This window comes from Lactobacillus sp. UCMA15818 (genome assembly GCF_030400225.1).
In the GTDB taxonomy this organism is placed as follows: Bacteria; Bacillota; Bacilli; order Lactobacillales; family Lactobacillaceae; genus Liquorilactobacillus.
The window spans coordinates 1-49109 of record NZ_VJYB01000013.1 but is presented as its reverse complement, the minus strand read 5'-3'; the positions used below and the strand labels follow the sequence as shown (position 1 = coordinate 49109).

The 49109-nt window shown below is 36.4% G+C and carries 41 protein-coding genes; 11 read left to right on the top strand and 30 right to left on the bottom strand.

Features of this window, described 5'->3' with window-relative positions; all coding sequences use genetic code 11:
* Positions 1–260 precede the first annotated feature (260 nt).
* The 8 genes from FFX44_RS10895 to FFX44_RS10860 form a co-directional block, all read right to left on the bottom strand.
* Complete coding sequence (locus tag FFX44_RS10895; protein ID WP_289980904.1) at positions 261–914, bottom strand: amino acid ABC transporter permease; 654 nt, start codon at positions 912–914, stop codon at positions 261–263.
* Between the two features lie 13 nt (positions 915–927).
* Positions 928–1566 carry an amino acid ABC transporter permease gene (locus tag FFX44_RS10890; RefSeq protein WP_289980903.1) on the bottom strand — a complete coding sequence of 213 codons (639 nt, stop codon included), beginning with the start codon at positions 1564–1566 and terminating at the stop codon, positions 928–930.
* On the bottom strand, positions 1563–2390 hold the full coding sequence (locus tag FFX44_RS10885) for a transporter substrate-binding domain-containing protein (protein WP_289980900.1): 828 nt from the start codon (positions 2388–2390) through the stop codon (positions 1563–1565). Before FFX44_RS10885 ends, FFX44_RS10890 begins: the two co-directional genes overlap by 4 nt.
* 13 nt (positions 2391–2403) lie before the next feature.
* A complete protein-coding gene (locus tag FFX44_RS10880; protein WP_289980898.1) occupies positions 2404–3138 on the bottom strand; it encodes an amino acid ABC transporter ATP-binding protein in 735 nt (244 codons plus the stop codon).
* A 252-nt stretch (positions 3139–3390) separates the two neighbouring features.
* Complete coding sequence (locus FFX44_RS10875) at positions 3391–4197, bottom strand: DUF6681 family protein (protein WP_289980895.1); 807 nt, start codon at positions 4195–4197, stop codon at positions 3391–3393.
* 11 nt (positions 4198–4208) lie between these two features.
* Positions 4209–4655 (bottom strand): hypothetical protein, encoded by a 447-nt coding sequence (locus FFX44_RS10870; protein ID WP_289980894.1) that lies wholly within the window; start codon positions 4653–4655, stop codon positions 4209–4211.
* Between the two features lie 76 nt (positions 4656–4731).
* Entirely contained in the window at positions 4732–5160 is a 429-nt protein-coding gene (locus tag FFX44_RS10865) for a transcriptional repressor (protein WP_289980892.1), read from the bottom strand.
* A gap of 82 nt (positions 5161–5242) precedes the next feature.
* Positions 5243–5806, bottom strand: a complete 564-nt coding sequence (locus FFX44_RS10860; protein ID WP_289980890.1) for a guanylate kinase — start codon at positions 5804–5806, stop codon at positions 5243–5245.
* 293 nt (positions 5807–6099) lie between these two features.
* Between FFX44_RS10860 and FFX44_RS10855 the strand changes: the two genes are divergently transcribed.
* From FFX44_RS10855 to FFX44_RS10835, 5 genes are all read left to right on the top strand, one after another.
* On the top strand, positions 6100–7494 hold the full coding sequence (locus tag FFX44_RS10855; RefSeq protein WP_289980888.1) for an amino acid permease: 1395 nt from the start codon (positions 6100–6102) through the stop codon (positions 7492–7494).
* A 146-nt stretch (positions 7495–7640) separates the two neighbouring features.
* The gene (locus FFX44_RS10850; protein WP_289980886.1) at positions 7641–10061 is read left to right on the top strand and encodes a Xaa-Pro dipeptidyl-peptidase; all 2421 of its coding nucleotides are present in this window, start codon (positions 7641–7643) and stop codon (positions 10059–10061) included.
* Positions 10062–10215: 154 nt separating this feature from the next.
* Complete coding sequence (locus tag FFX44_RS10845; RefSeq protein ID WP_289980885.1) at positions 10216–11130, top strand: proline iminopeptidase-family hydrolase; 915 nt, start codon at positions 10216–10218, stop codon at positions 11128–11130.
* A 214-nt stretch (positions 11131–11344) separates the two neighbouring features.
* The gene (locus tag FFX44_RS10840) at positions 11345–12661 is read left to right on the top strand and encodes an MATE family efflux transporter (RefSeq protein WP_289980883.1); all 1317 of its coding nucleotides are present in this window, start codon (positions 11345–11347) and stop codon (positions 12659–12661) included.
* Between the two features lie 116 nt (positions 12662–12777).
* Positions 12778–13143, top strand: a complete 366-nt coding sequence (locus FFX44_RS10835) for a VOC family protein (RefSeq protein ID WP_289980906.1) — start codon at positions 12778–12780, stop codon at positions 13141–13143.
* Positions 13144–13312: 169 nt separating this feature from the next.
* Here the strand turns inward: FFX44_RS10835 and FFX44_RS10830 are convergent, their stop codons facing one another.
* The 5 genes from FFX44_RS10830 to FFX44_RS10810 form a co-directional block, all read right to left on the bottom strand.
* Positions 13313–13804, bottom strand: coding sequence for a QueT transporter family protein (locus tag FFX44_RS10830; protein ID WP_289980881.1), 492 nt, complete (start codon positions 13802–13804; stop codon positions 13313–13315).
* A 197-nt stretch (positions 13805–14001) separates the two neighbouring features.
* Entirely contained in the window at positions 14002–14316 is a 315-nt protein-coding gene (locus FFX44_RS10825; RefSeq protein WP_289980880.1) for a thioredoxin domain-containing protein, read from the bottom strand.
* Positions 14317–14334: 18 nt separating this feature from the next.
* Positions 14335–15150: a Cof-type HAD-IIB family hydrolase gene (locus FFX44_RS10820; RefSeq protein WP_289980879.1), complete on the bottom strand. Its 816-nt coding sequence runs from the start codon at positions 15148–15150 to the stop codon at positions 14335–14337.
* Between the two features lie 42 nt (positions 15151–15192).
* A complete protein-coding gene (locus FFX44_RS10815) occupies positions 15193–15915 on the bottom strand; it encodes a TerC family protein (protein ID WP_289980877.1) in 723 nt (240 codons plus the stop codon).
* An 84-nt stretch (positions 15916–15999) separates the two neighbouring features.
* On the bottom strand, positions 16000–16446 hold the full coding sequence (locus tag FFX44_RS10810; RefSeq protein WP_289980875.1) for a helix-turn-helix transcriptional regulator: 447 nt from the start codon (positions 16444–16446) through the stop codon (positions 16000–16002).
* A gap of 107 nt (positions 16447–16553) precedes the next feature.
* On the opposite strand from FFX44_RS10810, the gene FFX44_RS10805 reads away from it, so the two are divergent.
* Entirely contained in the window at positions 16554–17378 is an 825-nt protein-coding gene (locus FFX44_RS10805; protein WP_289980874.1) for an alpha/beta hydrolase, read from the top strand.
* Here FFX44_RS10805 and addA read toward each other — a convergent pair.
* From addA to FFX44_RS10725, 16 genes are all read right to left on the bottom strand, one after another.
* The gene (gene addA / locus FFX44_RS10800; protein ID WP_289980872.1) at positions 17373–21110 is read right to left on the bottom strand and encodes a helicase-exonuclease AddAB subunit AddA; all 3738 of its coding nucleotides are present in this window, start codon (positions 21108–21110) and stop codon (positions 17373–17375) included. The two genes, FFX44_RS10805 and addA, sit on opposite strands and share 6 nt — an antisense overlap.
* On the bottom strand, positions 21097–24663 hold the full coding sequence (locus tag FFX44_RS10795) for a PD-(D/E)XK nuclease family protein (RefSeq protein ID WP_289980871.1): 3567 nt from the start codon (positions 24661–24663) through the stop codon (positions 21097–21099). Before FFX44_RS10795 ends, addA begins: the two co-directional genes overlap by 14 nt.
* Before the next feature lie 404 nt (positions 24664–25067).
* Positions 25068–26393 (bottom strand): C1 family peptidase, encoded by a 1326-nt coding sequence (locus FFX44_RS10790; protein ID WP_289980870.1) that lies wholly within the window; start codon positions 26391–26393, stop codon positions 25068–25070.
* A gap of 32 nt (positions 26394–26425) precedes the next feature.
* Complete coding sequence (locus FFX44_RS10785; RefSeq protein WP_289980867.1) at positions 26426–27079, bottom strand: carbonic anhydrase family protein; 654 nt, start codon at positions 27077–27079, stop codon at positions 26426–26428.
* Positions 27080–27301: 222 nt separating this feature from the next.
* A complete protein-coding gene (locus FFX44_RS10780; protein ID WP_289980864.1) occupies positions 27302–28267 on the bottom strand; it encodes a ribose-phosphate pyrophosphokinase in 966 nt (321 codons plus the stop codon).
* A 74-nt stretch (positions 28268–28341) separates the two neighbouring features.
* Entirely contained in the window at positions 28342–29589 is a 1248-nt protein-coding gene (locus FFX44_RS10775) for a glutamate-5-semialdehyde dehydrogenase (protein WP_289980863.1), read from the bottom strand.
* A 17-nt stretch (positions 29590–29606) separates the two neighbouring features.
* A complete protein-coding gene (gene proB / locus FFX44_RS10770; RefSeq protein ID WP_289980857.1) occupies positions 29607–30404 on the bottom strand; it encodes a glutamate 5-kinase in 798 nt (265 codons plus the stop codon).
* 39 nt (positions 30405–30443) lie between these two features.
* Complete coding sequence (locus tag FFX44_RS10765; protein WP_289980855.1) at positions 30444–31790, bottom strand: hemolysin family protein; 1347 nt, start codon at positions 31788–31790, stop codon at positions 30444–30446.
* A gap of 172 nt (positions 31791–31962) precedes the next feature.
* Positions 31963–32805, bottom strand: coding sequence for a homoserine O-succinyltransferase (locus tag FFX44_RS10760; RefSeq protein ID WP_289980854.1), 843 nt, complete (start codon positions 32803–32805; stop codon positions 31963–31965).
* Positions 32806–33067: 262 nt separating this feature from the next.
* Positions 33068–33547, bottom strand: a complete 480-nt coding sequence (locus tag FFX44_RS10755) for a hypothetical protein (RefSeq protein ID WP_289980851.1) — start codon at positions 33545–33547, stop codon at positions 33068–33070.
* Between the two features lie 157 nt (positions 33548–33704).
* Positions 33705–34340, bottom strand: a complete 636-nt coding sequence (locus FFX44_RS10750; protein WP_289980850.1) for an NAD-dependent epimerase/dehydratase family protein — start codon at positions 34338–34340, stop codon at positions 33705–33707.
* Between the two features lie 99 nt (positions 34341–34439).
* Positions 34440–36176: a pyruvate oxidase gene (locus FFX44_RS10745; protein WP_289980849.1), complete on the bottom strand. Its 1737-nt coding sequence runs from the start codon at positions 36174–36176 to the stop codon at positions 34440–34442.
* A gap of 396 nt (positions 36177–36572) precedes the next feature.
* Positions 36573–37211 (bottom strand): L,D-transpeptidase, encoded by a 639-nt coding sequence (locus FFX44_RS10740; RefSeq protein ID WP_289980847.1) that lies wholly within the window; start codon positions 37209–37211, stop codon positions 36573–36575.
* 16 nt (positions 37212–37227) lie between these two features.
* On the bottom strand, positions 37228–38775 hold the full coding sequence (locus FFX44_RS10735) for an ABC-F family ATP-binding cassette domain-containing protein (RefSeq protein ID WP_289980844.1): 1548 nt from the start codon (positions 38773–38775) through the stop codon (positions 37228–37230).
* Between the two features lie 141 nt (positions 38776–38916).
* The gene (locus tag FFX44_RS10730) at positions 38917–39057 is read right to left on the bottom strand and encodes a hypothetical protein (protein ID WP_289980843.1); all 141 of its coding nucleotides are present in this window, start codon (positions 39055–39057) and stop codon (positions 38917–38919) included.
* A gap of 75 nt (positions 39058–39132) precedes the next feature.
* Positions 39133–40035: an Rgg/GadR/MutR family transcriptional regulator gene (locus FFX44_RS10725; protein WP_289980841.1), complete on the bottom strand. Its 903-nt coding sequence runs from the start codon at positions 40033–40035 to the stop codon at positions 39133–39135.
* 661 nt (positions 40036–40696) lie between these two features.
* Between FFX44_RS10725 and FFX44_RS10720 the strand changes: the two genes are divergently transcribed.
* From FFX44_RS10720 to FFX44_RS10705, 4 genes are read left to right on the top strand one after another with little or no spacing between them, the layout of a single operon-like run.
* Positions 40697–41491: an ABC transporter ATP-binding protein gene (locus FFX44_RS10720; RefSeq protein WP_289980839.1), complete on the top strand. Its 795-nt coding sequence runs from the start codon at positions 40697–40699 to the stop codon at positions 41489–41491.
* Positions 41488–42357, top strand: a complete 870-nt coding sequence (locus FFX44_RS10715) for an ABC transporter permease (RefSeq protein WP_289980837.1) — start codon at positions 41488–41490, stop codon at positions 42355–42357. The genes FFX44_RS10720 and FFX44_RS10715 overlap by 4 nt, the downstream gene beginning before the upstream one ends.
* A gap of 40 nt (positions 42358–42397) precedes the next feature.
* Positions 42398–43420, top strand: coding sequence for an ABC transporter substrate-binding protein (locus tag FFX44_RS10710; protein WP_289980835.1), 1023 nt, complete (start codon positions 42398–42400; stop codon positions 43418–43420).
* Between the two features lie 50 nt (positions 43421–43470).
* Positions 43471–45306 carry an aryl-sulfate sulfotransferase gene (locus tag FFX44_RS10705; RefSeq protein WP_289980832.1) on the top strand — a complete coding sequence of 612 codons (1836 nt, stop codon included), beginning with the start codon at positions 43471–43473 and terminating at the stop codon, positions 45304–45306.
* Positions 45307–45638: 332 nt separating this feature from the next.
* Here FFX44_RS10705 and mscL read toward each other — a convergent pair whose 3' ends face one another.
* Positions 45639–46013 carry a large-conductance mechanosensitive channel protein MscL gene (gene mscL, locus FFX44_RS10700; RefSeq protein ID WP_289980830.1) on the bottom strand — a complete coding sequence of 125 codons (375 nt, stop codon included), beginning with the start codon at positions 46011–46013 and terminating at the stop codon, positions 45639–45641.
* A gap of 166 nt (positions 46014–46179) precedes the next feature.
* Here mscL and FFX44_RS10695 point away from each other — a divergent pair, with 166 nt between their 5' ends.
* Positions 46180–48819 carry a cation-translocating P-type ATPase gene (locus FFX44_RS10695; protein WP_289980829.1) on the top strand — a complete coding sequence of 880 codons (2640 nt, stop codon included), beginning with the start codon at positions 46180–46182 and terminating at the stop codon, positions 48817–48819.
* Positions 48820–49109: the final 290 nt, after the last annotated feature.

The following is a 49109-nucleotide window of genomic DNA, read 5'->3' as shown; positions in this document are numbered from 1 at the left end:
TTGTTTTTGAAGGTGCTGGCTGCAACCAGTGCTTTTTTTATTTTCAATTATACCAAAAGAGCTACACTAGAAAAATTATTATTTTTTCTAATGTGGCTCTTTTACTTAGGACTTATGGCACAGCCCCCCTTTGCTAATTACAGCTAAATATGATTCACAAGAAACAATAATCGTCTAATTTCGAATTTCATCATCTTATGTCACATTCTTTTCTATTGGAAGCCACCCTACTTTTAATCCCACCATTACCACACTAGCAGTTACCCAACTCTTTTTTCTAGTCTTGAAGCAACCAACGAGAGTGCATAACAAACAACAAAATACAAAACAGCTAATGCCACAAACATTGGAATCAAATATCTCGTGTTCTGCCCATAAATTATCTGTGCGCGATACATTAATTCTGGCAAAACAATGATTGTAGCCAAAGATGTATCCTTTATTAATGAGATAAATTGGCTTACTAAAGGTGGAATCATTTTCTTCAATGCCTGTGGTAAAATGATATAGCGCAGGCCTTCCCAATAAGTCAATCCATTTGCACGTGCACCTTCCATTTGCCCAGTATCGACAGCTTGAATCCCACTTCTTACAATTTCAGCAATCATCGCCGATTCGAAGACTGTCATCGCTGTAATTGCCGCAGTCAGCGGATCCATCCTAATTCCAATTTTTGGTAATCCAAAATATGTGAAAAAGATCAGCAACAACAAAGGTAGGTTTCTAATTAAATCAACGATAATTCCAACAACTCCCGAAACAACTGGGTAACGAATATATCTAACAATTCCTAGAAACAAACCAACTATTGAACTCAAAATTATTGAAATAACAGATACTTCAAGAGTGACCCATAATCCTTCTAGCAAGAAGCGAAAGTTTATCCAAGTGTATGCTTCAGCAAAACTATTCATCTATCATCCCTCCTTAGGCCAATTTTTTCTCAAGATATCGCATATAATAACTCAACGGTAATGTAATTATTAAATATAGGATACCTACAGCAATATAGGTATTAAAAGTATCAAAGGTTGCCGAAGCAATCATGTCTCCTTGATACATTAAATCAAAACCTGCTACAAAGGCTAGTACCGAAGAATTTTTCACTAAATTAATAAATTGATTTCCCAGTGGCGGAATTACATACTTAAATGCTTGTGGTAAAACAATATGCCACATTGCTTGCATGAAACTCAGTCCATTTGCACGTGCACCTTCCATTTGTCCACCATCAACCGCCTGAATTCCTGCTCGAACTGTCTCAGCAATAAATGATGAAGTGTAAAGAGTTAAGCCAATTGTTCCCGCAGTAAAACCATCCATTGGAAAAACATATTGCGGTACAACCACATAAAAGAACATACCAATTACGAGCAGTGGAATATTACGAAAAACTTCGATATAAATCTTGCCAATTATACGCAAAAACTTAGATGGTAAAACTTCAAAGATTGCAACTGTGGAACCGATTATCAGGCTAAAGAACAAGGCAATCACACTACATAGAATTGTATTTTCTAGACCTGTCAGCAACTCTTGCCCATGCTGTTGAAAAACACTAATCATTGTTGGCTCGCCTCCTTCAAGTTAAATCCAGCTACATTTCCAAACCATTTTTGTAATAGTTTCTGATATGTTCCATCTTTTCTCATTTCGCTCAAAGCCTTATTGATTTTATTTTTCAATTCCGTTTGTCCTTGATCCACTGCTATTCCATAAGGCTCATTAGTAAAGGTTCCCCCCACAACATGATACCCTGGATTTTCTGAAGCAATTCCAAACAAAATCCCGTTATCAGTTGTAAGTGCCTGCCCTTGACCTGATTTCAAAGCAGTAAATGCCTGTGCATAATCTTCAAGCTCTAATACCTTAGCATTTGGTGCTGATTTCTTAATATTAACAGCAGATGTCGACCCTTTGACTGCTAATACCGTAGTTCCTGCTTTATTCAAATCTTTAACGTTCTTAATACTACTGCCCTTTTTTACTAACAATGATTGTCCCGCCGCAAAATATACTTTTGAGAAATCAACAATTTTTTCACGATCCGGTGTAATTGTCATCGTTGCAATGATTGCATTAATATTGCCATTTTTCAGTAATGGTATTCTTGTTTTGCTTGTAACCTGAACAAATTTTGCTTTGCCTTTTGCACCTAATATTTTCTTGGTAACTGCCTTAGCGACATCAATATCAAAACCCTTAATCTGACCAGTCCCAACATCCATCAGTCCAAAAAGTCGAGTATCAGCCTTAACGCCCCATGTAATGGTATTATTTGCTTTATCTTCATTCCATGTACTTTGTGTTTTTGAAGATGAGCAAGCACCAAGGAGTCCTCCAAGAATAAAAATACCTGCTACAAGGAGCATTTTTCTTAGTCTTTTCATCAACTTTCCTCCTCTAATGCTTGATGATCTTACTTAAAAATTGTTTTGCACGTTCTTCTTTAGGTGCTTCAAAAAACTCGTCTGCTTGAGCATTTTCTAAGATTTCACCATTGTCCATAAATACAACCCGGTCAGCAACTTCACGAGCAAAACCCATCTCATGCGTTACGACAACCATTGTCATTCCCTCTTTTGCAATTGCCTTCATCACATTCAATACATCATCAATCATTTCTGGATCAAGTGCAGATGTTGGTTCATCAAATAGTAATGCCTTAGGTTTCATAGCTAAACTTCTAGCAATTGCGACACGTTGCTTTTGTCCACCAGACAGTTGCTTGGGGTATGATGCGGTCTTATCTGAAACACCAACTGATTCTAATAGTTTCAATGCTGTTTCTTTGTTCTCAGCTTCATTCCTTTTCAAAACAAGCTTTGGTGCCAGCATAATATTTTCAAGCACCGTCTTGTTATCATATAAGTTAAAATGTTGAAAAACCATTCCAACATCCTTCCGAATTTGGTTTAAATCCGTCTTTTTATCAGCCAAGTCATATCCATTAACCAACAACTGGCCTTCCTCAATTTCTTCTAAGCCGTTAATTGTACGAATTAACGTACTCTTACCCGAACCTGATGGGCCAATCACAACAACGACTTCACCTTTTTCAACCTGTAAATTGATGTTTTTCAGCGCATGAAATTTCCCATAATATTTTTCAACTTTTTTAAATTCAATAACTGGCATATTTTGTTCCCCTCCATGTAAATTAACTTATGATAATAAATATTCTAATTAAGTTTTCCTTTTTATGCAAGAAATATCTTTCTGTTTTCTAATCAACTAATGCTAGCAGAGTATATTTCATAAGAGTATTCAATAAATTATTTATTTTTAATACTGAATGATATTTCAAAACAAAATAAAAAACGCATCAAAATATTCAACGATACGTTTCTCAACTATTATTCTGAAATTCTGCCTAATATTCAAAGTTTCTTATTTACTCTGATATGCTACCTGTACACCAAGACTAAAAGGTCGTTCCTCCGATACAAGAGAAGACCTACCTGCAAATTTATGCAGCCCCCCCTGAATTACGACTGCGGCAAGAAATATCTCATATTTATCACCGATATCGGCAATTGGTGTTAATCCAATTCGTACTATCTGGCCTAGTTCTTTCCTCTCCAATGGATTTACGCCACCAAGAATAACAAATCGATCTCCGCGTTTCTCTAATTCAAAGTATGGAAGTGCAACTGGTTCCAGCAATGCATCAATTCCGTTATTGTTTGTACGAGCCAGCTTGAGTTGCTGTTCTTCTGACAAGCCACCGAAATCTAGGTTGAGATATTCTTGTTGTTCCAATACCGCCACTATTTTTTTCAGGTTAATATGATTCTCTTGACTCATATCAAGTGAAGCTGGCAGCATTTTTTCATTATTGAATATTCCATTAGTCTGCACATATCCTGCTCTGGATACTTTGCCCGTTTTCCCTATTTCTTCTTCCTTTGGCTTCAGATGCAATTTTTTCTCGATCCAAGGGGAGAAATCAATCCGCGATTTCTTTTTCGTAAAATAATGAATAACATTTAGATATGAAAAATAAAGCAATGCAATGAAAGCCAGAATAAAAAGCGCTCCTCTTGCCATATATCCATTCTTAAAAAATTGATCTGCCACATATAATAGATAAAAGTTCCCTACAGTTCCTAGAATGGTATAAACTCTATTTTTTAGCTTTACATTTATATTGATATATCCTAGATAACTATTGATAATCCCAATTATACTAAACAAAGAAGCACCTCCTATTCTGTCTTAGTTGTTTGAGCACTTGAACTTGCACTATCAGTCTGATTATCCTGCGTTGAACTACTTGTTGCTGTTGTAGCAGAGCTTTGACTTGTACTGCTGCTTCCATCTTGCGTTTGATTATCAGTTGCTGATGAACTGCTGTTTGAATGGGTATTACTACTTGATGTTGAATTTTCTTCTGAACTGCTATCTTTTTCTGAAGAAGACAAGGATTCTGAACTGCTTGAAGAAGGATTACTTGAAGAAGATTCACTAGATGAAACTGAATTTTCTGAACTTGTCTCCTTGCTCTCACTTGAACTGACTGAGGACGTCTGTGTCACAGTTCGTCCTTCATTTGTATTTGTCACAGTATTTACCGCAACATTCGTAGCTCCAAGTGCTAAAACTACTGACATTACCGCGAACGGCGTAATGAACGGTGGCGTTCGATATGCCATTTTAATCGCTCCATTTCTAAATAATATTTATATCTCTATTTTAAAATATTCACAAGACGTATAGTAGTTGCTGAGCCTAGTCTTTGCCTAATCTTATACAATCAGCACAAATTCCGTACAGTTCAAAATGATGGTCCTCAATTTCACACCCGGGAAGTTGTTCTTCAAAAAAGTCTAGTGGACACATCTGCACCTCTTGAACTTTTCCACATTTTTTACAGATAAAATGATGATGGTGCTGATGTACAAAATCGCACTGATACTTGACGCATGCGATTCCATCACGTGTCCGCTGCTCAATTATCCCAATTTCTTGAAATTCTTTGATGTTGCGGTAGATAGTATTGTGACTCATTCCTGGATAAATTTCATGCATATACTTATCAACGACTGCAACACTAACATATTGTTCTTGGAAATGGCTAAGATACTCTAACATACTTATTCTTTGCTTCGTGATCTTATAATTATTCTTCTGTAATATTTTCACTGCGATGTCAATCATTTTTTTCGCCTCCATACAAATGATAGTAATTGAGAGCATCTTTTGCAGTTGCTGGTTACTCATTAAACACACATGATGCCTTTTATCGCTTGCTTGCTGCTTCTTTTAGTACCTTATCCACAATGTTTTTTGTCTTTTGCCACATTCCATTTTCAATTATTTCACAAAAGGATACCAGTTTCGCGGGGATGTTCATATCTCGCTGGGCCTCAAAACTCGCTAAGCGTCTCACAACTTCTTGTTCAGATTCTCCGCGCCTTAAAATACGTGTTGCGAGTTGTTTGACATCGGGAACCTTAATATACCAAAACAATATTTGAATATCTTTTATTGTCTTTTTATAACTGAGAACTCCTTCAGTGTCCAATACTATGGTTACTGTCTTCGACTTCTGAAAAGCCAACTCTAATCCCTCATAAGAAGACCCATACATGTGACCTGCATATTCGACAAACTCAATAAAGTGATTTTTAAAAAAACTCTTTTTTGATTCAAAATAATAATCAACTTTATCCTTTTCCCCTATTCTGCGCGGCCTTGTAGTATGCGTAATTACTCGTGGAAATTCATACTTTTCGAGCAAATAATTCTGAATAGTTGTCTTACCTGAACCTGGTGCCCCACATATCACTATCAATCGTTTCATCTTTTCATCCATTCCAAGCTGATTAATTTTTCTAAGTTGACTTTTTGCATAATACCTTCCTGCATAGTAACCATTACATATAGCAATTATAATAACTCTAGTCTCTTATTACTATGAAAAAGCCAATAAAAAACTGATATTTCAAGATTTTTTCATACATTTCACAAATAACACTCTTGTAACAAGCATTTCCCGTTTATTTTATTTTCCCCGACATGAATTGACAGAACACTTCAAATATGTTTATCATCTAAGTCATAATAATTAAATAAAGAAAAAGTGAGGTATTTCTTTTGAATCTAAAGGAACGCGTTTTACGCAAAGAAAGTCTATCCCGTTATATCACCAAAGACAATCGTTTTGTGAAAACCTTGGGTGCCGGTGATCTTATTGCACTTGGTGTTGGAGCTGTTATTGGTGCAGGAATCTTCATACTTCCGGGAACTGTAGCTGCTATGCATACTGGTCCAAGTATCGTATTATCATTTATTTTAGCAGCGATTGTTTGTTCTACAGCTGCATTATGCTATGCTGAATTTTCTGCAGCATTGCCGATTGCTGGCAGTGCCTATTCATTTGGAACAGTTGTTTTTGGTGAGATTGTCGGGTGGTTCCTCGGTTGGGCATTAATACTTGAATACATGCTCGCCGTTGCTGCCGTATCAACAGGATGGTCAGCTTATTTTAAGTCATTTCTATTGGGCTTTGGTATTCAAATACCTAAGGCACTTAGCGGCAACTTCGATCCAGCAAATGGAACATATATTAATCTCGCTGCAGTCTTAATTATTCTCTTAATTTCCTTCATGCTTTCCAAAGGTGTCAAATCTTCAATTAGAATTAACAACATCATTGTACTGGTAAAAATAGCTATTATTGTAATTTTTCTAATTGTTGGTGCATTCTATATTAAGCCCGCTAATTGGCAGCCATTTATGCCCTTTGGGGTTAATGGAATATTTGTGGGTGCCTCTTCTGTTTTCTTTGCCTATCTTGGATTTGATGTAGTTTCGGCTTCAGCCGCTGAAGTTAAGAACCCACGGAAGAATATGCCTTTAGGTATTCTTGGCACCCTTGTAATTTGTACTATTCTTTATATCTTAGTCTCTATTGTTTTGACTGGTATGATTTCTTATACCAAGCTGAATGTAGCAGATCCAGTTGCTTTTGCACTTCAGGCGGTTAATCAAAACTGGGTAGCCGGTATTATTTCTATAGGTGCTCTGGCTGGAATGTTCACGATGATGGTCACTATGATTTATAGTAGTTCCCGCTTAATCTACTCGATTGGGCGCGATGGGCTTTTACCTGATTTTCTCGGAAGAATCAATTCTAAGAGTCACACTCCAAACAACAGTATGCTCGTTGTCACAATAATCATTGCTACTCTGGGTGGATTAGTCTCACTCAATCAGCTTGCTAATCTGGTAAATATCGGAACCTTGATTGCATTTACCTTCGTTTCTTTCGGAATACTTCCGCTGCGCAAACGAACAGATATCTCTCATGACGGCTTTAAAGTTCCATTTTATCCTATTTTACCAATTATTTCTGGAGTTTTGTGCATCATCATGATGACACGCCTATCTGCGGAAACATGGGTTGCATCAATCCTCTGGTTTATTATCGGGATGGTTCTTTATTTCACATATGGCATAAAACATAGCAAATTGGAAAGTGAAAAATAAGCTAATAAATTTGTAAATTAATAAAATTGGAACAAACTAAAATTGGAACGAGGTCAAAATTATTTTTTGATCCGATCCTTTTTTTATTTTGCTCAATTATATTGTATAATCAAGCAATCAAGGAATTAAATCCAGGAGGTACGATCTTGAAAAACAATCAATTTGCTCATATTGCTACTCCAGATTCACAAAAAATTGCTGAGCTTGAAGGTATTGGTTACTTGACACCGGAAATGCTTGCAAGCAAGAATCTTGCAGAAGTATGGCGTGAGTTAATTATCCGAGCATTTCCACAAGCGCTGACAGCTAGCTCACAATCTGAGAAACTAGCTGCACTCTTAGCGGATGAAAATACTAACTTGCTCACATATACTGATCAAGGAAAATTTTCTGTAACTGCATTTTACAATGTTGCTTTACAATTATTAGAGTTTCTCCCAACTATTGACTTTGATTTTTCAAATCCACTAGACGCAATGAAAAAAATCAATCTTCCATATATTGACAATATTTCTACCACCACCGCATTATTTTCGGCATGGTATGAACTATTGTGTACCCACACAAAAAATGGTCAGTTATTGCTTGATAATTTGGCTACGCAGGGATTCTTCGTAAATTTTTACGGGAAAATTTCTCAACCACTTTTCTTCAACGGTAAGGCCCAACCAGTATTTGACACGGATAGACTAATCCGCGAAGTCGTCTACGTTGAATCCTCATTAGATACCGATAAAGATGGCAAACTCGATTTGCTGAAAGTAGAAGTAATCAGACCAGTTGAAACCAACATTGGTCTAAGAGTCCCAGCATTATATACTGCCAGTCCCTACAATCAAGGCACCAACGATGAAGACGGAGACAAGCTCATGCATTCAATGAATGTGCCTTTGATTCACAAAGTTCCAAACAACACAACCTATGACGATATTGCCTACCATTCTCCTCAGTTATCATTGCCTGATCCAAGAGTGACAGCCGGTACTACAACTGAAGCCTCCGAAACATTTAGCAGGGAATTCTCATACACTCTTAACGATTATTTTCTTGCCCGCGGTTTTGCCGCCGTTTATGCTGCGGGAATTGGTACCATGGAATCGGATGGCTTTCGGACATGCGGTTCAGAGAACGAAACAGCTTCTACTGTTGCTATTATTGAATGGCTAAATAATCAGCGCCGAGCTTTTACGAATAAAACAGATAATGTTCAAATTACGGCTTGGTGGTGCAACAATGCCATCGCAATGACTGGTAGATCATATTTAGGAACACTTGCGACTGCTGCCGCAACAACAGGAGTTGCCGGGCTTAAAACCATTATCTCTGAAGCTGCAATTTCCAACTGGTATGATTATTATCGTGATGGTGGTTTAGTCGTGGCTCCCAGCGGATTTCCTGGAGAAGATGCCGATGTACTAGCACTAGAATGCTTTAGCCGAAAAAAACAGGCTGGTGATTATCTGACAGTTAAAAATTTATTTGACCAGCATTTACAACAGATTACTGAAGATCAAGATCGAACAACGGGAAATTATAATTCATTTTGGGATGCTCGCAATTACTTGAAAAACATTAAAAATATTAAAGCTGACATTGTAATGGTTCATGGATTAAACGATTGGAACGTCAAGCCCCGCAATGTTTATCAATTATGGAACTCACTGAAAGAACTGCCAGTCACACGAAAGCTCATCTTGCATCAGGGACAACATATTTATATCAATAACTTCCGTTCACTTGACTTCACTGATATGATGAATCTCTGGCTGTCATATAAATTATATAACGTGCCTAACAAGGCAGCTGAAGTTCTGCCTGATATACTTGTACAGGACAATTTGCAGGCTGAAACATGGCATAACTATCAGGATTGGGACTCAAACGAGCCTATACAGAATCTATTACTGCAACAACATGAGCTTGTTCCTGAAAATAGCGAATTGCAAGATGGTGCAGCTCACTTTCAAGATTATTTGAATGAAGAAGCCTTTTCCCTATACTCTTCAAATCATTCACTCTGGAAAGAGCATCTCTTACAAGTGGAGAATTCACCATTGAAAAACAACCGGCTAATCTTTAAATCAGCAATTTTTGATGAGGAGCTGCTTTTGCGAGGGACTCCCGAAGTTACTGTGAAAGTTTCTACAAATAAAGACCATGGATTGCTCAGCTTCATGCTTGTTGATTATGGAAGTAAAAAGAGACTCAAGCCAATCCCCACTACACTTGCGAGAAAATCACTTGGTTTAGGATACCATTGGCGCGAAGACGACTTGACAGAATTCACAATGGATAAAGAAACACCTTGGAAGATGATTTCTGTTGGTCACATCAATCTTCAAAATCGTACTTCATTATGGAAAAATGATGAATTACTTCCAAATACCTTTTATCCAGTCTCATTGAAGTTGCAGCCAACATTCTATAAGATTCCAAAAAATCATCAATTGGGATTGGTAATTTATGCTACAGATATGCGAATGACAGTCCGTGGGAATGAAGAGCAGTCATATTCGATCCAATTAGCGGAAAGCAAATTGGCTTTGCATCTTTCTAAAAAAAGCTGAATCAGACGTTAAATTCTAATTTGTTTGCTTTATTTATGCAAGGACCGTTATGTTCGCAATTTCAAGTTAGTATCCAAATTTTACCAATCTATGCCACACTCTCTGCTCATGGTGGTATGATTAAATTATTGATAAAGAAATCGGGTGTATATTAATGAAACAAGGAACTACTATTCTTACATTAGATAATGGTTATCATCTTTGGACCCATACAGAAGGTAAAGGAAAAATCAAATTACTTTGCCTTCATGGCGGCCCTGGTGGTAACCACGAGTATTACGAAAATTTTGCTAGTAAATTAGCAAAGCTTGGTGTTCAGGTAACCATGTATGATCAATTAGGCTCTTGGTACTCAGATCAACCAGACTTTAGTATTCAGGAAAACATCGATAAATTTCTAAATATGGACTACTTTATAGATGAAGTAGAAGAAGTCAGAATAAAGCTTGGCTTAGAAGACTTTTACCTGATTGGCCAATCATGGGGAGGAATCTTAACACAAGAATATGCTCTTAAGTACCCTGAACACCTAAAGGGAATCATCATTTCTAGTATGACCGATAATATCGAAGAGTATGTAACTAATGTTAATAAGATTCGCGAAAAAGAATTTTCAGATGTCGATCTTGCTTTCATGAAAAAGTGTGAATCTGAAAACAACTATGCTAACGAGCGTTATCAATCTCTAATTGATAAATTAAACCAGGGATACGTTGACCGTAAGCAGCCACCAGCAATCTCACATTTAACAGATACAATGGCTACACCTGTCTATAATTATTTCCAAGGTGACAATGAATTTGTTGTCACGGGTAAAATGAAGGGCTGGGATCGTAGAAACGACATTCATAAACTACAGATGCCCACACTAATCACTTATGGTGAACATGAAACAATGCCGCTTGAAACAGCTAAGCGAATGGCTGCAACTATTCCAAATGCTAGACTGGAAACAACTCCCAATGGTGGGCATCATCACATGATTGATAATGCTCCTGTCTATTTTAAACATTTGGAACAATTTCTTGTTGATGTTGAAAGCCATCATTTTCCGGAATCGAAAAAATAGAGCAGGTGTGCGTTCCATTACAGATAGTGACCCCCTCAAGTTGGACAAAAATCTAACTTAGGAGGTCCTTTTATGATTATAATATGACTTTGCTTTGAACCTTCTTGCAGACAAAGATTATTTTCACAGCAGAGGAAGCTTCAAAAACACAACCTTATCATTTAACCCCTGGATTTACTGAATTTGAAATAATCATTGTTAGGAGATTTGTCCATTGGGATCAAAAACGACAATTATTCAAGAATTTGCAAATTATACGCTTAAAAATATTTTTGCATCTCTAGGGCTTTCACTATATGTGATTGTTGATACTTTATTTATTGCGCTCGCTGCTGGTGCAATTGGACTAGCTTCTTTAAACATTGTTCTCCCCATTTTTAATCTTTTTAGTTCTGTTGGTTTGCTGCTTGGAATTGGCGGCGCAACGATTTACTCTATGAACAAAGAAAGACACTTGAATAATACTATTTCGTTGTACGGTCAATTGCTCATCCTAGGAATTTTGGTTGGAATTTTTTTTGTAATTATTGCAAATCTATTCACCAATCAGCTTTTATATTTGATGGGAGCAAATTCACAGACAATTGCTGTGGCTGCACCCTATCTCAGAATCATTTCTCTTTCAGCCCCGCTCTTCATTGCAAACTATATTTCAGTTAATTTTATTAGAAATGATGGTAATCCCAAGTTAACAATGATTGCTACCTTATCTGAAACTGGTGTAGTGGTAATTGCCGATTACCTTTTAGTCTTTACATTTGGATTGGGGATGAATGGTGCTGCATTTGCAACACTCATCGCCCCCTTGACAAGTCTTGCAATTCTCACAAATCATCGCTTTTTTCCTGCAAGAAACCTTAGATTAAAATTGAGAATGCCAAATTTTGTTCTAGTAAAATCTGTTATCAGGCTTGGATTTCCCTCCTTACTAACAGAACTAAGTACAGGCATTAGTATCTTCGTTTTTAACATCGTTCTACTAAGATTGGGCGGTAATTATGAAGTTGCAGCTTATGGAGTAATTGCTAATATTGGTATCATTGTTCTGGCTTTCTTCAACGGTGTCTCATTCGGAATGCAGCCGCTCGTTGCTCGTGAGTATGGCAAAAACAACTGGGAACATGTACACAAGATACTCTATGCTAGTCTGATCACCTGCTCTGCAATTGCTTTAGTTGGTTATTTATTTTTAATTATTTTTAAATATCCTGTCATTAATATTTTTAATAACGAACATAATAACTTATTGGTAACATATGCTAGTTATGGTATTCCTCTTTATTTTCTAAGTCTCTTTTTTTCAGGAATCAATATAAATATCATGCTTTTTTCTGTTTCTATCAATCAACCGCGCCTATCATTTTTCATATCGCTGCTTCGCGGTTATCTGATTTTACTACCCACTATTATCATCTTTGGTTACCTATTTGGCATAACAGGGGTTTGGCTAAGTGTTCCTTTTACCGAACTGATTGTTGCCCTTTTTGGTACTCTTTTTCTGCGAAACATCCTTACGCAGAATTTTGCATGATATAATCTATCTGTGAGGAATGCTATTTAATAACATAGAAAGGAAGTGAAGTTGCTCAAGACGTCGATTCATCTAGCAATGCATTGGGTACTAGGTTCCTTCGTTTAGCAACTCGTATGAATATCAAAAGAATTGATTATCTTGTTTTGAACGTTTCCAATATCTCACGTGCCGTACGCTTCTATCACGAGGTTTTTGACATGCCTATCATCTCTGAGAATGCTGAAAAAGCAGTTATGCATTGTGGCCACCAGCTACTAGAATTACAGTTAGTGCCTTCTGCAACCAGCAGCAGCCAACGTGTTAGTTTCTGTATCGTAGCAAGCACACCTATGGAAGACGTATTGAATCACTTGGCCAGCTACTATGTTCCTGTCCTCAATGAACCAAGCGAGAAGGTTGGAGCTTCTGGAAAAATGACTGCTATTAGAATCAAAGACTATGATGATAATATTATTGAAATTGCCGTCTATCAACACTAACTAGAATTTTAACTTATGAAACACGTTTATTAAGAAATAACTAGCGAGGCTTGGCTAAAATATAACTTTTGGCCAAGCCTCGCTAGTTATTCAAATATAAGCAAAAATCTTTTGTCATGTTCTACTATCTCAGCGTTTTAAATTCGCTTAATACTTCAAACACTATCGTTTATTTCTTAAAGTCTACTCTTGAACTAACTAACTTAATAATAACAGCACCTAAAACAGATACAGCTAACTCTCCAGCCGCAACCGTCAAATATGTTTCCCAAAAGGGGATATGGCTAATCAAATATAGTTCCAGTGCGACACTCCACATTGAAACCGTACATACAACTACGCTGACGGCTAACTTTCCTGCTGTCGTCTTCGCATATTTACTAAGCCAATAACTGATTGACGTCATCATAAGTGAGCCTAGTGATCCAAAAATAACATCTGTAATCCCAAGATTAGACCATAAATTGGCGATTACACACCCAATTGTGATTGCCCAGATATAGCGTTTATTAAAAATAGCAAGATTATTTAGGGTCTCTGAAAGTCTGAACTGAATAGGCCCATATGCCAATCCCGAAGCTGTCAAAGTCAAAACAACATACATTGCAGCAACTAGCCCAGCCTTAATAATTCCCACTGTCTTTTCGTGTGAACTTTGCATCTATGATACCTCTTTCTAGTTTTTTATTCCGGTGGGATTTTCGCGAACCACCGTTATGATACTTGTAATTATAACAAAAGTCAGTATGGACACAAAAAAGAAAATTTGCAAATTAAACTAAAGATAAGTAGAAATCAGTATAAAGTTTAGCTTTTAATCCAATCCGCTATCGATTGCGGATAAACATACTTCACAAGTTAAAATTCTCCGCCTAACTTCTTTTTAAGATACTTTTCGAACTGTCCATAGGGCTTGTAACCCTTAATTTTTTCTTTTGGAACACCATTCTCAAATAAGAGTGTACAAGGAATACTCAGCACATCAAACTGCTGTGCAATTTTTTGATTTTCTTGAACATCTACTCTCCCAAAGAAAAGCTTGTTACCAAAACTTTTCTCCAATTCTTCAAAAACGGGTGTAAACATCTGACATGGTCCACACCAATCTGCATGAAAAGCAATAAGTGCTAAGCCCTTAGGAATATCCGACTTACTTACTATTTCCGTCACCATATTACACTCCCTCAGTTGTCATAGAATGAATTTCTCAATGACTTCTGCAACTGCACTGTTGTTATTATCATTAGAAGTAATAAAATTAGCATTTTCCTTTATCAATTCATGTGCATTTGCAACAGCAACCCCCAGACCCGCGGTTTTTATCATGGCTAAGTCATTGCCACTATCTCCAATTGCAATGATTTCGTCTTCCTCAATATTTAACATCTTACCCAGTTTAATAAGTCCTTGACCCTTATCAGCTTTTGCAGAATTAAATTCAATATAGCGATCCGATGAAAAAGTAATATTCAATGAATCATCAATGTTCCTTAGAACCTCCCCTTCTATTTTCTCACGCTCTGCTTTGGTTGGTACATTAAAGATTATCTTTACCAATTCGGTTCCTGCCAATGCATCAATGTTGTCTTCTTTCAGTTCTTCCCAATGAGCAACTCTTCCAGAAATATAATTAATTTCTTTGGAATTGATATTCCAAATATAAAGTTTATCCAGTGAGTACACATGAATACAGTAATTATTTTTCACACCTAACTCAAAAAGTTGTCTTATGACTTTAAATGACAAAAGATTGGTTGTTAAAATTTGATTTCCTTGATTCTCAACAATTGCTCCACCATTAAACGAAATCACATAAGAATTTTCTTGTTGATACAGTCCTAGCTCACGTAAATTATCTTGGACTGTCAAAAAATTACGTCCAGTATTGGGAACAAAAAAAGCTCCCTGCGCAACCGCTTTCTTAATTGCTCGAACATTTTCTGGCGAGATTTTTTTCTGATCGTTCAAAAGTGTTTCATCTAAATCACATGCAATTAACTTATACATTTTTTAATCACCAATCCTTTGAATTTTAAAATCCGCTTTTACTTATCTTCTCACACGATTTATAATAAGTGTGATAAAAATTGCTAACAAAACAACCCCAGCAAATAACGGGGCTGGAATTTCAATGTCTATCATGGGAATCGAAACAAACAGCTTTACTGCAATTAATCCGATTAAGGCATACGCCATTACCTCAAGTTCAGGTATGATTTCCATAAGTTTGATAATTATTTCGGCAATTCCACGCATACACAAAATACCAATCATCCCACCTAGCAATATAATTACTGGGTTTGAAGAAATTGCTAGTGATGCTAATACAGAATCAATTGAAAATACAATATCCATCAATTCAATGGAGATTACAACGGACCAGAATAATGGTAATAGCCGCTTGCCTTTTGCCCTTTTCCTCTTGGCAATAGGATGGTACATGTGATAAAAATGTGCTAGTGCTAGATAAAGCAAATACCCCGCACCGACTACCTTGATTTCCCAAAAATTTATCAAGTATGTCCCTATCCCAATAATCAGAAAACGGAACACATATGCACCCCAAAGACCATAAAACAGGGATTTCTCTTGTTCTTTTTTTGTAGGCAAGACCTTCGTCTGCGCAGCAAGCACGATTGCGTTATCTACCGAAAGCAGACACTCAATCAAAGCAAGCGATAGAATCACAAGCCAGTCACTTCCAGATTCAATTACCAATTTCCAATTCTCAATATTAAAAAATGGACCATATAATTTAGAAATAATATCCAACAAAGAGCCCTCCTGCAGCTGATTTTATTAATTTAACTTCATTTTAACATATTATAATTTATAATTAAACTGCCATTCAAGGCACTAATCGGTCGATTTTCTATCACTAAAACTAAGTGTAATCTCCTTGTAACTCTTGCTCTCTTTATTATCGGAACCATGCAGAGTTGTTAAACTCTTACCGATAAAATATGCTTTTAAAATGCTATAGCTTTCGGCACGATCTCTACCTGATAATTGCTTTCCATCAAAGACTAAATCATTATTTAAAGTAAACATCTTTTCAATATCAATTTGCTGATTGACTCTCCCCACTATGAAGTCTAGTGATACTCCAAAAAAAATCGCCAATTTCATAACTTCAGAATAGGAAGGTGTATTAATACCGCGTTCCCAGCTCCCAATCTGCGGTCCAGAATTGGGATGTGTCTTTAATTCATCATCTATATTCATTTCATTTAACTGTCTTGCCAATTGCGAAAGCGTTAACCCGCTTCCCCTGCGTAACGCTTTTAATTGTTCTGGAAACATATAATTTTCCCTCCTAATATTTATAAATTCAACTGTTATACTTAAAAGAATTGCTATGCTAAAATAAATGAGAAATTCTTATTCTCCATGAAAGTCAGGTGTTCGCAATGTCAATCACTGAACTTACAATTCCTTTGCCTAATGAAAATTTTGTAACTGCAACTGCATACGTTTTACCCATAACGACTCCAAAAAAGACGATGTTTCCCGGAATTATAATTTGTGCGGGGGGCAGTTTCAAGCACCTTTCACAAAGGGAGAATACTCTAGCGGCACTTGCCTTTCATGCTCATGGTTTCAACGTCTATTCATTGAATTATTCTTTACTTTCCACTGACACTGAACCACTTTACCCGATTCCTTTATATGAACTCGCCTCAACTATTGCCTTTATCAGAACTAATGCAAAGAAGTTCAATCAAAATCCTGATGCGCTTACTACATTGGGCTTTTCCGCCGGAGGACATATTGTTTCTGCATTGTCCGGAACGTGGGCAACGGTTAAATTAACAAGTGAATTAAATTTAACAAGTGAAAGCATCAGACCCAATGCTCAAATTCTAGCATATCCCTTAACTGATTTAACGACTTTCTTTACAAATAAATCAACCAAAATTAATCACATCATCGCAATCCCTGAATTGATAAATACACAAAGATTAGTTAATGCAAAAACGCCGCCAACATTTATCTGGCATTCTTATACAGATACTGCTGTACCTCTTAGTAACACGTTGGGTTATATTACCCAACTGGCTAAAAATAAAGTTCCCTTTGAATCACATATCTTTTCATCGGGTATTCATGGAACTGTACTGGCTAACACCCTGACCGCACGTCCAGAAAAAGGGGTTTCGGATATTAACTCTCGTGTCGCAACCTGGGTTGATCTTGCAATTAGTTGGATGTCATCCCAATTCGAGAATTCATAGAACCTCGACTAACTCATTTATGCTTAGTAAATAAAGATATTTGTGAGTTACCTTTTGCCCTAATTCATTTTCTAAAGCAACCGCATACAGATTCAACTGCCCCTTATAACGACTAATCAGCTCTTTCTTTTTTTGTATAGCTCCTGGTCCAATATAATCTGTTTTATAATCCAGTAAAATAACTTCTTTATCAGTTTTGATATATGCATCAATAATACCGTGAATAAGTATATCAGCGGCAATCCTTGTCTTAACATCTGGAAACAGTTCATTAACCGGCATTAACATTGAAAACGGAACTTCTCGTTTTACCAATTGCGGCTCTTTCAGTAAAAGTTGTCCCATGTTGCTTGTAAAGAAATTAACAATTGACTGTATTTCAATTCTTTCTGCAATGTCGCTTTCCAACAAGCCGCTTTCCAACAAGTTAGCAATCGTTTGCTCAATTACTTGTGTTGTAACTGGTTTTTCCAATTCTATCTTTTGTAGCACTAAATGGGTTGCTGTCCCTATCTGGGCAGCTGAAACCTTGTTTTCATTATTAAAAAAAGTGGGTAGTTTAAATTCTTTATTTACTATTCGATTAGCTTTCCTCTTAAAAGTGTTTGCTCCCCACTCTTTTAAAAATGGTAATTCTGTTTCTGCGGGATCAGCAAACACACGCTTTACCTCTGAAACTGCCTGATAAGCAGTTGTCATTGTCAAGTCCACATCCGGATATTCAAAATTCAACAGTTTACTAATCTCAGCTTTGTTAGAATTCGCCGAGCCTTTATTTTCTTTCACTAAGAGGTTAACTGGATCATCCTGCTGATCACTTTCCAACTGAAGTTTAGAACTATTATAGAATTCCACTGCAAAATTTGCAGTAGATTCTTGGATTTCCTTTGGTGCAGTACTCGAAACTGCAAATGTCTCTCCACAGTATTTTGTTCTTATCAGACACATCCCTATCCAATCCATAAAGTTCTTACCTTGTTGTCTAATAGTTGGACTGAGTACCAGCTGATGATCTTGTACCGCTTGCTTCCAAATTGAAACTGCTGTTTTCTTATTCGAATATGTTCCAACAATGTATAGTAATTGTTCCGCACGTGTCAGTGCAACATACAGCAATCTCATCTGTTCAGCCGCAAGCTTTTTCTTTGCGAGATCTTTGATTACCATCTTCGGCAACGTATCTTTCTTCACTCGTTCATCATCAAGATATGTTATTCCAATCCCATCATGAACATCTAATACGTAATCTTCTCGTAGATTTTGTTCATTGAACTGATGATTTGCATCCATTAAGAAAACGACCGGGAATTCTAGGCCCTTACTGCCATGAATCGTCATGACTTGGATTGCATCGTCAGTCTTTTTTGCAGTGGCTTCAGCCAAATCATGATTTTGTTTCTGCATCCTATCAATAAACCTGACAAATTGAAAAAGTCCTTTAAAACTTGTCTTCTCGTATGCACTTGCTCGCTCATACAACGCATGCAAGTTGGCTTGCCTTTGCATCCCACCAGGCATTCCACCGACATAATCCAAGAAACCAGTCTCTTCGTAAATCTGCCATATCAGTGCTGCTAGTTCATTCTTTCGTGCAGTATTTCTTAACTCATTCAAAAGATTCATGAACCTATCAATTTTGACATAGATTTCTCTGCCAAAAGTACTTTCTGCAGTATCATTGAAATTTTCACAGAAATTTTGCAGCGCTTGGTAATAATCACCAGTTCGTTGATTAATCCTTAGATAGGCTAAAGCATTTTCTTTCAAGCCGACAATTGGCGATCTAAGAACACTGACTAGTGGAATATCTTGCAATGGATTATCTATTATTTTCAAAAAGGACAGCATTATCTGTATCTCAGTTGTCTGAAAGTAGTTCTGTGCATCATTTATAAAAACAGGTATTTCAGCCTTTTGAAACTCATCCATAATTAATAGATTATTATTCCGTGTTGGAACTAACAAAACAATATCTCCATAGGCTACTTCGCGAATCTCACCTTTCGTACGGTCATAAATTGTTTTCTTTTGTGCAACTAATTCTTTAATCTTGTCGATTGCTGCCAAAATTTGGCCCTGCGCTGCACTATCAGGAATGAAATCATTCGCTACATCTTCATCAGCTAAACTATTGGTACTATCTTTGCTCTTTTCTGACTCATAGATTAAAACCTCGGCGGTTGGTGACAAATCAGGATAATATGCTGCTCCAAATTTTAATTGTGCATCTTCATCATAATCTAACTCACCAACACGATTATCCATTAGTTGTTTAAAGATTAAGTTTATAAAAGATGTGACATTCTTAACAGAGCGAAAATTTTCTGCCAGAATCACTCTCTTACCACTACTATCATTATGCTCTTTACTTTGCGAATATCGTTGATATTTCTCTAAAAACATTGTTGGGTCGGCCAGTCTAAAGCCATAAATTGACTGCTTGACATCCCCAACCATAAACATATTTCCCGGGGAATTCTTAGCTAAGTATCCTATTAGTGTTTCTTGTAATTGATTTGTATCTTGGTACTCATCAATCATGATTTCACTGAACTTCTCTTGTAACTTCTTACGAACTTTTCTTTTGTCTCCAGTATTTCCTGATAATATTGCGAGTGCAAAATGTTCAAGATCGCTAAAATCTAATACATGCCGCTGTCGCTTAGCTTGCGCAAACTTGAGTGCAAAATTTTGGACAACTTCTATTAATTTCAAAACTAACTGTTCGCTAGCTTTCATCAATTCAAATTGTTGCTGTTCATTGAATAAGAAGTAATCTTCAGCTAATTTGGCTACTCTTTTTTTCACATCTATCCGTAACCCAAGAATCTCATCTTTGGCCTCTTTTTGAATATCATCTAACTTCGTCATCCGTGGAGCTGTTCCTAAGGTAAAATTCATTACTCTTGCTTGGATTTCATTCCACCTATCTACTTCAACACTGGATTTAAGTTCAGAAATAGTTTCCAGCTCTTTTTTAAGACGATCTTCCCATTTTACAAAGCCTTGATTTTCTGCTATTTCTAGAGCCCGAGTCAGATTACGCTCAGCTTGAGCCAAATTTTCTAATATTATCGGTTTAAGCTGTCTCGTAAAGATTCGGCTCGCTACCAAGTTATCCGCATCAACTGCATAGCTCTGCCCCATCATACCGAGCCATTCATCAAAGTTTGAGTTGGCATTAGCAAAATCAAAAACCTTAAAAACTAGACTTGCCAATCCATCATCACTACGATCATCAGAAAAGTTTTGTGTCAATTTCTCAAAAAGTTCGTCAGAATGCAGATAGTATTCTTCACGTAAATCATTCCAAACATCATCACGCAACAGTGTTCTTTCTGTTTCATCTGTCAGCATTCTAAAAACAGGATCTAGATCAATCAAATAATAATACTTTTCTATTAATCGCAAGCAAAATGCATGCAGGGTGCTGATATTGGCAATATTCAAACGGTTTAATTGTTGGATATACCATTGTTGCTCACTGCCTTTGGCACTATTTATCTCAAGCTGGAGTGCTTTTTGAATTCGTTCCTTCATCTCTTTTGCAGCAGCCTCTGTAAAGGTTACTATCAGCATTGTGTCAATCCCAACTTTTTGCTTTAAATGTGAAATAACACGTTCCACCAATACACGTGTCTTACCAGAACCTGCTGAAGCTGCAACTAAGATGTTCTGTCCGCTACTCTCAATTGCCTCTTTTTGAGAACGAGTAAATTCAAATTTTGCCATTAATTTCACCTGCACTTTCCGTCAACATTTTGATTATTTCTTCTGGAGTTATCTTCGGCAGTTTCCGATAATTATTTTCTGGCAGCATTGCGTCAAATTGAAAGATTGACTTATATGGTGAAAATTGCAATGCCGTGCGCTTATCAGGCCATTGAACAGGATTCAACGATAATTCACCACTCAAAATTTTGTTTGCTGCTTCCTTAATCAAATCCTCATTATGCCGTAATAACAGCTCTAATTCTGCTAATGTTACTAGTTGATGCCGCCCGCTAGCTTTAAAACTACCATCCTTGTTCTTTCTAAAAGGATAAACATTTGAATAACCATTGCTCTCCTCAGCTAGTTTCTCATCCATTGCTTGTAGCAAATTCTCATCTGAAATAATTAAGCCATCATATTTATTAGCTTTAAGCCACACCTTTTCCTTAGATTGTTTCAAAACATCCTTTGCTTTTAACTTTGGATTATACAGGTGCATATATAGCGCCCCTGCTGGTTTGGTTTGTTCATTATTTGTAATTTTACCAAAATTAAGCATCAATGCATCTAAATACGTCAGCATTTGCAATGCCAATCCATAATAGGCATCTCGAAAATCAAAAATATGCGAACTTGACTTGTAATCTACAATTCCAACATAGTTCGTATTACCTGCGAGAATCTGATCTAATCGATCAATCTTTCCACGTACATTAACCTTGCGTTCATTTTCCAACTTAAATTCCAATGGAGCAAGACCATTTTCAGTCCCCACATGACCAAACAACACTTCTGTCTGAATAATCTGTGTGTTACTTCTTTCTTGTTGTTTCTGCATTGCCCTTGCTACTTGCAGCACCGTTGCATCCAATTGTCTTGCTAGATACTGCATTCTTTGTGTACTATTCAAAATTTGGAATTGAGGTAACTGGCGGATTTGCTCCGTGATAATCCTAATTTTCTTCATGAGCTGTTCCACAGTTATCTCCGGTAAACGAATATTCTCTGCTTTCAACATCTTTACCAATGAATCCATTGCTAAATGAAAGAATTCTCCTGTATTGGCTGCAGATAATTCAAAAATACTTCTTTCTTGTAATTTCAATCCATACTTCAAGAAATAAGCATATTCATTTGCATAAAACTCTTCTAACTTAGATATTGAAGTGTTTATTGTTTTTCCATATAACAAATCAACAAGCTCAGGTTTTAATTTTTCAGGAATATTCTGATAACTCAAGCTCGCCAAAATTTGATTCATAAATTCCCGTTCTTGACCATCCTCGTTCAAGAAATTATGGATTTCAATCCAAATATCAGGGACTTGCTGTTCCTGCATTTTCGATTGCCTAAGGACCATCAATAATTTCTTAATTGTTGTTTTCCTTGTTCCCACATAATGTTTTAAAACATATTTGTTTGAATCAGTTATTTGTGGTTCATGTGTTTTTAAATCTAATTTGATTCCATAATGATTAGCAATTTGTGTCACATAAGGAGACACTCTCAGACTTTCTTTGGCATCGTCAGCCAGTGGATAAGACAAGTATAATTTATCTGAAGAACTCATAAATGCTAGATAACTTAGAAATGGTTCAGCAGCCAATTGATTTAGTGTATCATCATTCAGGTACTGTTCTTCAGTTAAAGCCGGGCTTAAGTATGTTCGATCCTCATCAGAAATAATGTTACTATTACTAATTCTGTCTGGCATCACTGCATCTGTAGCACCGATTAAAAAAGTAATCTTCCGGTCGTTCATCTGTACCATCCCGCTCTCAGAAACAATAATTTGATCTAAAGTAGAAGGTACCTGGCTATATTCAGCACCTTCGAAGCCTGTTTGTAGTATCTCAACAAATTGGTCCTCATCAAATTTATGTTCTCCCAATAATTCAACATATTCATCCAATAGCCCACAAAAGGTATTCCACGTTTCTTCAGGTTTAGCTGCTTCTGCAATATTTCCTTGTTCAATTGCTTTATCGCGCCAGTTCAATAATTCATTAGAGATGCCTGTTTCAGTTAAAAACTGACAGAGAGCTTGTGCAGCTTCGCGTCCGTTTTTTACCTTTTTCATTTTTTCAAAAAAGGGAGGAAGTGTTGTTTTTATTAAATTACGAATAATATTTACTTTTCGAGAGATTTCAACTTCTTTATCTGTCTGAGTTCCTGTATCTCCTTCAAAAAAGCGATAGTAAATCCAATCATCTTCGCGTAGCCAACTTTTTCCGTCAAAACCAAATTTTAAGACTAAGTTTTCCGTCAAATCAAGATATTCCCGATACTTCTTACTTGTTAGGCTTTTCCCGTCTACTTTCGGTAACAATAGTTCTGTTTTTAATAGTCTCATCACATCATCATAGCGATAATAATGCTTTTTCACTGCAAATAATGCAGCTATAAATTCAACAAAAGGATGATCCGTCATCTTTTTTTGGAGATCAATAAAAAACGGAAGATGGTATTGTGCAAAAACCGGAGCAATTATATTGCGGTATAAGTCTAAATGACGGGTCAATATTATAAAATCACTATATCGATATCCCTCATTTATTACACTATGCCTGATTCGAGTCGCAACTTCTTCAATCTCAAGGTAACGATTGTTAGCAGAAAAAATGTCCAGCCCTTCTTGAACCGCTGCCGTCTTCAATTCAGTGTGTTGTCCCTCTACCTTTGTCCAATATCTTTCCAAATCTAAGAGAATTGGTGTTTTAACACGTTCATCAGCAATCACAATATTATTGCTGATTATCTGATTCTGCGCAGCATACGCAATAAGGCTTACATATAATTTGTTAGAGCGGTAATAAATAGATTCCTTTCTCGGACTAGCATATTTCTGCCGCTCGTCTAGTACCAAATCGATATATACTTCCTTAGCTTTTTTCATCATTGCCTCAACTAATTTGTTCTCACTAGCTGTGAATTGAGAAAAACCAGTTACTATAAAGCAACTATCTTCTAAATTAGTTTCAGCTATTTTTTCCGTTAATGCCTGTAATAGCTGGCTATTATCTAAATACTTTCCAATTAATTTCTTTTCATACTCTTGATAGATTATTTGTAAATCTTTTAATTTAGCATATAAGTCACTTTGATTATTAGTTTGTTCAGCCAAAAAAGCCAAGTCTTGACTATTAATCCGTCCTTTACTAAATTCATCAAGTTGTGCAACAACTTCACTTACAAAACCTGATTGTGCTTGTTCACCTTTAAAAATAGTTAATTTATTCTTTTGCTCCTCTAAAATATTTAAAACTAACATGTTTAATCCTGCGTTAGAAAGTCTTGGCTTCTGATAAATCGCGCTATCTTTCAAAAAAAACCATGCTAATCTTGAAAATGAGAGAATTTGAACTGAACTTTGGGCAAAGACCTCCCCTTTTCGTCCAAAAGCCACGCGTAATTTCTGCAAAATTGCAATCTCCGAGGCAAACTTAATATGATTGGGAACTAAAATATAGATGTTCTTAACTCTTTTTTCTTTTTTTAACCTAACAATTTGTTCAACTAACTCACTTTGATGATTTTTTGCTGCACTTCCTAAGATAAAGCTCAAGCCCATGCGTTTTATCCCCCTTTAATTAAGTCACAGTTATTTTATCACAAAAGAAGAAGAGTGTTGAAAGCTGGAAAGCTTCGAGCACTAACAATCAATTACAAATATGCTTGCTTTTTAGCTATTAGTAATTGGAGTTAGGCGCAGTAGCTTGGCTTTCATAAACTCGTTAAGAAGAAGAGTGTTGAAAGTCGGGAAGCTTCGAGCACTAACAATCAATTACAAATATGCTTGCTTTTTAGCTATTAGTAATTGGAGTTAGGCGCAGTAGCTTGGCTTTCATAAACTCGTTAAGAAGAAGAGTGTTGAAAGTCGGGAAGCTTCGAGCACTAACAATCAATTACAAATATTGTGGAAACAAAAAAGAACCGCCACAAAAAATTAATTTTGTTCGGTTCCAAAATTGTTTTTTATGCTAACGAGTCCCATGGATCCATCTTAATAGCCTGCTTACTCAAAATTTTGCCGTCGTTCTCATTTAAGTATTGTTTCTTTACGATTACCTCATACACATGCTGCTCAAACCAATCATCGCTCATTATGAAATAACCCTTTTCACCATACTTATCACCCCAACTATTCTCAACTTTCCATTTGATAGGAGTTCCCTCAACAATATCAACCCCAACAATTGCCATCGCATGCGAAACAGTTCCATCACCTGTCCGCAATCTATCAGACTTACTAAGATTCAAATCGATATCAAAAAGCTCACTTTTCTTATATAGTTTAGCCGACAAAACGCCCAGCTTACGATTACTATCCTTACCAACATCACTACCAAACCACACAGCTTCACCATCTTTTAGCTGGGCAATTGTTGCCGTTTTTAAAGAATCAATCATTGTGTTAGCAAAAGTAACTTGAAGCCCCGTATGAATATAACCTTGACTCGGCAACTCATATAATTCATTTAATTTATGATCTGGTGCATTTGAAAGGCAAACATAATCTGCAAAATCCCACTCAAAGTACTTCTCAAAAAATTCTTTTGGCGTTATATTTCGATCATTAAAATATTGTTTATCATCATTTCGGTATTCAAAATCAAAGTTTACTGGTGGTTCGCCAAAGGCATAAACCAGTATTCGATAAATTTCTGCCAAAAAACCTTTTTTTGTAGTCTCAAGCATCTTATCAGTCTTACCTTCAGCAATTAGTTTCCTTAAAGAAACCCCATCTTTTCTAAGTTTTCGTGCTAGTACTTCCGAAACCTCACTAGTTTTCTCACTATTAAATGTTTCCGGCATGGCAGCTTTTGGAACCACCCCATATTTTTCAACTAAAGCTGCTGAATTGGCCCACTGACCGCCATCATCATCCGGAAAATCAAATAAATTCTTAACGGTCCTATTAGAAAAAGGCAATGAAGCAGTTGTAATCACACTCTCATAGAAATGATTTGCTTTCTCTAAACGATCATAAAAAGAATTATAATTTTCTGATAATTCAAAATCCTTAACTTTATATTTAACTGCATACTGCTGTCTCATTGTATTAAGAGTCGCAAACAGCCAGCATCTGCCGCTATTTTTCTGATTGGAAGCCTTCCCAGTCTCCAGCTCTAAAGAAAAAACACGGACTAAATTTTTTTGTGCTTCATAGTCTTCACTTGTTGCCGCTATCCCATTCTTCTGTACTGCTCGTGCAACAACCCGCTCGATTTTTGACTTACCATATTCTTTTTGAAATTCTTCTAAATCACTTTCTGATATATCTCGATTCGTCGCATGCATGACATTATCCTCACTTTCAAAAACCCAATAATCTATACTAACACGTAATGAATCACACTACGTTCATTAGTTGGTTGTATCTCTCGTGCATTTCCATGGTTAAATCGCTGTTTTAATTTGTCCAATTGTTGGGCACTTACAGTAATTGGCTTCTCAATTACCCACCACTCGACGTTTTTAACCAAAGGTGGTGTGGTTAGCGAACCTAGATAGTGGTATACACCGGATTTAAGGCTTGAAATCAAGCTGTCCAAACCCAAGGTTGCAGAAAAGGGTTCTTTTTCACTTTCGATTGCAGGAAAATCTTGAAAAAAACTATTGAGTTCTTCACTGAATTCCCCTAGTTCAACGAAAAGAGCTACTACTGCAATTTGACCGATTATATTTTGGTGTACAAAATGTAACTCCATTGGATGTGATTTTTCATCAATTGTATGTTCCGCAGGAAAATGAAAATGAAGCTGCTTAAAGTCAAAAGTTCTTCCTTCAATAATTGCCTTCCCCTTACCATCATATTGTAGATTATTCCCTTTGTTCACAATATTAATAAATTGGTATTTATCGTCAAACGTTAATATCTTTTCTTTCGCACTAATCTCAATCGTGTGTACCGTCTCAATATTTATTGGTGATTGCCAATTTGGAACAATTTTGGACCACTTTTCTTGCTGTTCGTAATTTAACATGTCGACCGCTCCTTCTCTCGGATATATGTATGTATACGAAAGTAATCTTAACTGTTTTACAGCTGAATTCAATTTATATGCTTAGAAATTAAATTCGTTTAAACCTTTTCATTTAGATAACAATCTTTGTTGCCCCCCTCAAAGACACAAAAAAAGCCGCATCAAAAGTTACCTTTTGACCCAACTCATATCATTTTTACCCTGAGATTACTGATAAAATTACTAGACAGTGTGCTTTTTGTTAAATAACGCGTCAACAGATCGGTTGTTAAAAATCAAATCAATTGCTTTGGCAAAAGTTTTGGAAACTGACAAGACTTTGAGTTTATCAAATTGTTTCTCTGCAGGTACATCGATTGTATCCGTTACGACTATTTCCTTGTAATAAGAATTCTTTAACTCTTCAACCGCTAAACCGGATAAAATCGGATGAGTGGCACATGCATACACTTCAGTCGCCCCCGCATTCTTAAGCGCAACTGCAGCATCTGAGAGCTTGCCCCCAGTATCAATTAAATCATCAAAAACGATACAACGACGCTCATTTACATCACCAATTACAGTCATATTTGAGGCCCGCGTCTCGTCACGTTTATCAACAATTGCGATTGGTGCCTTTAACAAAGTTGCCAAGTTACGGGCTGCTTTCACCCCATTATGATCAGGAGCCACGATGACAACGTCATTTGTAATTCCCTTACTTCTAAAATATTCCGCCTGCACAAAAATCGCAAGCAGATGGTCAACCGGGATATTGAAGAATCCCTGTAATTGTCCTGCATGCAAATCCATTGTAATTACGCGATCAGCCCCCGCCAATTGAATAAAGTTGGCAATTAACTTTGCAGTAATTGGTTCTCTTGGACGTGCCTTGCGGTCTGAACGAGCATATCCATAATATGGCAAAACAACATTAATTGTCCCAGCACTAGAGCGACGAAGTGCGTCCACCATAATCATCAATTCCATAAAATTCTCGTTAACCGGCTCCGAAATCGACTGAATAACAAAAACGTCATCACCACGAACGCTTTCATTGATATTTATCTGAATCTCACCATCACTAAAGTGTTTCACGGATGCTCCACATAATTGAATCTTTAGTTCAGCCGCGATCTTCTCTGCCAGCTTCTGATTAGAATTTAATGCAAATAATTTTAAAGTGGCTTTTTCTTTTTTTTCGCCCATGATTGCCTCCAATTTACTCTTTTGACTTATTATAATAAAAATTACCTAATATTACTATATTTTTATTATAATATTTATTCTCTGATTTGACCGTTACCTCTAACAACATACTTAGTTGTCGTTAAGGCTTCAAGGCCCATCGGACCACGAGCATGTAATTTTTGCGTTGAAATCCCAATTTCTGCTCCAAAACCAAATTCAAAACCATCCGTGAAACGCGTTGATGCATTTACATATACGGCGGCTGCATCAATTTGCTCCAGAAATTGTTGACTTTTTTTATAATCATTTGTCACAATTGTCTCAGAATGTTTCGTACCATGCTGATTAATATGCTTAATTGCTTCATCAACGGACGAAACAACCTTTACTCCCAGAATATAATCATTATATTCTGTGTCCCAATCTTCCGCTGTTGCACGAATTGCTGCGCCTTGCAGAATATCCAATGCCGCCTCGTCAGCTCTAATTTCAACATTATTTTTCTTCAACTCAGCAACAATTTTTGGTAGATATCTATTAGCGATAGCTTCATGAATTAGCAATTTTTCAGCAGCATTACAGACTGCCGGTCTTTGACATTTAGCATTAACTATAATTTTTTCTGCCATTTCAAGGTCAGCTGTCTGGTCGACATAAATATGACAATTTCCAACACCAGTTTCAATAACCGGAACTTTAGCATTTTCCATCACTGTCTGTATCAACTTAGCTCCTCCACGGGGAATTAAGACATCCAGATAATCTGTCAGTTGCATAAATTCATTAGCAACTTCATGTGATGTGTCGGTCAATATTTGGATAGCATTTTCGCTATACCCATTTTCTTTCAACGTCATTTGTAATATTTCAACAAGTTTGAGGTTAGTATTGAAAGCTTCCTTGCCCCCTCTTAAAATAACAGCATTACCAGACTTAAAACAGAGTGCAGCTGCGTCAACAGTTACATTTGGTCGTGCCTCATAAATAATTCCAACAACCCCAAGTGGAACCCTTTTTTGTGTAATCTGCAAACCAGCATGATTAATCCAACCATTAGTAACATTACCTAATGGATCCGGCAACGTTGTAACTTGTTCTAGACCTTGTGCGATTTTCTCTATCCGACTTTCATCCAATGTAAGTCGATCAACGAAGCTTTTAACTAATCCTGTTGCTGCTGACAAATCACGTTGATTTGCAGCAAGAATTTCGCTGGTACTTATCCTCAGTGCGGCTGCCATAGCAAGCAAAATTTTATTTTTATTTGTAGCCGAAACAAGACCCAATTCATAGGACGCAGCTTTGGCTTGACTTCCAATCTTTTCTAAATTAATTCCCATAAGTGGAACCTCCGTTCTTAATCTTTGTTGATAAATAACGTTCCCAACTGTTCGCCATTCAATATTTTGAAAATCACGGAAGGATTCTCTCCATTAGCAAGAATCATTGCTTTATTTGCATCAAGCATTCTTTTCGCAGCTTTCAGCTTTGTAGTCATGCCGCCTGTTCCAAATTTAGACCCACGTCCCCCAGCTTTTTCAAAGGTTTTGTCGTTAATCTCATTAATTGTTTGCAGTAACTGTGCATCATCAAATTTTCTTGGGTTCTTATCATAAAATCCGTCAATGTCAGACAGCATGATCAGTAAGTCCGCATCAATCGAAGTTGCAACAACGGCTGACAATTGATCATTATCTCCAAACTTAGTATGATGATCCAATTCATCAACGGCAACCGTATCATTTTCATTAACAATGGGAATAATTTTTAGCCTTAGCAGATTTTCAAATGTATTCAATACATTTTGCCTGCTAGTCGGATAATCCATCACATCATGCGTTAACAATATTTGCCCGATTTTTTGTCCATAGACCGAAAAACGCTGCTGATAAACCGTCATTAACTGTGTTTGCCCAATTGCAGCAAGTGCTTGTTGCTCTGGAATTGCGGTAGGACGTTCATTCATCCCTAATTGACCAAGTCCAACTCCAATTGCACCAGAAGAAACTAGGACAACTTCTTTATTCTCATTCACCAAGCCGCTTAAGCTATAACAGAGTTGGTCAATTGCTTGTAAATTCAATTTTCCATTTGGATGTGTCAAAGTACTTGTCCCTACCTTAACAACAATTCTTTGAGCTTCAATATGGCGCATTACAATTCCACTGCTTTCTTAATAATTTCAACCATTCTATTACTCTTCATTTTGCTTTTCACTTTTATTCTCAACATGATGTCTGACCTCTAACCAGTCAATATAATTTCGATTAAACTCAGTTACTTTCAAGTCGAGCTGATCAATTGTTATAATATCATTTCTTTTTACTTTGTAATTTTCAAGTAAGTAACCTGCTATAGTGACACTCTCTGATGCATCAAAGTTCTTATTTTTAATCTTGAAAAAGCGTTCAAAATCATAAAGCGTAGTTTTACCAGAAATCTTGAACCCGCCGTCTTCATTCTTAACAATATACTCACTGGATACATTATCAATCTCATCTTTGACAACACCAAAAAGTTCTTCATAAATATCTTTATCTGTGACAATTCCACTAGTCCCGCCATATTCATCCAAAACTACTACAATTGGTGTTTGTTTTTGAATCATCTGCTGTAAGAGCCCCTGAATTGGCGTTACTTCTGGAACAGTAATAATCGTACGCAGTAGTTTGCTGACCAAAATACCGTCATCAACTTGTGCTTGTCTGATTAAATCATATATATATACATATCCCAAAATGCGATCTTTATCATTATTAGCAACAACTGGAAAGCGACTAAACCCCTCACGCAGGTAGTTATTCACAACCGTCTTGACCGAATCCGTGATATCAACAACATCAAGGCTCGTCCGATCCACCATGATATCCTTGGCAATCTTGTCATTAAAGTCAAAAGCTCGCTGCATATACATCAAATCATTTTTGTCTAATTTACCACCAGTTACGGCATTACGCGACACCCGTAATATCTCTGCCTGTGTTAACACATCGTTACTCTCTGTAGCTGGAGTCAGACCGAACAAACGAATGATGCCCGCCGCAGAAATATTCAGCAATTGAACAAAAGGATAAAAGAGAATATGGAAATAATGCAGTGGTGTAACTACAAGCATCATCATTCTCATTGGCATTTCAATACTCAAATTTTTAGGGACAATCTCTGTGATAACAACTTCAAGATAGGTCAACAAGAGCACACCCAGAATGGCTCCGACAGCATGCATCGCCGTCGTTCCAAGTGGAGTAATCTGTAATACATCAACAATCGCTGTCTCAATTGTGGCCTCACCAACCCAACCTAAAATAATCCCTGCTAACGTCACACCTACTTGTGTTGTCGAAAGGTACTCATTTAGATTCTGAACCATTTTTAGAGCAGTTGTTAATTTGCGTTTGTTTCCTTCTCCTTCTTCGAGTGCGCCTTCAAGTGCACTTTTTCTAGTCTGTACAAGTGCAAATTCTGCTGCAACAAAAAAAGCCGCAAAATAAAAAACTATCACTATAATCAATACATTGGAAGCCAGCTGACCGCCTGTCAAAATCCATTCCCCATTTCATTCTTTGTTCTATTGCATATCATATCATTTTTTTGTCATTTAATGATGTTTATCATCTTATTTCTTTAATTCTTCGTAAAAATGGAAAAGGTATGACAATAATGTACTCGTCACACCCACTTTTATATTTTAAAAATCCAGAATTATTATTATTTTATAACATTCCACTATTTTTTCTTAGTTTACTATCACGTTCTTTTTTCACTTGCAGTATCCAATTCTTAAAAAATAATGTCTGCGTATCTGCCCATGAAAAAATAGGATTTTTCATCTGTGCAAAATCTTCATAATAATTTTGCGGTTTTGCCAATATCGCTGCCTGATCCGGATACGCCTTCAATTCTCTTTGATATTCTTTTGCGAGAGCATCGCTACCATATTCAAGATGGGCAAATAAGAAAACTTGTGGCTCGCTTTTAGCCTCAACTAAGAATAGATGATTTGTTTCTGAAAGTGCCTTAATCTCCAAATTTTTATTTTCGCTAATCTGCTTATGATTCAATTCTGCATAACGTGCATGCGGAGCTGTGAAACCTCTAGGCAATCCTTCCAACAGCTTCGACTCTGTAAACAGTTTTTGCTTGTAAATACCAAATAACTTATGCGCTAACATCTGTTTCTCAATCCCATAAAAGAAATTTGCAGCTGCCATTGCTCCCCAGCAAATATATAATTGTGGAATATCTAGTTTTTGTAAAAGTTGAAATAGTTGCTGCATTTCATTCCAATAAGTAACATCCAGAAAGTCAACTTTTTCAAGTGGTGCCCCCGTGACAATAAAAGCATCCATCTTCTTCACTTTAAGAAAATCTAGCGGCTCAGATATATGCGCAATTTCTTCTGGCACCGTACGTCCTTGATAATGCATTGTTGGATAAAAATAAGTCACTTTAACAGGGGTACTTTGTTGTTTCAATACAAAAGCAAAACGTTTTTGAGTATCAGACTTGTCATGCATTATATTTAAAATTCCGATATTTAAAGTTTCAGCTTCCAATGTTTCGCTCCTAACTAAAATAATCTATCGATTTTTTATTTTACCGCTCCAGACAAGAAACTTCTAGTATAATTTTAAAGAAATTCTGATAATAGAATTAACTAAGATAACAACTGTAATTAAAAAATAAAAGACTTGACTAGATGCAAGAAAGGAGTGTGGTATAGGTTGGTAATGCTCAAAATTACAAGCATCATGCGCATTTGGCCATAAATAATTTGAAGTCATCCGGAGAATTTTGACTCAGCTTCGGACCTATTCTCTAAGATTCTTGAGGCTTACCGTCCTCATTTTCCTCTAAATTTACTTGAATCTGCTTCATACTCAAAAGAGTGTCAGCAACTAGCTTTGCGGTATCGCTTTTTAAATCACTTGTATTCGAGTAAGATCTAATAAACAAATCTGAAGCATTCAAGTTAGACGATATAATAACAAGATTCGTCACTAGTGGAACTGTATTTTCTACATCAAAGAAATTATCAACACGATTAATATTTGTAAAGGGCAAGTTAATAACACCCGTCTCTAATACCACTTCAACAGGTTCATTATTCATTGCAATTGGTTGCACAGCCCGCACAATCTTTTCTCTTGAAATGGCGCTCTCAAACTTAGCAAGCAAGTTCTCCATAAAATTAGTTTTTAACTCGCTAACCTCTTTGACTTCTATTTTATTCAGCACTATTTTAGTAAATTCATCTGTTTCAACTTGGTTAATAAAATCCTTAACTTTAATTTCCATTACTATTTCACTTCCAAACTCATTAAATGATTATTCTGCCGAAGATTCTAATCTATATTAAAAGCAAGTTTGGATAATGTCAAATTACACCAGCATCCCTAACCACAGTATCAATCCTTTTTACTTAGTAAGAATGTCCATTTTTGGCATATATTCACTATTCTTTAACCCTATGAATTAAATAACTATCCTGTCCCAACAAAAGTTTTCTGATTTCCACCGCAAATCTTGCGCGAGCAACTGGACGCAAGGATTCCACTAATTTTTTTAATGGTTTTATCTTTGCTAAACTATTCAATACCGTTGCAACAGCATAGACAGTTGGACGTTCCTTATGATAGATTAATCCCGGATAAACGAATAATGCCCTTGTTCCTAATCGTTTGCTTAGTTCATCTTCAAGTACAAGTTTGGCTTTCATATAAGCACCCATCCCCAATGGTGCAGAATTTGCAGAAACGAACAGAAACTTGGTGTTCTCAGTCTTTTTTTCAATGAACTTAATTACGTTCATCACTGGTTTTATTGTTTTTTTATAATATTCATTGTAGTTTTTTGCCAACAGTACTCCAATCAGGTCAATAACCCAGTCTGCTGTTGCCACTTCCTTTTGCCACGTTTCTGGTTTATCTAAGTCAATCCTGTTCCATGACACTTTTGGCCACTTTTCTTTATCTTCATTTGTTCCGCCATGTCGTGACATACTAACTAACTCAATTTCTTCGTACAAACTCAATTCTTGAATAATGCCCTTACCTACATAGCCCGATCCACCAAGCAATACAACCTTCACGTAGATCATCTCCTAATAAAAAAATATGACACAAATTCATCTATGCCATATTTCCTAAATATATTTTTTATAAGTCTTTCTGCTGTCTAGTTTACTATTCTAGAAGAATTGACGCAAGATATCTTTCAATGGTGGTAATTCTGGAATCTTCCAATAATTTTCGAGGTATTCTTGACCAAACTTCATATATCCTTTCGCCTCATCCATGACAATCTTGCCCGGAAGTGGAGCGTTATCCTTGACATAGGCATTAATTAAAATAGGTTTATCTGTAATAGTATATGCCTTATCCAAAGCCGCCTTGAATTCGTCATTAGATTTAACCGTAATACCCACACCACCACATGCTTCAGCAAATTTAGCATAATCTATATCAGCCAAGTCAATCTGGTAATTCAATTGTCCAGCTTGCTGTTGCTCATACTCAATAAATGCAAGTTTTTGATTATTAACAACTACACAAATAACAGGCAGCTTATACTTTACAGCCGTAACAAAATCCTGCATGACCATCGCAAAAGCCCCATCGCCTTGCAATGCAACGACTCTCTTATCTGGATAGGCAACTTGTGCTGCGATTGCTCCGGGCAAAGCACACCCCATCGTTCCAAGCCATGCTGAAATTGCAAATTTCTGCTGATCCTTGACATGCAAATAACGTGCACTCCACGATGTAGATGTACCAACATCAATAGAGTAAATCAAATCCGCTGGTGCTGTCTCATCAATATAGGCTGTCATACTTTCTGGTGAAACTGGGCTCGTATTCAGCTTACGCTTGGCAGCCATCCATTTGTTCCAATTACTCATACTCTTTTGACATGCAGCCAAGAACTTGCCGTCGGTTCTAACTACACCTAAAGCATTGAGCGCCCCAACAAACTTCTTAACATCCCCTTGCACAGCAACATCAACACTATAACGTTTACCTAAATTTTCAGCTTTCAAATCAACCTGAACACTTTTAGCTTGTCCCTTCTCAGGCAAGTAAGGCCGGTATGGATAATTTGTCCCCAACATTATCAGCAAATCAGCATTTTTCATTGCCTCGTATGCTGCCTTGGTACCCAATTTACCTATATTCCCCAATGAATTGGGATGGTTATCCGCTATCGTGCCTTTAGCAGGCAATGTTTCCATAAATGGAATTTTATTTGCTTCAACAAACTGCTTGATATCATCTCCAGCATATTTGGCACCTACTCCCAGTAATACGACTGGCTTGCTTGCATTCTTTATCAACGAAGCTGCTTCATCAAGCTGTGTTTTGTTAACCTCTGGTGTACTCAGCGTAAATGCACGTGCAGAAGAATTGTATTCTCCCTTCAATATTTGATTAGGAATATCGTCAGGAATGGTCAATACTGCAACACCCTTGTTCTCATAAGCACTCCTAATAGCTTGGTCAATGACTTCTGGCAGATTGTCCACTGCTGAGATTGTTCTATTAAAAACCGCTACATCATCGAATAGCTTCGCAGTGTTTACTTCCTGGAAATATCCTTCGTTTAATGAAGTCGATGTAACCTGACCTAACAGAGCCAGTACTGGTACATGATCCATTTTTGCATCGTACAGTCCATTCAGAAGATGGATTGCACCAGGCCCGCCAATTGATAAGCATACACCAATCTGATCTGTATATTTTGCTTCTGCTGCTGCTGATAAAGCAGCAACTTCCTCATGACGGACTTGAATAAACTTTATCTTGTCTTGTTGGCGACGCAAAGCATCGATTGTAGTATCGATTGAATCACCAGGCAACCCATAAACATTTTGGATGCCCCAATCTACTAAGACATTAACTAACAAATCTGCTCCCTTTGTACTTGCCATAAAAAAACACTCCCTACATAAGAATAGCTCATAGATGCGGGCTCATCTCTATTCTACTGCAAAAAGCATTTTGCACAATACTTTTTGCTCACCAAAATTTTCAGCCTATCTTTTGACTCCCCACAGCCTTACTAATTTTAGATATAAAAACAGGAAGGAAGTTGTGACATAAGTCAGGAAAATATGAGTACTAACGCGAAACTACTAAGATAGCAGGTCCTTTGCTATGAGCAATTCGAAGTTAGACGAAGAATTTTGACTTATGGAACACGTTTATCCGAAATAAAACAGGAGGATTGAGTCAAAATTTAACTTTTGACCCACCCCCCATTATTGTCTCTGTCTAAACAACATATCCAATAAATTAGCTGCGTTTTATCGCATTCCTACTTTTGATTATTCAATTACTAACTTGGTTCCGCCATTAATATTTTTATAAAACCACTTTGCATCTTTAACAGATAGCCAGATACTATTATTTGTATCTACCTGACTTCCCAAGCTGCGTGCTTCTGAAACAATATACTTTCCATGCTCATTAGTGGGAACACTCTGTATCAAATATTTGCCATTACCCTTCCAAGAAACCCAATATCTACCTCCATTGCCGGTAACTTGATTAAAGTAAAATTCACCACGTTTATTACTAACATTAAATGTTCCTGTTGGAAATTCTTTTTTGCTTTCATTCGAATAGCCTGCAGAATGTGTCCCTAGAGATACATACATTTCATAGACCTTTTTCTTCCCTGACATCACGTAAAGACGTTGCTTTTTTTGTGAAACTTTGATCCATAAGCTCTTATCGCCAAACACATCGGGATATTTTTTTATTTCTGAAGACTTACGCCACTTTATTGGGTGCCTCATATTCGCATCCTGATCTTCTTTTTTTTGTTGCTGCTGCTTTTTTTCATTTTTTGCAATCTTTACACTATTTATTTTTTCCGCATGTTTAACATATACTACACTCCAGCCTGCAAGAAAAACAAGCAAGATTGCAACAATCCAAGAAACCAATTTGCGTTTATTCATTCACTTGTATACTCCCCTAATTTTTATTAAGCCGAATGCTCTCAACATCAAAGATCTTATCAATCCAGCCATCATAAAAAGACTTTTCATGAGATACTAACAAGACATTGCCAGCAAAAGACACAAGAGCCTTTTTCAAAGCATTCTTTGTCTCATCGTCTAAATGATTCGTAGGCTCGTCCATAATTAAGAAATTGCTTGGCTTTAACTCTAGGATACATAACTTAACCTTCGTTTGTTCGCCACCACTCAATAATTCCATCGGTTTCATAGCATTAGCTGGACTTAATCCGGCTCGTGCAAGTCTTTGCCTGATTGTCTTTGGTTCTAATTTTGGATAAACATCCTGGACTATCCGCAGCGGTGTTTGTGTCGGATTGTCCCAGTCCAAATCTTGCGTAAAATAATTTACCTTGGCTGCTTCAACAAAGTTAGCACTTCCACCAAAGTTCGGAATTATACCTAAAATTGATTTAATAAGTGTTGACTTACCAACTCCATTAAAGCCCTTCAATACAACTTTTTCTCCATGACTCATTGAAAAAGTAACTGGTGCAAGCAAAGGGCTTTCATATCCAACTGAAAGATCTTCAACAACTAATGTAGCAGATGACATCAGTTCTTCATAAGGAAAACCAAAACTAGATTGCAGTGCATCACTCGGCGGATCAACTTTTTCCATCTTATCAAGTCGCTTCTGCCTCGACTTCGCCATTGTAGACCTAGTTCCTGCCTTGTTTCTTCTGATGTAAGCTTCGTCCTTTTCAATTTGGCGTCGTTGCTTCTCATAAGCTTTAAGCTGAACTTCTTTTTTTACTTCCTTTTGCTTGATTGCTGAACTGAAGCTTCCTGTATATTTTGTAATTTTTCCAAAGGCAACGTCAATAATTGTGTTTGTAACTCTTTCCAAGAAATCAAAATCATGTGAAATTACCATAAAACAGCCAGCAAAAGCATTTAAATAATTTATCAACCATTCGATATGCTCAACATCAAGGTAGTTAGTTGGTTCATCCAGTAATAATACATCTGGATTCTCAAGTAATAGCTTAGCCAGGATAATCTTCGATCTTTGCCCCCCGCTGCACTGATCCACATGTCTGTCTTTTCCAATTGCATCTATCCCAAGACCAGACATCACCTGTTCAATCTTAGTCTCTATCTCATAAAATTCACCGGCTTCAAGCTGTTCCTGATAGCTGCCTGCTTTATCCAGTAAAGCTTCATCCATTGTAGTGGCATAATCCTCATAACACTTGGCTTGTAACTTACTAATATTATATAAGTCTGCAAATGCAGATTTTAAAAAGGAAAAGACTGTCAAATCATGCGCTGTTTGTGCGTATTGATCAAGATATCCAATCTTTATATTATTCTGCCATACAATTTTACCTTCGTCCGGAAGTTCTTGTCCTGTAATAATTTTGATTAAAGTACTTTTACCCGCTCCATTTTGTCCGATAATTCCCATATGATCTTCTTTATTTAATCTAAAGCTAGCATCTTGATATAAATCCTTATCAGCAAAAGCGTGTGAAAGACCGTCTATTTCTAAAATACTCATTTATTTTCATCCATCCTCTTATTGGGTGATTATATCATATTCATACATCAATTAATTATTATTTTTATCAAAAAAAACCACCATAAAACGTCATTGACGCCCCATGCTGGCAAATAAATATAAGTTTCTAGAAAAATCAACTTATTTATCGGCTTTTTCTAGCTCCTCGCGACTCTTCAAAAATGATAATACAGTTTGATGTTGTGCGCGACGCTTTTTAATATTCTTTTGGTTAACAGGGCGACGATCGTTAGCTACCCCAACATGAGTATTCTGTGACATTGGTTCTCCTCCTTTCACTCTACACGTATTTTCCTATTTTATACTGTTTTTAATTTTTTTTCAAGCGAGCAGAAATTAAGCTTTTCGTCTTTTGCTGGACTTAGCTTTTTGCAGTTGGATGCTTAACAATTCCTGAAGGACTGCGACATGTTCTTTATATAAGTCGTCTAGTCCTAATTTCTGATATAACGAGAAAATTTCAGAAATAACTTTCAGCCCTTGTTCATAATCTCCGTCATTAATTATCTTTAACCCTTCAAAAAATTTCTTGTTACTTACCGCATATACATTATCTGAACCAATTTTTATTTTATTAAGCAACGTATAATAATAATTCACATTATTTGTCTTGTTAGCCTTCATAAATACTAAGATTGACTGACATAAGGCTCGTACTTTCAAATTATCAAGTTTCATATTTCTACCCCCAGAGCCATTGCTCCAATCATGGCCTTGGAATATTTTTTCAATCGATAAGCTATCAAACATAAAAATCGCATCAACATAAAGCCCGTATTCGTAGTGTCCCCATTTTGTACTCCGTATTAGATAATGGGCAATTTCTTTTCGTTCATTCAAAAAACTTTCTGTAGTTCTGCTGAGCTTCTTACGCATCACAGTGGCAATTAACATTAAGTTATAGAAACGAATCAATCCGTTTTCTTGATATTCTTTGGTAATTTTTTTCTCCAATGCTTTAATTTCAGTCAGATTTCTGAGCTGATAGGCATTTTTTAAATTATCACGATAATCGCAATACTCACTATTACTTTTATCCAGTACACTAAACACCCTTGAGAATTCAGCAGCTTCAATATTTAAACGATTCAATATGTATAAGAAAGTGTCTGCTGTCGTTTCAACTAAGCCACTCTCATATTTATAATACATTGACCTTGACAGTAACCCATCATACACAGACTTAGCTTTTATCCCTTTTTCAGTTCTGATTTGCTTAACAAGTTCCCCTGTTTTCATTTTTTGCCTCTTTTCACAATTATCATATATGTGCTCATTAAATAGGCACCCCGCCCTACAAAATATCGCGTATGTCAAAGACATCTTTTACGCGCATAACAAAATTATAGCTCCCCCTAAATAAAATTATTTTTTACTTATGTAAACCCATTACTAACTTTTAGTACCGTGTACGCACACAATCATAACAGAAAATTTCATGAAAGTAACCATTCTAATTTTAAATTTATTTTCATCCATCTAAGTCAAATTGTTATTAATCTAAAAAATATACTAATTATCTATTTTGGCCTATTTTATGTCCACTATTTAATTACGTCTATATCAAACCATTATCCATTATTCAAACAAATTCATTTGTACATTTAATAACTAAATTTGCTAATTTTCTCAACATTATCTATCATTTTTTTTATTCAAAAAAATTGTAAATAATAACTGTATCTACCTAAAGTTCAGCAAGTACTTATTTTCTAGTATCATCATAGAATACCAATATTTATATCAAAATAACTTCACTGGTAATTCATAAATTTAGTCTATTATCAAAGTCATTCAATCATGAAACTTTTTTCACATGGCTTCTAAGCTAACTGAATTAAGCAGAAAAAGCCTGCTTAATATGAGCAGTGCTGAAATTCAAATTAATGAGGTAACTAGTATGATGGAACTTAGTATTGAACTTAAACACGTTTTTAAGCAGTATCCCCCAAGCGCTTCATTCTTCTCACATATAAGAAGCTCTCCGCTTGTATTACAAGATATTAATTTAAAAATTGCCGCTGGTGAATTCCATATTTTCTTAGGTCGCAGTGGTTGTGGTAAATCAACATTACTCAATATTATTGCTGGCTTTCTTCCCCAAACAAGTGGCCAGGTCTTAGTTAACGGCCATGAAGTTACTGCTCCTGGACATGATCGTGGAGTGGTATTCCAAAATGCCGATGCTGCGATTTTCCCATGGTTAACTGTCTATGAAAATGTTGCTTACGGTCTAAAAATGCAGCACTTCCCAGAAAAAGAACGAACTCCTATCATTGATCAAAGCTTAAAATTAGTTGGGCTTGACCAACACACTGATAAGTACCCCTACGAATTATCTGGTGGGATGAAACAACGTGTCCAGATTGCGAGAAGTATTGCTAATAATCCAGACATATTAATTTTGGATGAACCTTTTGGTGCTTTGGACGCCCAGACTAGAGCAATTATGCAAGACGAGCTTATTAGAATTTGGCAAAAAACTAAGAAAACTATTTTATTTGTAACACATGATATTCAAGAAGCTGCTTATCTAGGCCAAAAAATCAGTATCTTTTCTCCAGCTCCTGCTGCAAATATCTGCAAAACAGTCACTGTTGATTACCCTTATCCTAGAAATATTTTTTCTAAAGATAATGAGCAATTGGTCACAAAACTAAATAATTATTTCCCGATTAGGGGGTCGTTAGCATGAAAGAAATGTCGAGTAAAGATACCGCTAAAACCCAAGCATTGAATGGACTAGAAGCTTCTAAAAACACCGATAATTATACAAAAAATGAATGGCTTAAGACTGGACTATTATTTTTAACTAAACATGGATTGTTTGCTTGGCTCTTGTTACTAGTGATTTGGATAATTGCCTCTAAAATTAGTGATTCCAGCTTCCTACCTAGTCCATGGAAAACATTAACTAGTGCTAAGGAATTAATAAAAACTGGAACACTTCAAAGTGACTTACTAATTAGTTTGCTCCGAATATTAGCTGGTTGGTTGGCTGGGACTATTATTGCAGTCCCTTTAGGATTATTCATTGGACAATTTAAAATTATTCGTTATTTATTCGAGCCATTGATTAATTTTTTCCGCTTTGTACCAGCCATAGGATTTTTGACACTATTTCTACTATGGTTTGGTGTTGGTGAAGTATCTAAAATTGCATTAATCATTTATGCAACAATGTTCCCAATCATCATCAATACTATTACTGGGGTTATTGCAATTGATCCATTAAAGATTGAATCCGCTCAATCACAAGGAGCATCAAAATTTCAAGTTTTCTACAGCGTTGTCATTCCTTCAGCTGTACCAAATATCTTTACTGGTGTCCGCCTTGGATTAGGCGGAGCAATTATAGCGATTGTAGCAGCAGAAATGCTAGCAGCTCAAAACGGAATTGGCTATCTGATTTATACTTCTAGACTCTATTATCGTACCGATTGGATTTTTGTTGGGATTTTTGTTCTTGGTTTTATTGGTTATCTTTCAGATACACTGCTTCGTTTATTCGGTAAAGTTGTGCTCAAAAAATATGGTGTATTTGAAAAAAAAGCAACGTAATGATGGAATGCAACAAAAAGTTAGAAAGGTGTTTTTGTAAGTGAATAAAAAAATAATCATGCTATTTGGAAGCCTAGCAGTTATTATCGCTATTATATTTGCTGCCGTTTATGGCTTAAAGACTGTTGACAGTAGCTCAAAAAAGAGCAGCACTAGTTCAACAACAATCCGCTTAGGATTAATGACAAATTCCGGTGGCCAATACTTAGCAGCTATTGCGAAAAAGGAGGGGTATTTCAGTAAGTATAACCTGAAAGTAAACACTACGACTTTTTCCTCTGGAATTGAAACAGTTAATGCAATTACAACAAAACAGTTAGATATTGGTTACGTAGCTGATTTTGCAGCCTTAAACCGTTTTGGAAGTTCAAATAAAAGCAATCTCAAAATCTTTGCAAAGTTATCCAGTTCTGGAGGCAGTGGGGTTAAATTATACACCGCTAAAACCATTAACTCATTAGCTGATCTCAAAGGTAAAAATATTTTAACTAGTAAAGGAACTGTTACGGAATATTGGGTTGCTAAAACATTGAAAAAAGCTGGCTTAAAAGAAAGCCAAGTTAATCTATTATCCGTTGAAACCGGACAAGAAGGATTGGCTTTGATGAAATCAGGAAAAGCCTCTGCTGTATGGGCATCCGGTCAAGATGCAGAAAAACTGAAAAAAACTGGGAAGTTCAAAGTATTAACTACCCAAGGAAAAATCACATCACCGACTTTAGCCTTTGCTATTTCCAATAAAAAATTTCTAAAGGAACATCCAAAAGCAGCAATTGCCTATCTGAAAGCCATTAATGACAGTATTAAATTGGTTCAATCTCATCCACAAAAAGCTGCTAAAATTGTCGCTTCCGCATTAAATGTTCCTAAAAAAACTGTTTTAGCAACTTTCAAGAGTACTAATTTCAAAGTCAGCTTCGAACAGAGCACATATAACGACTTAAAGAGTATTTACAAGTATCTAGCTAACAATGGAAGCTTAAAACATACTTATGACATTGATGATTACATTGATACTACGACACTGAAGAAAGCCATCTCAGGTTCTGTTTCATATAAATAATACTGAAGTTTAATTTATTACGATATTAAAAAAGTTAAGGAGTGAATCATATGGGACAACCATCTATATATCCAACTGGAACAATTTGCTATAATCCTGATAAAGCTTGGAATGGCTATACCTTAGTACCAACAATTAACGATGGCATATTATTATTTGATATGAATGGTAATGAGGTAAGACGCTGGATTTTTCGCGGAATGCCCCCTAAAATGCTACCCAATGGGCATATTATTGGAAATTCTGGCAACCGGCACCCAGTTCATGGGATGCAAGATGGAATTAATCTTGTTCAAGTTGATTACGATGGCAATATTGAATGGCAATTCGATCATTTTGAAAAGATTGACGACCCAGGATACGATCATCGCTGGATGGCACGACAGCATCACGATTTTCAGCGTGAAGGCCAGGCTGTCTATTATTCACCATTAGAACAACCAAAGGTAGACTCAGGGAAAACTTTAATATTAGCCCATCAAACAATTCATAATTCAGTAATCTCTGACAAAAAATTGTTGGATGATATTGTTTACGAAGTTGATTGGCAAGGTAACTTATTATGGAGCTGGAGCGTAGCAGAACACTTTGCTGAATTTGATTTTGATGAAGCTGCCAAAAATATTTTGACAAGAAATCCAAATATGCGTCAATCTGATGGTGGTGTTGGTGATTTCATGCATACTAATTGTGCCAGCTATCTGGGAGAAAATAAATGGTTTGATCGAGGAGACCAGCGATTTAAGCCAGATAATATTATCATGGACAGCAGAGAAGCAAATATTTTATTCATCGTTGATCATGATACCGGCAAAATTGTCTGGAAGTTAGGTCCTGATTATATACATGATCCTAAAGCACAAGCAATTGGTCAAATCATTGGGCAGCACGCTCTACACATGATTCCCCGTGGATTACCTGGAGCTGGAAACCTACTATTATTTGACAATGGTGGCTGGGCTGGCTACGGTACTCCTAATCCTGGTAGCTTAGATGGTTCAAAAAATGCACTCCGAGACTATAGCCGAATTCTCGAAATCGATCCTGTTGCAATGAAAATTGTGTGGTCGGTTACCCCTGCTGATTTTGGTTATCAAATGCCAACTGACAGTAGCAAATTCTATAGTCCTTATGTTTCAAATGTCCAACGATTACCAAATGGCAATACTCTGATTAACGAGGGATCTGACGGCAGAATTATTGAACTCACTAATGACTATGAAATTGTCTGGGAATGGATTTCACCTTATTTTTCACATAATAATGATGGTAAACTAAAGAACAATATGATTTACCGCGCTTATCGTTACCCATATGATTATGTGCCACAAGAACCAAAGCCGCACGAAATATCAATTCAACCACCTGACATTTCTACTTTTAGATTGCCAAATGCCGGAAAAAAAGGTGCAAAAAAGATTGTTGCTGTTGCTGGTACCTTACCTTACTATAAAGACGTTGCCTTGTGTGTCGCAACAATTGATGAATCCAATCAAGTAACCGCTAAAAAGAAAAATCAACAATTATTTACAATTGACCGCAACATTTTCCCTGAAATTACCCAGGAAGAATTTACAAATCAAATCTTAAACAACAAAAATACCGATAAAGTTAAAATCATAATGTTCGGAGCGGAGCGTTGTTCTCACTGTCGCATAGTCCATCCGCTACTGAAAAAAGCAGTCTCTGAAAAGTTCAACAATCAATTTGAAACATATTATCTTGATGTTGATAAAAATCAAGAGATTACAACCAGACTTCATATCTTGGGAACCCCAGTAGTTTCGGCTTATAGAAGCGGTAAAGAACTTAATCAATTTCGCGGAGAATTAGGTTTCAATGGCATCTGTGAATTTTTAAATACCTTTCTTACTGCAGAAATCTAATGATACTAATTTATGTGACATTTAATTTTGAGCTTTGTTTTAAAACAAATCATCCTTACCTAATCCATAATTATCACTTGCACAACCCAAAGAGAGTGTGCCATAAATCGGGAAAATTTGAGTACTAACTCGAAATTACGAACATAGCAGGTACTTTGCTATGAGTAATTCGAAGTTAGACGGAGAATTTTGACTTATGAAACACGTTTATACGGAATAAATAGAGGAACTGAATCAAAATTTAACTTTTGACCCAGCTCCATTTGTTTGCATATAAAAACGTATCTCATAATTCAAAATTATTGCCATATCTCTCTTACTTTTAATTTATATTATTTTTCCTGTGTTTTTAATAGATCACGAATTTCTTCCAGGAGTTTAACTTCAGGAGCAGCAACAGGTACAACTTCCTCCTTCTTACGAATCAAAAATTTATTAACAAACTTAACCAATAAGAACACCACAAAGGCAATAATCAAGAAATTAATAATTGCGTTAATAAAACTACCTATTTTGAACGTTGCTCCGTTAATCTTGAACACTAATTCTGAAAAATCAATTCCTCCAATAAACAAGCCAATAAAAGGATTAATTAAGTAATCAACCAATGACTTAACAATTGACGTAAAAGCACCACCAATAATAACACCGACAGCTAAGTCAATCACATTTCCTCGTGAAATAAACTCTTTAAACTCTTTAATCAATTCTAAACACCCCTAATATGAAATTACTTTAAATGTACCAATATGCATATATTTTTTCAACTATTTAAACTTCTCTCTTATCACATTTTATAATCGTTATTTCTTTCTTAACACCGTGAAGCATGATACATTTAAACTATAAAATATGAAGGGATTGTCATGCTTAATGAACCAAAAATATCACCAGCTTTCTGTTGAAAAGGCATTAAATTTATTAGATACAAACACTACAGGTCTTTCCTTGGATGAGACAAACAAGAGATTGGGTCAATACGGACAAAACACGCTCACTGAACAAAAAAAGAGTTCCTTGTTTCAAAAATTCATAGCTCAATTTAAAGATCTAATGATTATCATATTAATGGTTGCTGCTCTTATCGCTGCTTTTGCCGGTGATATTTCAGATGCCTTAATTATTTTCTTGGTAATTGTTTTAAATGCTGCATTTGGTGTATTTCAAGAAGCAAAGGCGGAGAATGCAATTGATGCATTAAAAGAAATGACAACCCCCTCTTCAAAGGTACGACGAAATAATCAAATCACAACTATTAAGAGTGTAAATTTAGTACCTGGCGATATTATTTTATTAGAAGCAGGTGATATCATCCCTGCCGATGTTAGATTCATCAGCACTTCTTCTCTGCAAGTCGAAGAAGCCGCATTGACTGGTGAATCTGTACCTGTAAATAAAAACATAACTAGTATCCCTGAGGCTGAAATTCCACTAGGTGATCGAAAGAATCTTGGCTATATGAACACCAACGTTACCTATGGGACGGCAGAAGCGGTAGTTATTGCAACCGGCATGAACACAGAAGTTGGCCACATTGCAACAATGCTCAACAATGTTGATCAGACAACCACTCCACTTCAAAAAAGCATTGTACATCTGAGCAAGATTCTAAGTGTTTTAGTTTTGGCGATTGCACTGCTGGTTTTTATTATCGGAATATTAGCTGATCGTGCTTCAATCTTAGAAATGTTGTTAACATCAATTTCGCTTGCAGTTGCAGCAATTCCTGAAGGGCTGCCAGCAATTGTAACAATTACGCTTGCACTTGGGACACAAACCATGGCTAAACGTAATGCATTGATTAGAAAACTGCCGGCCGTTGAAACGCTTGGAACTACAGAGATCATTGCATCAGACAAAACTGGTACTTTGACTCAGAACAAAATGACAGTCGAAAAAATATATCAAAACAACACCTTGACTGATGCCAATAGTGCACAAATTGATCTGAACAACTTAATGAAAGCCATGATTTTAGCCAATGATAGCCAAAAAAGCGACACTGGGTTAATCGGTGATCCCACTGAAACGGCTTTGATTCAATACAATCTTGATAAATCAAATCATGTCTCGCAAATTGAAAAAGACTTCCCACGAGTTGCGGCAATTCCCTTTGATTCTGAGCGAAAACTGATGTCTGTTGTAATAAAACAGGCAGATAAACCTGTGTTGTTCATAAAAGGTGCTGTTGATGAATTATTGCAGCGAACAACACGCATTGAAAAAAACGGAGAAATAACTGTTTTAACTGAAAACGACCGCAAAAGAATACTCGCTGCAAACCATGATCTAGCGCATAAAGCTTTACGTGTTTTAAGTTTTGCATATCGACCACTAGATAGTATTCCAAATGAGCCTTCCTCACAACTACTCGAACAAGATTTAATTTTTGTTGGGATGGTGGGAATGATTGATCCTGAACGTCCAGAGGTTAAAGACGCTGTTGCACAAGCTCGTTCAGCAGGAATCAGACCATTAATGATAACTGGTGACCATAAGGATACTGCTACGGCGATTGCAGTTCGCTTAGGGATAATTACGGCTTCTCAAACTGATGCTGTCATTACTGGTAATGATCTAGATGCACTATCAACTGACGAGCTGAATTCTGCAGTTGATAAGTATTCAGTTTATGCTAGAGTTGCACCTGAACATAAGGTTAGAATTGTTAAGGCATGGCAGAAGAGAGGAAAAATTGTAGCGATGACAGGAGATGGCGTCAACGATGCTCCTGCTTTGAAAACAGCTGATATTGGGGTCGGGATGGGTATAACCGGTACTGAAGTTTCTAAAAATGCTAGTGATATTGTTCTAGCTGATGATAATTTTGCAACCATTATTGTTGCTGTCAAAGAAGGACGCAAGGTTTTCGCAAACATTCAAAAGGCCATTCAGTACCTTCTTTCTGCTAATTTAGGTGAAGTTCTAACTCTCTTCTTTATGACGATGCTCGGCTGGGATATCTTTGCCCCAGCACAAATTCTTTGGATCAATCTCGTAACAGACACTTTTCCTGCCATTGCACTTGGAATCGAAAAAGCTGAAACTACGATTATGCAAAGAAAGCCTAGGGGCGCTAAGTCGAGTTTCTTTGGCGATGGAGTTCTCTCTAGTATTACCTACCAAGGATTGCTGGAGGGAATATTAACTCTTGGCGTGTACTGGATAGCCATCAAGTATCCTTTCCATAACTCATATGATTTGATACATGCTGATGCTTTGACCATGGCTTTTGCAACTTTAGGATTAATTCAACTGTTTCATGCTTTTAATTCTAAATCAATTCATGGTTCTATTTTCAACAAAAATTTATTTTCAAATAAAATGTTTAATTGGTCGATTGTTATCTCAGGCATACTTTTGTTTGCAACGATTTTCATTCCGGCATTCAACGACGTCTTCAAAGTTACCCCACTCGCCCTAGAACAATGGTTAATAGTGTTAAGTGGTGGTGTGTTAATGATCGTAATTGTTGAAATCGTAAAACTATTTCAGCGTAAACTCCATAGATAACTCATCTGTACCGTAAAGAGGAAATATTAGCTCGAAATTACTCATAGCGAGTACTTTGCTATGAGTAATTCGAAGTTAGACGGAGAATTTTGACTTATGAAATATGTTTATACGAAACAAATAGAGAGGCTAGATCAAAATTTAACTTTTGACCTAACCTCTCTCCTACGTTTAGTCAAGCCTCTAATTTCTTATTTTTTTAATCTTTGAACTAGTGATTGAGAATTGGATTAATATTTTAACTTATTTGAAGGTTGTAGCTTTTTGTCCTCAAATTTAAGTACAAGAAA

Excerpts from the sequence above, each read along its gene's own strand:
- FFX44_RS10895 (WP_289980904.1), bottom strand. The coding sequence starts at position 914 with ATGAATAGTTTTGCTGAAGCATACACTTGGATAAACTTTCGCTTCTTG.
- FFX44_RS10785 (WP_289980867.1), bottom strand. The coding sequence starts at position 27,079 with ATGTTAAATTACGAACAGCAAGAAAAGTGGTCCAAAATTGTTCCAAAT.
- FFX44_RS10845 (WP_289980885.1), top strand. The coding sequence starts at position 10,216 with ATGAAACAAGGAACTACTATTCTTACATTAGATAATGGTTATCATCTT.
- FFX44_RS10790 (WP_289980870.1), bottom strand. The coding sequence starts at position 26,393 with ATGCATGCGACGAATCGAGATATATCAGAAAGTGATTTAGAAGAATTT.
- FFX44_RS10865 (WP_289980892.1), bottom strand. The coding sequence starts at position 5,160 with ATGATTGACATCGCAGTGAAAATATTACAGAAGAATAATTATAAGATC.
- FFX44_RS10705 (WP_289980832.1), top strand. The coding sequence starts at position 43,471 with ATGGGACAACCATCTATATATCCAACTGGAACAATTTGCTATAATCCT.
- FFX44_RS10755 (WP_289980851.1), bottom strand. The coding sequence starts at position 33,547 with ATGGAAATTAAAGTTAAGGATTTTATTAACCAAGTTGAAACAGATGAA.
- FFX44_RS10780 (WP_289980864.1), bottom strand. The coding sequence starts at position 28,267 with ATGGGCGAAAAAAAAGAAAAAGCCACTTTAAAATTATTTGCATTAAAT.
- addA (WP_289980872.1), bottom strand. The coding sequence starts at position 21,110 with ATGGCAAAATTTGAATTTACTCGTTCTCAAAAAGAGGCAATTGAGAGT.
- FFX44_RS10810 (WP_289980875.1), bottom strand. The coding sequence starts at position 16,446 with ATGTTTCCAGAACAATTAAAAGCGTTACGCAGGGGAAGCGGGTTAACG.
- FFX44_RS10720 (WP_289980839.1), top strand. The coding sequence starts at position 40,697 with ATGATGGAACTTAGTATTGAACTTAAACACGTTTTTAAGCAGTATCCC.
- FFX44_RS10835 (WP_289980906.1), top strand. The coding sequence starts at position 12,778 with ATGAATATCAAAAGAATTGATTATCTTGTTTTGAACGTTTCCAATATC.
- FFX44_RS10825 (WP_289980880.1), bottom strand. The coding sequence starts at position 14,316 with ATGGTGACGGAAATAGTAAGTAAGTCGGATATTCCTAAGGGCTTAGCA.
- FFX44_RS10890 (WP_289980903.1), bottom strand. The coding sequence starts at position 1,566 with ATGATTAGTGTTTTTCAACAGCATGGGCAAGAGTTGCTGACAGGTCTA.
- FFX44_RS10725 (WP_289980841.1), bottom strand. The coding sequence starts at position 40,035 with ATGAAAACAGGGGAACTTGTTAAGCAAATCAGAACTGAAAAAGGGATA.
- FFX44_RS10795 (WP_289980871.1), bottom strand. The coding sequence starts at position 24,663 with ATGGGCTTGAGCTTTATCTTAGGAAGTGCAGCAAAAAATCATCAAAGT.
- FFX44_RS10695 (WP_289980829.1), top strand. The coding sequence starts at position 46,180 with ATGAACCAAAAATATCACCAGCTTTCTGTTGAAAAGGCATTAAATTTA.
- FFX44_RS10730 (WP_289980843.1), bottom strand. The coding sequence starts at position 39,057 with ATGTCACAGAATACTCATGTTGGGGTAGCTAACGATCGTCGCCCTGTT.
- FFX44_RS10830 (WP_289980881.1), bottom strand. The coding sequence starts at position 13,804 with ATGCAAAGTTCACACGAAAAGACAGTGGGAATTATTAAGGCTGGGCTA.
- FFX44_RS10805 (WP_289980874.1), top strand. The coding sequence starts at position 16,554 with ATGTCAATCACTGAACTTACAATTCCTTTGCCTAATGAAAATTTTGTA.
- FFX44_RS10740 (WP_289980847.1), bottom strand. The coding sequence starts at position 37,211 with ATGAATAAACGCAAATTGGTTTCTTGGATTGTTGCAATCTTGCTTGTT.
- FFX44_RS10715 (WP_289980837.1), top strand. The coding sequence starts at position 41,488 with ATGAAAGAAATGTCGAGTAAAGATACCGCTAAAACCCAAGCATTGAAT.
- FFX44_RS10880 (WP_289980898.1), bottom strand. The coding sequence starts at position 3,138 with ATGCCAGTTATTGAATTTAAAAAAGTTGAAAAATATTATGGGAAATTT.
- FFX44_RS10820 (WP_289980879.1), bottom strand. The coding sequence starts at position 15,150 with ATGTATAAGTTAATTGCATGTGATTTAGATGAAACACTTTTGAACGAT.
- FFX44_RS10735 (WP_289980844.1), bottom strand. The coding sequence starts at position 38,775 with ATGAGTATTTTAGAAATAGACGGTCTTTCACACGCTTTTGCTGATAAG.
- FFX44_RS10745 (WP_289980849.1), bottom strand. The coding sequence starts at position 36,176 with ATGGCAAGTACAAAGGGAGCAGATTTGTTAGTTAATGTCTTAGTAGAT.
- FFX44_RS10885 (WP_289980900.1), bottom strand. The coding sequence starts at position 2,390 with ATGAAAAGACTAAGAAAAATGCTCCTTGTAGCAGGTATTTTTATTCTT.
- FFX44_RS10870 (WP_289980894.1), bottom strand. The coding sequence starts at position 4,655 with ATGGCATATCGAACGCCACCGTTCATTACGCCGTTCGCGGTAATGTCA.
- proB (WP_289980857.1), bottom strand. The coding sequence starts at position 30,404 with ATGCGCCATATTGAAGCTCAAAGAATTGTTGTTAAGGTAGGGACAAGT.
- FFX44_RS10860 (WP_289980890.1), bottom strand. The coding sequence starts at position 5,806 with ATGAAACGATTGATAGTGATATGTGGGGCACCAGGTTCAGGTAAGACA.
- FFX44_RS10775 (WP_289980863.1), bottom strand. The coding sequence starts at position 29,589 with ATGGGAATTAATTTAGAAAAGATTGGAAGTCAAGCCAAAGCTGCGTCC.